General features: G+C 36.2%; 40 protein-coding genes. 35 read left to right on the top strand and 5 right to left on the bottom strand.

Translation table 11 applies throughout. The annotated features are described in order from the left end of the window. Nucleotides 1-953 (top strand): leucyl aminopeptidase (locus tag Q0E71_RS01590; RefSeq protein WP_294795301.1); only part of this gene is annotated, 953 nt, incomplete at its 5' end. A 67-nt stretch (nucleotides 954-1,020) separates the two neighbouring features. On the opposite strand, the gene Q0E71_RS01585 is transcribed toward Q0E71_RS01590, so the two are convergent. Both Q0E71_RS01585 and Q0E71_RS01580 read right to left on the bottom strand, forming a co-directional pair. Then, complete coding sequence (locus Q0E71_RS01585; RefSeq protein ID WP_294795299.1) at nucleotides 1,021-2,010, bottom strand: peptidoglycan bridge formation glycyltransferase FemA/FemB family protein; 990 nt, start codon at nucleotides 2,008-2,010, stop codon at nucleotides 1,021-1,023. Continuing rightward, nucleotides 2,011-3,225 (bottom strand): carboxylate--amine ligase, encoded by a 1,215-nt coding sequence (locus tag Q0E71_RS01580; protein WP_294795296.1) that lies wholly within the window; start codon nucleotides 3,223-3,225, stop codon nucleotides 2,011-2,013. A gap of 132 nt (nucleotides 3,226-3,357) precedes the next feature. Between Q0E71_RS01580 and lepB the strand changes: the two genes are divergently transcribed. The 19 genes from lepB (at nucleotide 3,358) to Q0E71_RS01485 (ending at nucleotide 21,205) form a co-directional block, all read left to right on the top strand. After that, nucleotides 3,358-3,981, top strand: a complete 624-nt coding sequence (gene lepB / locus Q0E71_RS01575) for a signal peptidase I (RefSeq protein ID WP_294795293.1) — start codon at nucleotides 3,358-3,360, stop codon at nucleotides 3,979-3,981. Between the two features lie 9 nt (nucleotides 3,982-3,990). After that, on the top strand, nucleotides 3,991-5,796 hold the full coding sequence (gene lepA / locus Q0E71_RS01570; RefSeq protein WP_294795290.1) for a translation elongation factor 4: 1,806 nt from the start codon (nucleotides 3,991-3,993) through the stop codon (nucleotides 5,794-5,796). Further along, nucleotides 5,796-6,920 (top strand): radical SAM family heme chaperone HemW, encoded by a 1,125-nt coding sequence (gene hemW, locus Q0E71_RS01565; protein WP_294795288.1) that lies wholly within the window; start codon nucleotides 5,796-5,798, stop codon nucleotides 6,918-6,920. Before lepA ends, hemW begins: the two co-directional genes overlap by 1 nt. A 9-nt stretch (nucleotides 6,921-6,929) precedes the next feature. Next, nucleotides 6,930-7,505, top strand: a complete 576-nt coding sequence (locus tag Q0E71_RS01560; protein WP_294795285.1) for an HD domain-containing protein — start codon at nucleotides 6,930-6,932, stop codon at nucleotides 7,503-7,505. A gap of 186 nt (nucleotides 7,506-7,691) precedes the next feature. Then, nucleotides 7,692-8,702, top strand: coding sequence for a heat-inducible transcriptional repressor HrcA (gene hrcA, locus Q0E71_RS01555; protein WP_294795282.1), 1,011 nt, complete (start codon nucleotides 7,692-7,694; stop codon nucleotides 8,700-8,702). 10 nt (nucleotides 8,703-8,712) lie between these two features. Further along, entirely contained in the window at nucleotides 8,713-9,243 is a 531-nt protein-coding gene (grpE, locus tag Q0E71_RS01550) for a nucleotide exchange factor GrpE (RefSeq protein WP_294795279.1), read from the top strand. A gap of 26 nt (nucleotides 9,244-9,269) precedes the next feature. Then, nucleotides 9,270-11,117: a molecular chaperone DnaK gene (gene dnaK / locus Q0E71_RS01545; RefSeq protein ID WP_294795276.1), complete on the top strand. Its 1,848-nt coding sequence runs from the start codon at nucleotides 9,270-9,272 to the stop codon at nucleotides 11,115-11,117. A 154-nt stretch (nucleotides 11,118-11,271) separates the two neighbouring features. After that, nucleotides 11,272-12,396, top strand: a complete 1,125-nt coding sequence (gene dnaJ, locus Q0E71_RS01540; protein ID WP_294795274.1) for a molecular chaperone DnaJ — start codon at nucleotides 11,272-11,274, stop codon at nucleotides 12,394-12,396. An 8-nt stretch (nucleotides 12,397-12,404) separates the two neighbouring features. Continuing rightward, nucleotides 12,405-13,316 carry a 50S ribosomal protein L11 methyltransferase gene (gene prmA / locus Q0E71_RS01535; RefSeq protein ID WP_294795271.1) on the top strand — a complete coding sequence of 304 codons (912 nt, stop codon included), beginning with the start codon at nucleotides 12,405-12,407 and terminating at the stop codon, nucleotides 13,314-13,316. After that, nucleotides 13,309-14,037, top strand: coding sequence for a 16S rRNA (uracil(1498)-N(3))-methyltransferase (locus Q0E71_RS01530; protein WP_294795268.1), 729 nt, complete (start codon nucleotides 13,309-13,311; stop codon nucleotides 14,035-14,037). The genes prmA and Q0E71_RS01530 overlap by 8 nt, the downstream gene beginning before the upstream one ends. Further along, entirely contained in the window at nucleotides 14,034-15,317 is a 1,284-nt protein-coding gene (gene mtaB, locus Q0E71_RS01525) for a tRNA (N(6)-L-threonylcarbamoyladenosine(37)-C(2))-methylthiotransferase MtaB (RefSeq protein WP_294795265.1), read from the top strand. Before Q0E71_RS01530 ends, mtaB begins: the two co-directional genes overlap by 4 nt. Before the next feature lie 4 nt (nucleotides 15,318-15,321). After that, the gene (locus tag Q0E71_RS01520; protein ID WP_294795262.1) at nucleotides 15,322-15,660 is read left to right on the top strand and encodes a histidine triad nucleotide-binding protein; all 339 of its coding nucleotides are present in this window, start codon (nucleotides 15,322-15,324) and stop codon (nucleotides 15,658-15,660) included. Between the two features lie 117 nt (nucleotides 15,661-15,777). After that, nucleotides 15,778-15,960 (top strand): 30S ribosomal protein S21, encoded by a 183-nt coding sequence (gene rpsU / locus Q0E71_RS01515; RefSeq protein ID WP_058260186.1) that lies wholly within the window; start codon nucleotides 15,778-15,780, stop codon nucleotides 15,958-15,960. A gap of 30 nt (nucleotides 15,961-15,990) precedes the next feature. After that, nucleotides 15,991-16,443, top strand: a complete 453-nt coding sequence (locus Q0E71_RS01510) for a GatB/YqeY domain-containing protein (protein WP_367116796.1) — start codon at nucleotides 15,991-15,993, stop codon at nucleotides 16,441-16,443. A 62-nt stretch (nucleotides 16,444-16,505) separates the two neighbouring features. Then, nucleotides 16,506-16,658, top strand: coding sequence for a six-cysteine ranthipeptide SCIFF (gene scfA / locus Q0E71_RS01505; RefSeq protein ID WP_019213752.1), 153 nt, complete (start codon nucleotides 16,506-16,508; stop codon nucleotides 16,656-16,658). A gap of 6 nt (nucleotides 16,659-16,664) precedes the next feature. Beyond that, a complete protein-coding gene (gene scfB / locus Q0E71_RS01500; protein WP_294795250.1) occupies nucleotides 16,665-18,020 on the top strand; it encodes a thioether cross-link-forming SCIFF peptide maturase in 1,356 nt (451 codons plus the stop codon). Between the two features lie 9 nt (nucleotides 18,021-18,029). Next, on the top strand, nucleotides 18,030-19,307 hold the full coding sequence (gene secD / locus Q0E71_RS01495; RefSeq protein ID WP_294795248.1) for a protein translocase subunit SecD: 1,278 nt from the start codon (nucleotides 18,030-18,032) through the stop codon (nucleotides 19,305-19,307). 9 nt (nucleotides 19,308-19,316) lie between these two features. Then, nucleotides 19,317-20,198, top strand: coding sequence for a protein translocase subunit SecF (gene secF, locus Q0E71_RS01490; RefSeq protein WP_294795245.1), 882 nt, complete (start codon nucleotides 19,317-19,319; stop codon nucleotides 20,196-20,198). A gap of 155 nt (nucleotides 20,199-20,353) precedes the next feature. Beyond that, a complete protein-coding gene (locus Q0E71_RS01485) occupies nucleotides 20,354-21,205 on the top strand; it encodes a bifunctional 5,10-methylenetetrahydrofolate dehydrogenase/5,10-methenyltetrahydrofolate cyclohydrolase (RefSeq protein ID WP_294795242.1) in 852 nt (283 codons plus the stop codon). A gap of 74 nt (nucleotides 21,206-21,279) precedes the next feature. Here Q0E71_RS01485 and Q0E71_RS01480 read toward each other — a convergent pair whose 3' ends face one another. Next, nucleotides 21,280-21,798 carry a hypothetical protein gene (locus Q0E71_RS01480; protein ID WP_294795239.1) on the bottom strand — a complete coding sequence of 173 codons (519 nt, stop codon included), beginning with the start codon at nucleotides 21,796-21,798 and terminating at the stop codon, nucleotides 21,280-21,282. A 147-nt stretch (nucleotides 21,799-21,945) separates the two neighbouring features. Next, complete coding sequence (locus Q0E71_RS01475; RefSeq protein ID WP_294795236.1) at nucleotides 21,946-24,909, bottom strand: penicillin-binding protein 1A; 2,964 nt, start codon at nucleotides 24,907-24,909, stop codon at nucleotides 21,946-21,948. A 129-nt stretch (nucleotides 24,910-25,038) separates the two neighbouring features. On the opposite strand from Q0E71_RS01475, the gene Q0E71_RS01470 reads away from it, so the two are divergent. From Q0E71_RS01470 to Q0E71_RS01395, 15 genes are all read left to right on the top strand, one after another. After that, nucleotides 25,039-25,692, top strand: coding sequence for a hypothetical protein (locus Q0E71_RS01470; RefSeq protein WP_294795234.1), 654 nt, complete (start codon nucleotides 25,039-25,041; stop codon nucleotides 25,690-25,692). Nucleotides 25,693-25,806: 114 nt separating this feature from the next. Continuing rightward, entirely contained in the window at nucleotides 25,807-27,051 is a 1,245-nt protein-coding gene (hflX, locus tag Q0E71_RS01465; protein WP_294795230.1) for a GTPase HflX, read from the top strand. Then, nucleotides 27,038-27,688 (top strand): YigZ family protein, encoded by a 651-nt coding sequence (locus Q0E71_RS01460; RefSeq protein WP_294795228.1) that lies wholly within the window; start codon nucleotides 27,038-27,040, stop codon nucleotides 27,686-27,688. Before hflX ends, Q0E71_RS01460 begins: the two co-directional genes overlap by 14 nt. Then, nucleotides 27,689-28,414 carry an NAD(+) synthase gene (gene nadE / locus Q0E71_RS01455; RefSeq protein WP_294795224.1) on the top strand — a complete coding sequence of 242 codons (726 nt, stop codon included), beginning with the start codon at nucleotides 27,689-27,691 and terminating at the stop codon, nucleotides 28,412-28,414. Nucleotides 28,415-28,424: 10 nt separating this feature from the next. After that, nucleotides 28,425-29,147: a YebC/PmpR family DNA-binding transcriptional regulator gene (locus Q0E71_RS01450; protein ID WP_294795221.1), complete on the top strand. Its 723-nt coding sequence runs from the start codon at nucleotides 28,425-28,427 to the stop codon at nucleotides 29,145-29,147. Between the two features lies 1 nt (nucleotide 29,148). After that, nucleotides 29,149-29,823 carry a TIGR01906 family membrane protein gene (locus Q0E71_RS01445; RefSeq protein ID WP_294795218.1) on the top strand — a complete coding sequence of 225 codons (675 nt, stop codon included), beginning with the start codon at nucleotides 29,149-29,151 and terminating at the stop codon, nucleotides 29,821-29,823. 119 nt (nucleotides 29,824-29,942) lie between these two features. Next, nucleotides 29,943-30,350, top strand: coding sequence for a deoxyribose-phosphate aldolase (gene deoC, locus Q0E71_RS01440; protein WP_294795216.1), 408 nt, complete (start codon nucleotides 29,943-29,945; stop codon nucleotides 30,348-30,350). A gap of 133 nt (nucleotides 30,351-30,483) precedes the next feature. Next, nucleotides 30,484-32,439 (top strand): ABC transporter substrate-binding protein, encoded by a 1,956-nt coding sequence (locus Q0E71_RS01435; protein ID WP_294795213.1) that lies wholly within the window; start codon nucleotides 30,484-30,486, stop codon nucleotides 32,437-32,439. An 83-nt stretch (nucleotides 32,440-32,522) separates the two neighbouring features. Then, nucleotides 32,523-33,509, top strand: a complete 987-nt coding sequence (locus Q0E71_RS01430) for an ABC transporter permease (protein WP_294795210.1) — start codon at nucleotides 32,523-32,525, stop codon at nucleotides 33,507-33,509. 9 nt (nucleotides 33,510-33,518) lie between these two features. Beyond that, complete coding sequence (locus tag Q0E71_RS01425; RefSeq protein WP_294795208.1) at nucleotides 33,519-35,357, top strand: ABC transporter permease subunit; 1,839 nt, start codon at nucleotides 33,519-33,521, stop codon at nucleotides 35,355-35,357. Between the two features lie 12 nt (nucleotides 35,358-35,369). After that, on the top strand, nucleotides 35,370-36,365 hold the full coding sequence (locus Q0E71_RS01420; protein WP_294795205.1) for an ABC transporter ATP-binding protein: 996 nt from the start codon (nucleotides 35,370-35,372) through the stop codon (nucleotides 36,363-36,365). Then, a complete protein-coding gene (locus Q0E71_RS06780; protein WP_367116795.1) occupies nucleotides 36,355-37,773 on the top strand; it encodes an ABC transporter ATP-binding protein in 1,419 nt (472 codons plus the stop codon). Before Q0E71_RS01420 ends, Q0E71_RS06780 begins: the two co-directional genes overlap by 11 nt. Then, complete coding sequence (locus tag Q0E71_RS01405; protein ID WP_058260204.1) at nucleotides 37,773-37,979, top strand: hypothetical protein; 207 nt, start codon at nucleotides 37,773-37,775, stop codon at nucleotides 37,977-37,979. The genes Q0E71_RS06780 and Q0E71_RS01405 overlap by 1 nt, the downstream gene beginning before the upstream one ends. 402 nt (nucleotides 37,980-38,381) lie before the next feature. After that, nucleotides 38,382-39,263: a hypothetical protein gene (locus tag Q0E71_RS01400; RefSeq protein WP_294795195.1), complete on the top strand. Its 882-nt coding sequence runs from the start codon at nucleotides 38,382-38,384 to the stop codon at nucleotides 39,261-39,263. Between the two features lie 33 nt (nucleotides 39,264-39,296). After that, nucleotides 39,297-39,680 (top strand): SdpI family protein, encoded by a 384-nt coding sequence (locus Q0E71_RS01395; RefSeq protein WP_294795191.1) that lies wholly within the window; start codon nucleotides 39,297-39,299, stop codon nucleotides 39,678-39,680. A gap of 47 nt (nucleotides 39,681-39,727) precedes the next feature. Here Q0E71_RS01395 and Q0E71_RS01390 read toward each other — a convergent pair. After that, nucleotides 39,728-41,261, bottom strand: a 1,534-nt coding sequence (locus Q0E71_RS01390) for an ATP-dependent helicase (RefSeq protein ID WP_294795189.1), incomplete at its 5' end; no start/stop codon positions are given.

Raw genomic sequence — 41,261 nt, 5'->3', positions numbered from 1 at the left:
TAACAAAGGATTTAGTAAACACTCCTGCCATTGACATGTATCCAGAAGTTTTAGCTAAGAGAGCGAAGGAAGATCTTGAGCCGCTTGGCGTAACTGTTGAAGTATACGGCAAGAAAGAGATAGAAGAGCTTGGTATGAAGGCCTTCCTAGCAGTTGCAGCTGGTTCTGACAAAGAGCCAAAGCTAATTGTTATGAAATATATGAATGGAGATAAAGATGATAAGCTTACTGCGCTTGTTGGCAAGGGCTTAACATACGACTCAGGCGGATACTGCATCAAGCACCCACAAGGCATGGCTACAATGCACATGGATATGGGTGGAGCAGGTGCTGTTATAGGCGCAATGCACGCTATTGCTAAGAACAAAGTTAAGAAAAATGTTGTAGCTGTCGTTGCATCATGCGAAAACTTAATCTCAGGCAAGGCATACAAGACTGGCGACTTAATCGGATCGATGTCTGGTAAGACTATAGAAGTAGCTAATACTGACGCTGAGGGTAGACTTACTCTAGCAGATGCTATTTATTACGCAGGCGATGTGCTTAAGGCTGATAGGATAGTTGACCTAGCTACACTTACAGGCGCTTGTGTAGTTGCACTTGGCTCATATAGAACTGGTGTTGTAACAAACAACGATGAGTTTATGAACGAAATGAACGAAGCATCAGTTAAGGCTGATGAAAAGCTATGGGTAATGCCTAATGACGACGAGTACAAGGACATGGTTAAAGGCACTATGACTGATCTACTTAACTCAGTACCTGGCGGAGCTGGCATGATCACAGCTGGTATGTTCCTTGAAAACTTCGTTAAGGAAGGAACTCCATGGATACACATGGATATAGCAGGAACTTCAGATACTTCAAAGGACTACGCGCAATACAAAAAAGGCTCAACTGGCGTTCCAGTTAAGACACTTTATTATTTAATAAATTCTGAACATTCTTGCTAATAGCATAATAAATACAAAGCGAAAGCTCTTCTCATTTTTATATGAGAAGAGCTTTTTTAATGCAAAACTATTTATTTAAATATTTTTTATATGCTTCTTCGTCCAGAATTAAATCGAATTCACCTATAAACTCAGTGAAGTCCTCTTCGTTTAAGAAGCCTCTTTTAAATCTATATAGACCATCTTCATCGTCTAGCTTAAATATGCCGCCGAAGTCGTAGCGAGTGGCGCCGTGCTCTTTCGTATACTTAATCATTTCCCACTGCATTTGATAATTTGGCATATAGTTTCTGTGAAGATTGTTTGACGCGCCGTACATATACCAAGCGTAGTCCTTATACATGATGAGTATCGCGCTCGATAGAGGAGTCCCTTCGAAGTCTGATAAAAATATTTTTGCGTCGTAATTATTTATAAGTCTCTTAAAATACTCCTTCGGCCTATAAGTGATGCCGTTACGCTCAGCCATGACCTTAGTCTCTTCGAAGAAGGTATCTAGATCCTTGTCACTTTGCGAAAATCTTGTCGTAACGCCTTTTCTGTAGCTTAGGCGAATGTTGTAGCGCGTCTTTGAGTGGAAGTTCGCTAAAATATCATCTTCGCTCTTGCTTATATCGATGATGGCGTTGCGTCTTGGCTGAATAAAGCTGTGTTCATCAGCGCCTCTTGTTCTTATTTTTAATTCTGTATCTTTGTATAAATCAAGAAGTTTTTCATCATAGGGAATGGCTGGGTCGAATCTTAATAAAAATGCATCCTTAAACTTATCTATTTTTTTCACTTCATCTACTAAGGCTAAAACAGTTTTTTTATCATATATATCACAGACAGGTCCGCGATTAGCATAAAGAAGCCACTTTCCATCTATTGCCTTGATAGATAGTATGCTCATTGCGGCGACCATCTCACCACCATCTTCTAAATAAACATAGTCTTCAGACCAATTGTTTTTTATCTTTGCCCATGCCATATCCTGAGTTAAAAAGCTATGTTCATTTGACTTCACGAAGTCATCGTAGCGTTTTAGCTCAGAAGCGTTATTTAAATCAAGTATCATCTAATTCACCAACTTCTTCTTAAAAAATTCTTCAAATCTCTTGTCGTATCTCGAGTAATATTCATCTAAACTTGCTTTTCTATTGTCGTTTAAGTCCTTTCTGTAGTATAGCGCCATATTTTCAATATCGTCATCGTAGCTACTCATCTTTTCCTTTGCGGCATCGCTTTCGATGTATTTTAATACAGTTTCGTATCTTGCTCCTAAGAATAAAAATTTATCCTTGCCAATTATTATCTCATCATCCTTATGATAAACAAAGTCATTTACAAGCGCTTCGGCTAGGTTTGCGCCCGCAAGCGTTGAGAAGAAAGACGAACGTCCTTGTCTAAGATTGATCTCAAAGACCTTATATTCTTTTGTTCTATCATCAAGTTTGATATCAAAATTTGCCAAGCCACGATAATTTATTTTCTCCAAGAAATTTTTTATCATAGGGAAGATCTTTTCGTATGCATCTTCACTCGCATCAGCTATGGCAAGGTAGTTACCAATAAGCAGAGGAGTAGGGTCCTCCATAAGAGCTCTGCCTAGAGAGAATAGTTTTAGTTTGCCATTACTATCGACGTAGGCATTGACCACATGCATGTTTGAGTCAGCTCCTTCGATAAATTCTTGAGCTATCATATAGTCCTCGTAGCCATTTGCATAAATATCATTAAGAGCCTTATTTAATTCAGCTTCATTTTTTAATATATATGCTTTTTTCTTGCCCTCGAAGTCCAAGAAGAAGTACTCAACACTGTTCGATGGCTTTAAGACCATAGGAAAGTCAAAGCTTGTCTTGTAGCTCTTGTAATTGTCCTTGTTAATGTACTCGCTCTTTGGATACTTAAGGCCATACTTTTCGCATAAGTCGTAGAAGTTCTTCTTAAGTATTAGCTCATTAAGCATGGACTTATCTGTAAATGGCAGATGGTATCCACTAATCTTATCTTTATTCATGATGACTCTCTCTGCATATGAGTCGGACGATGCTACTAGTATAAGCTCTTTGTCTTGATGCGCTTCTTTAATTTTATTTAGTTCATCAAGCATGACCTCATCGTCATCTAAGTCCTTATTGATTATTATATCGACAATATCAGAGTTTTCAGTCATAAGTAGCCTTGCCTTACCTAAGACCAAAGACTTGATGCCGTACTTCATATGAAAGCTTCTCGCAATGGAGTAGCTGTTAACATCTGTTCCTAATATAACTAGTAAAAAATTCATAATTATCTCCTTTATATATATCACTAAAACCATTATAACATAAACGAGGCTCACTTGCATAATAATAAAAATTTTAATCATTCTTTGTAATTCATGGTCAAAATATGTTATAATTATAAAGGAGGTCTTTTTATGGAAAATAATTTTGATGATAATAATAGAAATATTGATATAAATGAAGAAGCAAAGGCAGCGAGTGAGAATGAAATTTTAGAAGCTGCTGAGGCGATGGCGAAGGCAAAGGAAGATGATATCAAGTCGTGGATATACTCGATAGTCATAACTGTTGCCATCACTTTATTCCTCGTGAACTTCGTCTTTGCTCTAACGAGGGTTGAGGGTATATCGATGGAGCCGACCCTACATACTGGTGACAGAGTCTTCGAGTGGAAGCTGTTTAAGTACTTCAAAGAGCCAAATAGAGGCGACATAGTCGTTATCAAGGGCGAGAAGACTAATAACGAGCACTATATCAAGAGGCTCATCGGTCTTGCAGGCGACGTTATTGACATCATCGATGGCGAAGTCTATGTCAATGGTAATAAGCTCGACGAGCCATACCTAGATAGAAAGACTAGCGAGCAAAACGGCAACCATTGGGTTGTGCCTGAGGACTCATACTTTGTTATGGGGGACAATAGAGAGGGCGGTAACTCCTACGACTCAAGGAGTTTCGGACCTGTAGAGAAAAAATATTTACAAGGTAAGGCTGTATTTAGATTTTGGCCTTTGAATAAATTAAAAATATTTAGATAGGATGATAGGATGGATCAAAAATATATTCGTAACTTTTCAATAATTGCACACATCGACCATGGTAAATCTACTTTGGCGGATAGAATCATTGAAAAGACTGGATTACTTACTCAAAGAGAGATGCAATCACAAGTTTTGGATAGCATGGATCTTGAAAGAGAAAGAGGAATAACAATTAAATTAAAGGCTATACGCTTGATATATAAGGCAAATGACGGACAGGACTATATACTTAACCTTATAGACACGCCCGGCCACGTCGACTTTAACTACGAAGTGAGTAGATCGCTAAAGGCATGTGAGGGCGCGATACTTGTTGTTGACGCGACACAAGGCGTTGAAGCGCAAACGCTTTCTAACGTCTATCTAGCCTTAGATCAAGACCTAGAGATACTTCCTGTTATTAACAAGATGGACTTGCCAAGTGCAAGACCAGATGAAGTTAAGGAAGAGATTGAAGATATCATCGGCCTTGATACGACTGACGCGCCGCTAATCAGTGCAAAGAGCGGATTGAATATTGAAGATGTTTTAGAGGACATCGTTAAAAACGTTCCGCCGCCAAATGGTGATAAGGACAAGCCTTTAAAGGCGCTTATCTTTGACTCGGTATATGATGCTTACAGAGGCGTTATCTGCTACATCAGAGTTTTTGATGGCGTAATCAAAAAAGGCACTCAAATAAAGATGATGCAAACAGGTACTACATTTGAAGTTGATGAAGTTGGCGTAAATAACACATCTTTATTAAAGAAGGATACGCTTGAAGCAGGCGAAGTAGGCTACTTTACTGCACAGATTAAAAATGTGAAGGACGCCAGAGTTGGTGATACAATAACTTATCTTGACAATCCAACAGCTGAGCCACTAAGCGGTTACAAGAAGGTCGTACCAATGGTTTACTGCGGTATATATCCAGCAGAGGGCGAGGACTTTAACAGCGTTAGAGAGGCTCTTGAAAAGCTTCAAGTTAATGACGCATCTCTTGTTTTTGAAGCAGAAAGTTCTGTTGCCTTAGGCTTTGGTTTCAGATGCGGTTTTCTTGGCCTTCTTCATATGGAGATAATTACCGAAAGACTTGAAAGAGAATTTAATTTAAATATAATCACAACTGCACCATCAGTTATATATGAAGTTCATAAAAAGGATGGTACTATGATGATGATACAAAACCCATCGAACCTTCCTGACCCAAGTGAAATTGATTACATGGAAGAGCCTATGGTTAACGCAGAGATCATGACTCCAAAGGATTTTGTTGGAGCCATCATGGACATCTGTCAAAATAGACGTGGCGAATTTATTAACATGGAATACCTTGATCAAACAAGGGTTACGCTTCACTATAGGATGCCACTAAATGAGGTTATATATGACTTCTTCGATGCGCTTAAGTCAAATACAAAGGGCTACGCATCGCTTGATTATGAAATTTGTGGTTATCAAAGAAGTGAGCTTGTTAAGGTTGACATACTTATCAATGGCGAGCTTATCGACGCATTCAGCTTGATCTTACACGAGTCAAACGCTTATGAAAGAAGTAGATCAATTGTTGAGGGACTAAAGGACGTTATCCCAAGACATCAATTCCAAATACCTATACAAGCAGCTATCGGCTCAAAGATTATCGCGAGAGAAACTATCAAAGCACTTAGAAAAGACGTTCTTGCAAAGTGCTACGGCGGCGATATTTCAAGAAAGAAAAAATTACTTGAAAAGCAAAAAGAAGGTAAGAAGAGGATGCGCCAAATTGGCTCAGTAGAATTGCCTCAAGAGGCCTTCTTATCAGTATTGAAGTACAAGGAAAAGAAATAATGAATAAATTAGGAATATATATACATATTCCTTTCTGTGAAAGAAGATGTAAATATTGCGATTTTACATCTTCTATTTTTAATCAAAGCAGAATGATGGAATATCTAGATCATTTATTATTAGAAATAAAAAACAATGAAGAGCTCTTAAAGGATTACACTGTCGACACCATATTTATAGGTGGAGGCACGCCATCTTTGTTAAGCGTAGAGGACTTAAGACGCTTTGTTAATGGCTTAAATGAGGCCATAAACTTAGATGCAAATTATGAATTTACTATAGAAACAAATCCGAACTCAATAAGCGAAGAAAAATTAATGGTTTATAGAGAGCTTGGCATTAATAGAATTTCTATAGGAGTGCAAAGTTTTAACGATAGGCTCTTACGCATCATAGGCAGGCTTCATACGGCTGATGAGGCGCGCGCAAAGATTAAATTAGCGAAGAAATATTTTGACAATCTTAGTTTAGATTTTATATTCTCACTGCCGACAGAAACTTTATCGGATGTGATAGAGTCGATCGATACAGCAAAGGATTTAGGCGCCACTCACATATCGCTTTACTCACTAATACTTGAGGAGGGTACTAAACTTAACGCACTTGTCGAGAAGGGCGTCTATCGAGTTAACGATCAAGTGACAGATAGGCTCATATATAGAAAGGCCACTCGTCACTTAGAAAGCTTAGGCTATAAGCAATATGAAATCTCAAACTTTGCTAAGGAAGGCTGCTACTCAAGGCATAATTATAAGTACTGGTCCATGGATGAGTATCTAGGCCTTGGCATGGCGGCGCACTCACTTATTAAAAATAAAAGATTTTTTAATGCGAGCAGCTTTAACGAGTACTTTGACGATGTGAAGAAAAATATTTATCACGACGAAGAGAATTTAACTCGCGAGGATAAAATCACTGAGTATATAATTTTTAAGCTAAGGACAAATGAAGGCATAATTATAGATGAGATCAATAAAAAATACGATATTGATTTTGAAGATATATATAAGGAAGAATTATCTAAGGCGATAGATGAGTCGCTATTAAAAAAAGATGACAGAAGATATTTTTACACAGAGCTTGGCAGGGATCTTGCGAACCAAGTAGAGATACTTTTTGTATAAGGAGAGGTTATGGAAGAGATAATTAAAAGAGCGATTGACTATGTAGAAAATATTTTTGCTGGCAACTCAGACGGTCACGGCGCTGATCACAGCCTAAGAGTTTATAATAACGCCATTAAAATAAGAAAAGCTTATGAATGCAAGGCGCTATACGTAGACCTAGGAGCACTTCTTCATGACGTCGATGACCATAAGCTATTTAAGAATAAAAATAATGAAAACGCAAGAAAATTTTTATGCGAAAATGATTTTGATAGTGAAGCGATTGAAGACATTATTGAGATTATCAATTCTGTTTCATTTACGAAGAATAAGGGCGCTAAGCCCAAAACACTCGAGGCGTGCATAGTGCAAGACGCCGATAGGCTTGACGCAATAGGCGCAATAGGCGTAGCGAGGACCTTTATGTATAGCGGCAAAAACGGCCGCGGCATAGAAGATTCATTAAAGCACTTCGATGAGAAGCTCTTATTATTAAAGGATATGATGAACACGGACGAAGCGAAAAAGCTTGCTGAAGAAAGAGATAGTTTTATGAAAGAATTTTTAGCAGAGATAAATGACGAGCTTAATTATAAAAAATAAATATTATATGAAAAAGGCGATAATATCGTCTTTTTTTGTGCTTTTATATCGATTTTTAAGAAAAAAATTGAAAAAAAGTAAATATTTTCGAAAAAAGCTTTATTTTTTTATTATATTGGGTATAATAGAAATAGAGTTAGCACTCACCGAGTAAGAGTGCTAACAAAAATAATGGAAGGTGATCAATTGGATGAGAGAAAATTAAAGATTTTAAAAGCTATAATCAGCTCATACAATGAAACTGGCGAACCAGTTGGCTCGAGGCTTGTCGCCAAGAACGAGTCCATAGGTCTTAGCTCGGCAACTATTAGAAACGAGATGCAAGACCTTGAAGAAGCGGGCTACTTAATAAAAACTCATCTTTCTAGTGGAAGAGTGCCATCGCAAAAAGCATATCGCTTGTACGTTGACATGGTGCTTCAAAAAGACTTCGAAAAGCTATCGTCTACAGAAAAGAAAATTTTCTTAGATGATATAAATGACAAGTCGAAGAACTTAGATAGTATGATAGGAAAGATGTCAAAGCTATTGTCAAGCTTAACTGATTTTACATCGCTTGCTTATATTAGGCAGAGCAGCGAGACAAAGCTAAAGAGCTTAGAGCTTTTAAAAGTCGACGAAAATAAAATACTTGCTATCTTTGTCTACGAGAACTTTGCCATTGACAAGACATTAATTACGCTTAATGAAGAGATAAGTGAAGAGGAAGTAAATTACTTTAAGGAGATTTTAAATAAGAATCTTGTTGGCAAGTCCATTAACTCACTTGATTTCAATTCATTGAAGCATGAAAAGGACAGTCTAGTTAATTATAAGACCATACTAGAGAGCGTTTTGGAAAAGTTTTCGCAAAAAGACGAGACATTTAGCGCAGACAAGATATTCCTTGAAGGAATAAATAAGATCTTGAATTATCCAGAATATTCTGACTTTGACAAGGCTAGAGAGCTTATTGAACTCTTAGAAGACAAAAGAGGCCTACTTAATATGCTAGAGAATGAAAATTTGGATAAGGATCTTGTCATAAAGATAGGCGACGAGAATGAAATCGACATCTTCGACAACATTGCTCTAGTACTAAAGAACGTAAACATCTTGGATAATGAAGTTACTTTTGGTTTAATCGCTCCAATGAGAATTGATTACAAAAAAGTTCTTTCTATATTTGATGATTTTTATAATGATGATTTATTTTAGGAGGGATTAAATGGAAAAAGATAAAAAATTGAATGAAGAAATGGAAGAAGAAAAGCTTATAAATGAAGAAGTAGCAGAAGAAGTTCAAGAAAAAGCGGATTCTGATGAGCAAGATGGCTTAGCATCTGAAATAAATGATCTTCAAACAAAACTTGTGAGACTACAAGCGGACTTTCAAAATTACAAGAAGAGAGTAGAGAAAGAAAAGGACGACTTGGTATCGATAGGTGTTGTAAGCATTGCAAATGAAATACTTCCTGTCATTGATAACTTCGAGAGAGCCTTGGAACACGATGATGAGAGCGGTTCATTTAAAGAAGGCATGGAGCTCATCTACGAAGGATTAAAAAATGCTCTTAAGGCAAAGGGCATAGTTGAGTTAAAGGCACTGGGTGAGGACTTTAACCCAGACTATCATCAAGCGGTATCTATGGGCCACAGCGATGAATACAAAGAAAATCAAGTCATAGAAGTTTTATTAAAAGGTTATGAATACAATGGCAAGGTTATTCGCCATGCCATGGTTATAGTAAATAAATAAGAAAATATATTAAGGAGGAATAAATTATGGGAAAAATAATTGGTATTGACTTAGGTACAACAAACTCATGTGTATCAGTAATGGAAGGTGGAGAAGCGATAATCATTCCTAACGTTGAAGGTAACAGAACTACTCCATCAGTAGTAGCATTTACAAAAGACGGAGAAAGATTAGTTGGTGAAACAGCTAAGAGACAAGCAATCACAAATCCAGACAGAACTATATCATCAATCAAAAGAGAGATGGGTAGTAACTACAAAATTGACATAGACGGAAAAGATTATACACCACAAGATATATCAGCAATGATATTACAAAAATTAAAAGCAGACGCAGAAAGCTACTTGGGCGAAACAGTTTCAGAAGCAGTTATCACTGTTCCTGCATACTTCACAGACGCTCAAAGACAAGCTACTAAGGACGCTGGCAAGATCGCGGGTCTTGAAGTTAAGAGAATTATAAACGAGCCAACAGCAGCAGCACTTGCTTATGGCATGGACAAAGAACAAGGTCAACACAAGATCATGGTATATGACTTAGGCGGAGGTACATTCGACGTTTCAATCCTAGAAGTAGGCGACGGCGTTTTTGAAGTACTAGCAACTAGAGGTAATAACAAGCTTGGTGGAGACGACTTTGACCAAAGAATTATAAATTATATTGCAGATAACTTTAAAAAGGAAAATGGCGTAGACTTAACTCAAGACAAGATGAGCCTACAAAGATTAAAAGAAGCAGCAGAAAAGGCTAAGAAAGAGCTTTCTACTACAATGACAACAAATATCAACTTACCATTCATCTCTGCTACAGCAGCTGGTCCACTTCACTTGAACATGGACTTAACAAGAGCAAAGTTCAATGAACTTACTCATGACTTAGTTGAAAAAACTACTGAACCAGTAAGAAGCGCTATCAAAGACGCTGGTATACAAGCTAGTGAAATCGATAAGGTTCTATTAGTTGGTGGTTCAACAAGAATCCCAGCTGTTCAAGAAGCTGTTAAACAAATCATCGGTAAAGATCCTCAAAAGGACATAAACCCAGATGAATGCGTTGCCATCGGTGCATCAATTCAAGGCGGTGTATTAACAGGTGAAGTTAAAGACTTATTATTGCTAGACGTTACACCATTGTCACTTGGTCTAGAAACACTTGGCGGAGTAACTACAAGACTTATCGAAAGAAACACAACTATTCCAACAAAGAAATCACAAATATTTACAACAGCAGCTGACTCACAAACATCAGTTGATATACACGTACTTCAAGGTGAAAGAGAGATGGCAGCCGACAATACTACACTTGGCCGCTTCCAACTAGAAGGTATAGCACCAGCACCAAGAGGAATCCCTCAAATCGAAGTAACATTTGATATCGATGCCAATGGTATTGTTAATGTATCAGCAAAGGACTTAGGCACAGGCAAGGAACAAAAGATCACTATCACAGCTTCATCTAACTTATCAAAGGACGATATTGATAAGAAAGTTAAAGAAGCAGAAGAATTTGCTCAACAAGATAAGAAGAAAAAAGAAAATATTGAAGTAAAGAATAACGCTGATCAAATGGTTTACCAAACAGAAAAGCTTATGAAGGACCTTGAAGGCAAAATTTCTGACGATGAAAAGAAAGACATCGAAGCAAAACTTGCTGATCTTAAGAAAGCAAGCGAAGGCACAGACTATGACGATATGAAGAAGAAGACAGAAGATTTAACACAAGCCTTCTATAAAGTTTCTGAAAAATTATATAAACAAAATGCAGAAGCAGGCGCAGCTGGAGCTGAAGCAGGCGCACAAGGCTCTGAAGAACACAAAGGCGATGACGACGTAGTTGATGGTGACTACGAAGTAGTTGACGAAGACGATAAATAAGATTTATTAGATTTGATTAAGAAGAATGGAGAGTGCCTTCATTCTTCTTTTTTACATATAGAAAAGAGATGTATTATACTTTTATTTTTCACGCATATTTGGTATAATATAATGTATATGATAATTATTTTACATTTTAGAAAGGGTGTAAGTTTTGAAAGATTTATACGAAGTTTTAGAGATAGAATCGACTGCGACTGAAGCTGAGATCAAAACTCAATATAGGAAGCTTGCTAAGAAGTATCATCCGGACCTTAATCCAGGCGATGAAGAGGCTGAAGCAAGATTCAAAGAGATATCTGCTGCATATGAAGTCTTGGGTAATGCTGAGAAGAGAAAGCAATACGATACATATGGCGAGTCTATGTTTCAAAATGGAGGCACTGGATCTGGCGGCTTCGGCGGTTTCTCTGAGGATATATTTGGCGACATCTTTGACATATTTGGGGGCGGCTTTGGCGGCTTCTCATCATCTGCTTCGCAAAGCAAAAGACCGATGTACGGCGAGGATGTAAGATATAATCTTACTATAGACCTAGAAGACGTTTTAAATGGCACTCAAAGAGAGATTGAGATAGAGAGAGTCGAAGAGTGCTCACATTGCCACGGAAGCGGAGCCAAGGACGAGAAGAGCAAAAAGACTTGCTCTACTTGTTCAGGTAGAGGCACTGTTAGAAAAGAGAGAAGAACAGCTTTTGGCGTCTTTGTTCAAACAGATGTTTGTCCAGACTGTAACGGTACTGGCGAGATAATTACTGAAGAGTGTCCACACTGCCATGGCCATGGTAATGAAAAGAAAAAGAAAAAGATTCTTGTTAAGGTACCAAAGGGCGTTCGTGAAGACAGCGTCATAAGCATAAGAGGCGAAGGAAGCGTTGGCAAGAATGGCGGACCCAATGGCGATTTGAACGTTTATATCGACATTAGAGAAAATAAAAAATTCAAACGAAGCGGCGATGATTTATACACAAGCGTTAGTATAAACTATTTACAAGCAGTTTTAGGCGATCAGATTGAGGTCGATACGCTTGATGGAAAAGTTAAATTAACTATACCTGAGGGAACGCAAAGCCATACTAAATTTAAGATAGCAAACAAGGGTTTATACCCACTACACAAGAATTACAGATGCGATTTATACGTTGTAGTCAAGGTTGACGTGCCAAAGAATTTGAATGATGAGCAAAAAGAATCATTAATAAATCACTTTAAGGACATGAATTTTGATTACGAGCCAAAGAAGAAAAATATTTTTGAAAAAATAAAAGATAAGCTATAGGAGTTAAAATGAATTATAGAGAAATAAAATTAAAATTTAAAAAAGAATATGAAGAAAAGGTCGAAATATTTTTATCGGACCTAGGCATTGACAATATGGCGATTGAAGACCCAGACGATTTAAAGATTTTCCAAGAAAGACAAAACGCTTGGGACTTATATGACGATGACCTTATAAAATTAGAAAAAGGTTATATAAGATTTACCATATATCTAGACGATATAGCTGACAACGACGAGAGAGAAGCCAAGATTAAGGCTCACATTGAAGAGCTTGGTGGAGAATTTTCTAAGGAAATAATTGACGATAGCGATTGGAAGAACAATTGGAAGAAATTCTTCAAAATTTTAAAACCAAACAAAACTATAGTCATAGTGCCAACTTGGGAAGAGTACGAAAAGAAAGATGGGGAAGAAATCATCAAATTAGAGCCGGGCATGGCCTTTGGAACTGGCTCACACGAGACAACATCTTTATGTATAAAGAAGCTTGAAGAGTACATGAAGCCTGGTATGAAGGTTCTTGACATAGGTACAGGTAGCGGCATACTATCAATTGCGGCGTCAAAGCTAGGCGCGAGCGAGGTCCTAGGTGTTGACATAGACCCAATGAGCGTTTACATTGCTAATGAAAATAAAAAATTAAATGAAGTTAAAAATGCGAATTTCATAGTCGGCGACCTACTTTCAAAGGTTAATGACAAATACGATATAGTCGTTTCAAATATACTTGCAGAAGTCATAGTCACTATGACAGGCGATTTACACAAGTTTTTGAATAAGGACGGAATTTTCATTTCATCAGGCATATTAAAAGTTAAGTCCGCCATGGTTATCGATTCACTTGAAGCTAACGGCTTTGATATACTAAACGTCGAAGACCTAAAAGAATGGACTTCAATTGTAGCTAAACATGCATAGATTTTTCGCGGAAAGAAAGGCCGAAAATCTTTTATACTTAGCAAAAGAAGATATAAAGCACTTTAAAGACGTCTTAAGGATAAAGGATGACGAAGAAGTCGAAGTTTATATCGATGGTAGTGGCTATATCGCGGTTCTTAACTCGTATACAAAGGATGAACTATCTCTTAAAATAATTTCTGAGATAAAGGAAAAATATGAGTCGGATCTAAAAATCACCTTATTTCAAAGCCTAGTAAAGTCTGATAAGATGGACTTTATCATACAAAAGGCTATAGAAATGGGTGTTTATGCGATAGTTCCTATCGAGACTAAGAGATCCATTGTCAAGAAAAAAGATATAAAAGATAAAAAGCTGGAAAGATATAAGAATATCGCAAAGGCAGCTGCAATGCAGTCCAAGCGTGAGTTTATACCAAGTGTTTCTGATGCGATGAAGCTTAGTGAAGCAAAAGAACTTTTAGATAGCTTTGATCTAGTCTTAGTCGCTTATGAAGATGAGCTAGATAATAGCATAAAAGATTTTAATATCAAAGACAAAAAGAATATCGCCATCATCGTAGGACCTGAGGGCGGCTTCGACATAAGTGAAATAGATGAGCTTAAGAAATATGGCTACAAATCCATTAGCATGGGCAAAAGAATACTTAGAGCAGAGACAGCGCCAATAGCGCTCCTAACTATGCTTTACTACGAATTTAACGAAAGTGGTCTTTTATGATGAAGGTTTATGTGCAAAATTTAGGCTGCAAAGTAAATTTATATGAGGCGCAAGCGATAAAAAATTCTTTCGAGCAAAAAGGCTACGAGGTTAAGGAAGATTTTGATGATATCGATGTTTATGTAATCAACACTTGTACTGTCACAAACAAGTCGGACTCAAAGTCAAGGCAGATGATATCCAAAGTCAAGAAGAAAAATCCAGATGCTATAGTAATCATTTGCGGCTGCTATAGCCAGATCAATGCTAAAGAGATAGAAGAGATGGATATAGCTGACATCATAGTCGGCACACAAGGCAGAAACAAGATAGTAGAGTACTTAGAAGAATATTTGGAGCTCGGTGAGAAGAAAAATTACGTTGAGGACAACATCGACAAAAACTATGAGGAACTGCTTTTTGATAAAAATTTCGATAGCACCAGAGCTTTTATCAAGATAGAGGACGGCTGTAATAATTTTTGCTCGTATTGCATAATACCATACGCAAGAGGCAGAGTGCGTTCGAGAAAGGCAGATAGCATCATTAAAGAGGTAGCCTCACTTGCTAAAGACGGCTATAAAGAATTTGTCATCACAGGCATACAGATTACAGATTATGAAGATGCTGATATTGATTTAATAAAGCTATTAGAAATGATAGATGAAGTGCCTGGCGTAGAAAGAATAAGACTTGGTTCAATTCAGCCGAAGCTATTGAAGGATGAAACGGTAGTTAGACTTGCTGGGCTTAAGCATTTACAGCATCAATTTCATTTGTCCTTACAAAGCGGCTCGAACAAAGTGCTTAAGCTAATGAATAGGAAGTACACGAGAGAAGACTATATAGAAAATACAGATAAGATATATAAGGCGATGCCGGACGCTGCCATAACTACAGATATCATAGTTGGCTTCCCACAGGAAGACGATGAAGACTTTAAAGAGTCCATCGATATAGTTAAAAAGGTAAATTTCTTAAAGGTTCATGTATTTAGATACTCAAGGCGTAAGGGGACTAAGGCTTATGACATGGCTGGTCAAGTCGCTGAGAGCCTTAAGAAAGACAGAGCAGAAATTTTAGAAGAGTATCAAGAGGCATCGAGAAATATATTTATAAATAAATTTATTGGCGATGAATTTGAAGTCTTGTTCGAAGAGAAAAAAGACGAGTACTTTGAAGGCTACACATCAAATTACATCAGAGCTTATCTTAAGAGTGACGAAGGCCTCCATAACCATATAATAAAAGTAAAGGCAGTAGAAAGATTTAAAGACGGAGTATTAGTAGAAAGGATTTGATTTTATGGATTGTTTATTTTGTAAGATCATAGAAGGATCTATTCCTTCTGAAAAAGTTTATGAAGATGACATGATGCTTTGCTTCAAAGACATTAACCCAACATGCCCAGTGCACGTGCTTATGATACCTAAAAAGCATATCGCGTCACTTGATGAACTTAATGACGAAGATGCTGAAGTCATTGCTCACATGATGCTTAAAGTTAAGGAGATAGCTAAGACTATGGGTCTTGACAATGGCTATAGACTAGTCATCAATACAGGTGAAGACGGTCAACAAAGTGTCAAGCACTTACACATGCATTTGATAGGCGGCAGACAACTTACTTGGCCAGCAGGTTAAAATCAAGAAAAATAGCAAAAAATAGCAAAAAAAACTTGAAAAAGCTTTAGATATGTTGTATAATATTTGTAACTTAGTCATAAATGATAGTAATTGTTTTATGAGGGGAGGGATACTATGACAGAAATTAGAGTTAGAGAAGACGAATCACTTGATAACGCACTTAAGAGATTCAAAAGACAATGCGCAAGATCAGGCGTCTTAGGAGAAGTTAGAAAAAGAGAACACTATGAAAAACCAAGTGTAAGACGTAAATTAAAATCTGAAGCAGCTAGAAGGAAAAAACATCAAAAGTTTTAACTTAAATTTATTTGAAAGAAATGAAGGTGTATGATGTCCCTTAAAAACGAATTAAAAAGTAGATATATAGAATCTATGAAAAATAAAGATACGATCATTAAAAACACTATCATGATGGTTAACTCAGCTATAAAACAACTTGAAGTTGACCAAAGAAAAGAACTAAGTGACCAAGACATTATAGCAATAATACAAAAGCAAATAAAGGAAAAGAAAGGCGCTCTACCAGAATTTGAAAAAGGTAATAGAGCTGATCTAGTTGAACAAACAGAAAAAGAAATAGAAATTCTTATGGAGTACGTACCAAAGGAACTTTCTGAAGAAGAGATTAAGACTATAATCAATGAAACTTGCGAAGAGCTTGGAGACAAGAAAACAAACTTTGGCTTAGTCATGAAGACTGTTATGTCTAAAGTTAAAGGCAGGGCAGATGGATCATTAGTTACAAATCTTGTTAAAGAATATCTAGCCGGTGCACAATAGCATCGGTTTTTTCTTGTGATGGGCCTTGACCCACACTATATTTTATACAAAGGGAGGATATTATGAAATTTGTAAAAACTTTAAGCAAAAGAAACTTATTAAAAACAGCTAAGCACGGCGGATGCGGCGAATGCCAGACTTCATGTCAGTCAGCTTGTAAGACATCTTGCACAGTTGGTAACCAAAAGTGCGAAAATAAGAAAAATCATAAATAGGCTTTGATGTACGATATTAATTTAATACATAAGTTCTATCTAAATGATAAGTATGTAATCTTAGACATATATAGTGGTGCTGTACACGTAGTAGATGAGATTGTATACGACTTAGTAGATTATATGTCCAAGGGCTTAGATGAAGCTTTAAATGGACTATCTAATAAGTATGAAGCTTGTGATATTAAAACTGCTTTTAAGGAAGTAGAAGAATTACACAAAGAAGGCTTGTTATTTACTGAGCCTATAAAGGAGACTGAACTAGACTTAAGTAAATACAACATTGTAAAAGCCCTTTGCCTACACGTTTCACACGACTGTAACCTTAGATGCAAGTACTGTTTTGCGTCTCAAGGCGACTTCAAGGGCAAAAGAGAGCTTATGAGCGTCGAAGTAGGTAAGAAGGCTTTGGACTTTTTAGTTCAAAACTCTGGCAATAGAAGAAACTTAGAGGTTGACTTCTTCGGAGGAGAACCACTAATGAATTTTGATGTTGTCAAAGAGCTTGTTACTTACGGAAGAAGCTTAGAAAAAGAATACGATAAGAATTTTAGATTCACTTTAACTACAAACTGCGTCTTATTAGATGATGAAATTATTGATTATTTAAATGAAAATATGTCAAACGTAGTTCTAAGCATAGACGGAAGAAAATCCGTTAACGATGAGATGCGTCCAACTACTAATGCAAAGGGCTCTTATGACCTAATCGTTCCAAAAATTAAACGCTTTATTGAAAAAAGAGGCGATAAGGATTACTACATTAGAGGCACATTTACATCAGAAAACTTAGACTTTTCAGAAGACGTATTAGATTTCTACAATAATGGCTTTAAGAAGACATCTATGGAACCGGTTGTAACAGACCAAAATGAGCCATATGCCATAAGACCAGAACATGTAGAAAGAATAAAAGAAGAGTACGAAAAATTATCTAGAGAATACATCAAGATTAAGAAAAAAGATGATGATTTTTTATTCTTCCACTTTATGATAGACTTAGATCAAGGACCATGCTTGATTAAGAGATCCATAGGCTGCGGAGCGGGCTGCGAATACCTTGCTGTAACACCTAAGGGAGATCTTTATCCTTGTCATCAGTTTGTAGGTGAAGAGCAATTTAAGATTGGTACCGTTTTTGACGGCGTTACAAAAACTGATTTAAGAGAAGAATTTAAAAAGTCAAATGTATTTAATAAAAAAGACTGCCAAGAATGCTGGGCAAAGTTCTACTGCTCAGGCGGCTGTCACGCTAATTCATACTACAATACAGGCAATATCAACGGAAACTTTGAGATAGGCTGTGAATTAGAAAGAAAAAGAATAGAATGTGCAATCTCAGTTATTGCAAATTTAGATTAGGAGGCCAAAATGAAAAAGTTAAGCACACTTAAGATTGTGATAACAGTCATTTTAATTGCCTGCTTTGCATTAGTAGCTGTATTCGGCTTTAACTTTGCTGGATACGAAATAAAGAGCGCTAAAGACTCTATTAACTTAGGTCTGGACTTAGCTGGTGGGGTATACGTACTTCTTGAAGCTGATACAGACAAAACAGGTGAAGAGCTTAGCAAAGCTATGGAACAATCAAAGGCAATTATACAACAAAGAGTTGACGGTTTAGGAATTTCTGAACCTAACATATCTATAGAAGGTTCAAACAGAATCTCAATTGAACTAGCAGGTGCTAAGAATGCACAAGACGCAATCGAAACTATAGGTAAAACTGCACAATTACAATTTATCGATCCAGATAACAATGTAATTTTAACAGGTAAAAACATAAAAGAATCAAAAGTTGTTTACTCACAAGACAATCTTGGTAAATCAACACCAGTAGTTTCAATGGAGTTTGACGAAGAAGGAACTCAAAAGTTCGCTGAAGCAACTACTAAGCTATATAACGAAACAGAACCAGAAAAGAAAATCCTTAAGATAGTTCTAGACGGTGAAGTTATTTCTGCACCTATAGTACAAAATTCACCTATTACAGATGGTAAGCCAATCATCGAAGGCGGATCAAAGGGATTCACAGTTGAAGAAGCATCAAAACTAGCTACACTAATCAGAGCAGGTGCACTTCCTATTGAACTTAAAGAAGTAAGATCAGAAATCATCGGCGCTTCACTAGGTATAGACGCATTCGACAACTCAATGAAGGCAATAGTTATTTCTATAATATTAATAAGTTTACTACTAATTATAGTTTATAAGATTCCTGGTATAGTAGCAGCAATCTCATTAGTTGCATATACACTACTAGTTATGCTAGCATTTATCATATTCCATATCAAACTATCATTACCAGGTATATGCGGTTTATTACTATCAATAGGTATGGCAGTAGATGCTAACTGTATCATCTACGAAAGAATTAGAGAAGAATTACTTAATGGTAAGACAGTAAGATCAGCTGTTGATGCAGGCTTCAAGAAAGCCATCGCAACTATCATGGACTCAAATATCACAACTATCATCGCAGGCGTTGTACTTTATGTTTATGGTATCGGTTCAATCAGAGGATTTGGTATTACACTTATCATAGGTATAGTAGTTTCATTATTGACAGCAGTTGTATTGACAAAATTCTTATTAAAGAACTTTGCTCAAATCACAGCTAATGACAATAAAAAGGCATATGGAGCATAGGAGGTAAATATGATTAATTTTAACAAATTGAAAAAGATTTTTGCTCCAATACCATTCATAGTTATCATCGCAGGTATCATAGGATTCTGCATCAATGGTTTTAACTACGGTATCGACTTCTCAGGTGGTACTATCATGAGAGTTAATGCTGGACAATTTATTGAAGAAGCAAAAGTTTATGATATAGTTAATAAAGTTGACAATGGAGCAAGCGTTGTTTATGCAGGTGCTAATAAAGAAACTATCGTTATTAAATCTACACTTGCTTTAACAAACGAGCAAAAGAACCAAATCAGCCGTGCATTTGAAGAAGAATACAAGGTTGATAGAAACAATATTGAAGACACAACTACTGGTCCATCAATCAGTAGAGAAATTAGACAAAAAGCTGTTATATCCATCATCATTGCATCAATCTTAATGCTTATCTACGTAACATTTAGATTTGAATGGAAATATGGTGTTGCAGCAGTATTTGCACTAATCGTTGACGTTCTTGTTATAGTAGCAACATACGGTATCTTCAACCTACAAATCGATTCATCATTAATCGCAGCTACACTAACTATCGTAGGTTACTCAATCAACGCGACTATAGTTATCTTTGATAGGTTTAGAGAAAACAAAAGAATGTATCCAAGGATGGAAAATGCTGAACTTATTGAGACATCACTTAACTCAACATTCAGAAGAACAGTATTAACAACAGTTACAACACTTATCGCAGTTGTTGTTCTATACATCACAGGTGGCCACGTAATCGAAGCACTTTGTATCCCACTACTAGTTGGTATCGTTGAAGGTATGATTTCATCTACATTCATCGCACCATATACTTGGGGACTACTTGAAAAGAACTTTGGTCATGGTGCAAAGAGCAAAAGAGCTTAATTAAACTTATATAAGGGGAGACGAGGAGTCTCCTCTATTTTTATGAAAATATTAATTAAGTATTATAATTATTGTGGATTGGGTATTAATGTATTAAGTTAATGAATAGTAAATAGTTTTAATATAAGAACTATTAATATCATAAGGAGGTTATTATGACAGAGATTTTAAAGGGTAAACCCGTAGCAGATATGATTAAGGCTGATATGACTAAGAAGATTGAAGATTTTCGCGCAAATGGCATGGCACCAAAGATTGCAATAGTAAGGCTAGGCGAAGACCCGAGCGACATATCATATGAAAAGGCGATACTAAAGGTGAGTGCAAACTTAAATATCGATTCAGAAGTATTTAACATTGCAAGAGAATCAACAACTGAAGAACTTCTTGCACTTATGGATAAGCTAAACAAGGACGATAAAGTGCACGGCATACTTGTATTCAGACCACTTCCTAAGCAAATAGATGCAGAAAAGGTTGCTGCCTTCATCAATCCAGATAAGGATATAGACTGCATGAACCCAATTAACCTAGAAGCAATATTTGAAGGAAAGAAAGATAGCTTTGAACCAGCTACACCAAGAGCAGCTGTTGAAATTTTAGGAAGAACTGGCTATGATTACGCTGGCAAGAACGCTGTTATAATCAATCGTTCCATGGTAGTTGGTAAGCCACTTGCTATGATGCTACTTAATGAAAATGCCACAGTTACTATCTGCCACTCAAAGACAAAGGATCTAAAGGCAGCTTGCAAGAACGCAGATGTAGTATTCACAGCGCTTGGCAGAGCGAAGATGCTTGATAAGTCTTACTTCAATGAAGACTCTATAATTATAGATGTCGGCGTAAGTATGGACAAGGATGGCAAGATTAGTGGTGACGCTGATTATGATAATCTTCTTGATTATGTAGCAAAAATCACACCAGTACCAGGCGGAGTAGGCAGTATAACAACTACAATACTTCTAAATCAAGTGCTAAAGGCAGTAGAAAAACAAAACAAATAGTAAATAAATACTAGAATTAAAAATAAGTGCTAAGCAAAATTACATGCTTAGCACTTTTTCATATGCATATTAAATTATTTAAACGAGAAAAGATATATCTCTTCGCTAGTCACATCTGGATTTATTGCCATAGTGATCGCATATACCTTATTTAATCCATCTTCTTCTTTAGTTATTATTTCTTTTAAGACCACTGGATTTGCATCATAAATCGATATTCTAGCTTCATCATCTGTAGAAAATTCTTGCTTTGCTAGCTTATATTCGCCTCTGTTCTTCCAGTATATAGTGCCGTAGTAAGTATCGCTATCATCGACTCTTACAGTTTTTACATATAAACTTGGTCCTCCAAGACTATTTCTAAGATTGATACCTGCATCATGTTCAAGCGGCTCAGTAATATCTACGTAGCCCTTCTTCACAAACTTTTCTATGCTTGGCTCTTCAAGTGAGGCGAAGTCTTTCATCTCCTTCGAAACTTTAGTTGAATCCACTTTATTAGCTTTCGATATAAAATATATAGCTATCGCAGCTACAATCAGTACTATAGCAAGTACTAGCCAATACTTTTTTAAAGAATTTTCATTTTTCATAATACCATCTCCATAATAAAATTAATTCCTTCTTATTAATATAATACCCATAATCTTAATGCATTAGCATTGTAAATTTTTATATAGACAGTCGAAAGTATAGATTAAAAAACAAGGCCTAAATAAGCCTTGTCTTTCTATTTATAGCTATGGTAATATTTTTACATCGCCATCATTATTTGAATTCTTATCTGGATTTGTATCAGTATTCTTATTGTCACCATCACCATCACCATGGTCAATGATATCTGTGATAATCTCGTTCCAATCTGTTCTGCTGTCAGGATTGTCTGGGTCTATGCCATGCTCTTGGTTATACTTATCCAAATCCTCTTGTGTGTCTGAGGCTATAGGAGGGTAGTAGCTGTAGTCCTTAGGTATGATTCCGTTGTGCTCAGCAGGATTGTATGCTGGGTTCAGTGCAGTGAAGACCTTGGTAATCTTTAGTTCTTCCGGAGTAAACTCATTTGCAATCTTATTATTTGATGAGTTTACCTCTAATGAAACGTGAACGTCACATGTATCTTTTGGCTCGGTTCCTTTGGCAAATATCTCTTGTTTAACGACGCCTCTTGGGTCAGAGGAGCAAAGCGAGCTTGGCTTTTTACCTGATTTAGTACATACATAAGCCTTTACAATGCCTTCAGGCTCAGCGAATTGAGGTTTGCTTTCTTTATCTTGATGTATCTTCGTCATTATGTGGCCCCAAAGTTTTGCTGCTAGCCATGAGCTTTGAGGTATAGTAATTTTAGGCGAGTCATTACCCATCCATGTGCCAGTTGCGTAGTAATTAGAGAAACCTACAAACCAGAAGTCTGCCTTGTAGTCAGTTGTACCAGTTTTACCAGCTGTGGCTTGTCCTTTTACTACTGCGTTTCCGCCAGTATGTTCGTAAGCAGTTGATCTAAGTACATCCTTCATGATATAAGCAATTTGTGGGCTTACGACTCTTCTTTCTTTAGGCTCTTTATCAAGGACTATGTTGCCGTCCTTATCTAAAACCTTAGTGTATATAGTCGGTTCGATGTAAACACCGTCATTAGCGATTGCAGCATAAGCAGCAGTCATCTCAAGTGGGCTAACACCCTTTGTCATACCACCAAGAGCTAGAGCAGCAAGGTTTTCATCGTTGTGAGTTTTGTTTTCACTAGCCTCTACAAAATTATCTTTACTTGGATTTTCTTCGTCAATTAGGCCTAGTAGCTTTAGATATTTTATAGAAGTAGGTATACCAATCTTTTTCAAAGTTCTAGCAGAACTTACGTTTATGGAGTAGATTAGTGATTCTCTAAGAGTTGTGATACCTTTAAAACCAGTATAAACGTTCTTTGGCCATACCTTACCTTCACCTGTTACCAATGGCACATCGAGTATTGGCGATGCAGCTGTAAAGCCATTGTCAAGAGCAGGTAAGTACACTGCAAGAGGCTTTATAGATGAGCCTGGTTGTCTAGTCGTGTCAGTAGCTCTATTCAAAATTCTATTGCCTTTTACGTCACGTCCGCCTATCATGGCAACGATGTGACCAGTTCTGTAGTCAATAACTACAGTTGCTGACTGTGGTTGAACTAGACCAGTCTTATTATTATAGAAATAGTCTGGACTTATGAATAAGTTGCCAGCCTCATTAACTTTATAGAACCCAGCGTTATTTTTAAAGAATTCTGCTTTAATAATTAAGCTGTGTTTAGCTTGTCTTAAGTAGTAAGCATCAGGCACTGCAAGACCGCCAACTCTGTGAGTTAGAAGGTTCTTCGCATCGTCAATAGTGTAGTAGTCTTGTATATCAGTTGATTTATTATATGCAAAGACCCTTGGGCTCGTGATAGTTAAATCACCGTTATCAGCTATGCTAAACTCGCCCTTTGGTATGAATAAGTAGCCATCGTCAGTAAGTAGATTTGCCTTTTTTAAATAAACCATATTACCGTTCTTATCAACAATATTACCAGCCTTATCAAGGGTTCTGTCAACAAGCAGTGGAGCCTTGTATCTTGATACGTCGCCAAGAAGTATGCCGTTGAAGTTTCTGTTGACCTCGTCAAGATCCTTTTGCATCTTGGTGTCAATAGTTGAGTAAATTCTTAAACCGCCTGTGAATAGTCTTTCTTGAGCCTTTTGCTTAGTAATTTGATACTTATCCATCAAGTCTTCAACAACTTGATTCTTAACGTAGTCGCTCGCGTAGCTTGTGATCTCAGTTTGCTTCTTTTCACTTGGTTTTAAGCTTGCTACTATATCAAAATTAATTGCTTCATCGTATTCAGCTTGAGATATTTTTTCAAGATCAAGCATCTTTTTAAGAATTACCTTTTGTCTTTCAACAGATTTTGTGTTAAATACAAGGATGTATTTTTCGCCTAATATTTCAGTTTCGCCAACCTTTCTCATAGTCGCCTCATCAAACTTAAGTGGACTGACTCTGTAGAAAGGCTGATATATATTTGGTCCCTTAACAACGCCAGCAAGTAGAGCAGCTTGAGCGATGTTTATCTCGTCAACATTCTTAGAGAAATATGTTCTTGAAGCCTCTTGTACACCATAGGAGTTTTGGCCAAGAGAAATCATGTTTAAGTAAGACTCAAGTATTTGATCCTTGCTAAGTTTTGTCTCTAAGTTAAGGGCAAGATATATTTCCTTAAGCTTTCTTGTAAGCGTTTGCTCATTAGAAAGGTAAGTATTTTTGATTAGCTGCTGAGTGATAGTTGACGCGCCACGTACAACGCCACCAGCCTTAAAGTTTTCATATAGAGATGACATAATACCCTTAGGGTCAATGCCAGGGTGATCGTAGAATCTTTCGTCTTCGATGCTTATAAAGGCGTCTTTCAAATATTGAGGCACCTTCGATAGCTTAACAAAAGTTCTGTATTCAGCAGTCTCTACCTTTTCTAGTAAATTATTATCCTTATCAAATATAAGAGACGTCTCTTCAAAGCCACTGTTAATCTCATATGGATTAATCTCAGGGGCAGTGGTAAGTATATTAACAAAAGCGAGGCCAACAGAGCCAGCAAATAGAGTTAGTGATATAAGCACAGTCATCAGCGCAATGACTATGAGCTTCTTAAGCGTAAACCTCGGCTTTCTTCTTCGTTTATTATTAGACATATTATCACTCCTAATATAATATCTACATGTATTATACCACATATTAAAGCTTTTGGTATATAATTTAAGAAAAATTTAATATTTATCTGGCCATTGTGATATAATCATGGTGAATGGAGGAGTGAGTAGATGATAAGCATAAAAAAGAATCACTTTCATAAGAAAAACATATATATAGATTTTGATTTAGACGATATGAAAAATATAAATAGAGATAGCTTTAAAGCCATAAGCGAAGAAAATCATGCACCGCTACAGATGATGATAGATGGGGATGATACTAAGAAGAAAGACTTCATCGAGGAAAATGGTTTTAATAGAGTGAGGACCTGTTATGGCATGAGTGTTAGAAGAGATGATCTCATCAGAAAAGAGACAGCTAAGATAAATTTGTTTTTGGCAAAAGAGGGTGATGAAAAATATTTTGAGCTGGCAAAAATATATTTTGAATATTATAAGAAGACACATGAGAGCATTAATCCACTGTCAGTAGATTTTGATGAATTTAAAAATATTTTAACCAAGGACGTTTATTATAACGAAGAAGATTGCATGGCGCTAGCCTTTGTAGAAGACAATGAAATTGCCTATGTCTATGCAAGCGATATAGCTAAGGCGGACGAGTTCTTTTATAGCCTTTGTGAAAAGCTTTTTAATGATTATGAAGAAATATTTTTTGAAGCAGATGATGTAGATGAAAGTGCTATGAGATTAAAGAATATTTTTAGTGGTGGAGTAGATGAAATTACAGAGACTTGGATATATAGGCTCGATGATAAATAATTTTGCACAAGAAAAACGATTAGCGTAGATAAATTTGTCTACGCTATTTTATATACAATAAATATATTTTGACATTTAATCACGGCTTTGGTATAATTACAAAAGAGGTGCTATATGGAGAGAGCAATTATATATACAATTGAATTTGATTCAAAGACTGACGAGTATCTTGATGAACTTGAAGCGCTTCTTGAGGCGTGCGATGCCGAAGCCATAGTCAGAGTGAAGCAAAGTAAGGACGTTTTAAACCCGCGCTACTACATGGGCAAGGGTAAGCTTAACGAGATAAAAACGCTTATCGAAGCGAATGACATTGACCTTCTTGTGGTTAATGACGAGCTAAGCGGCGTACAAACAAGAAATTTAGAGGATGAACTTGACATAAAAGTGGTCGACAGGACTAATCTTATCTTGGATATCTTTGCTCTAAGAGCTGAAACTGTTGAAGCAAAACTACAAGTGGAGCTTGCTCAGCTATCATATAGACTGCCAAGGCTTGTTGGTATGAATAATTATCTATCAAGAGAGGGTGGCGGCATCGGTACAAGAGGGCCAGGTGAACAAAAGCTTGAAACAGATAGACGTCACATACAAGAACAAATCGATAGAATTAAGAATAAATTAAAGGAAGCTCAAAAGTCTAGGGACAATATCTCGAGAAAGAGAAATGAGAGCGATGTTCCTTATGTAAGCATCATCGGCTACACTAACTGCGGCAAATCTACTATATTAAACAGCATGATAAAGCTATCGGAAAGCGGAGCGAAGGAAGTTTTGGCTAAGGATATGCTATTTGCCACATTACAAACTTTTGTTAGGAAGATAAAATTCTCCACTGGATCAGAATTTATCGCCTCAGACACTGTAGGTTTTGTATCGAATTTACCGACTAAGCTTGTTGAGGCCTTCAAAGGCACTTTGGAAGAGCTAAAATATGCGGATTTGATACTACACGTGGTCGATATATCTGACGAGAACATGGATTTACAGATTGAGACAACACTTGAGCTGATGAAGTCCTTGGGGCTTATGGACAAAAAAGTCTTAAGGGTATATAATAAGGTAGATAAACTTGATGAGCATAGAAGGGCCACTTTAAAGGACACAGAGGGCATCATCTACATATCAGCAAAAAATGATGAAGATGTTAAAAAGCTTATAGACAAGATAGAGTCAGTACTTAAAGAGGACCACAAAGAAGTCACAATGAAGGTGCCTTTCAAGGACAGCGCCCTTGTAGATAGGCTTAAAAAGAGCTATGCTGTAGAAGTTACAAAGTACGACGAAGCTTCAATGTATATAAAAGTGAAGCTTTCACAAATAGATTACAATAAATATAAAGACTATGTCTGTGAATAATGAGTATAAATCAGTTCTGGAGCTAGTAAGCGCCGAGGACCTGATTAATAAATCAAAGTTCATAGCAAATACAAAGCACGTTACGAGCGAAGACGAGGCCATAGCCTTCATTAATGAGATGAAAGAAAAATATAAGGACGCAACTCATAATGTCAGCGCCTACATCATTAATGGTAGCATCCCTACAAAGCGCTACGATGAAGACGGCGAGCCACAAGGCTCATCAGCAAGACCCATACTTGGCGTTATGGATGTGGAAGGCCTATCAAACATAGTCTGCGTCGTAACTAGGTACTTTGGTGGCATTAAGCTAGGCGTTGGAGGCCTTGTAAGAGCTTACTCTGGCGCATTTAAGAAGAGCATCGAGGGCCATATTTATGACTACGGCAGCTTTCTTAAGTATAGACTGACATTCCCGTACGCAGAATTCGACAAGATTAAGAACCATTTATCACATACGGTTTATGATTTAGATAATTTAGAGTACATGGAAAATATTAGCGCCGATATATATATAAAGGAAGAGGACAGCGAAGAACTTTTGGAAACGCTCAAAAATCTTGCCAATCGCGAGCTTGATTATGAGTTTGGGGATGAATATATAAAAGCGCATATTGATAAAAGGATAGTGAAATAATTGAAAGATTATGAAAATATAGTTCAAGATATGGTATCTTGGCTAAGAGATAAAAGGGACAAGACTGGCTTAAAAGGAGCGGTTTTCGGGCTTTCGGGCGGCGTTGATTCAGCAGTCGTTGCGGGTCTATCAAAACTTGCTTTTGAGGGTGATCACTTAGGCATAGTGATGCCGATACATTCACTTGAAGAAGACGAAGTAGATGCTAAATTAGTAGCAGATAAGCTCGGCATTAAGACAACTAGAGTAGATTTAACGAGTACTTATGATGACTTTGTGAAAAATGCCAAGGCAGAAGAATTTTCAAAGATGAGCTTATCAAATGTAAAGCCAAGGCTTAGGATGACAAATCTTTATATGTATGGACAAAATTTATCATATATGGTAGTCGGCTCATCAAACAAGAGCGAGTACCTAGTAGGCTACTTCACTAAATGGGCGGACAGCGCTTGCGATATATATTTACTTAGAGATTTTTACAAGAGTGAAGTTTATGAAATTGCCAAAGTTTTAGGCGTGCCAGATGAAGTCATAAATAAAAAACCATCGGCAGGGTTATGGAAGGGCCAAAGCGATGAAGACGAGCTAGGCGTTTCATATGACGATATAGAAAAATATTTCGAGGGCAAGACCATTGCCAAAGAAAAAGAGGAAAGAATAAAAAAGCTATATAATTCAACTCAGCACAAGAGAGTGGATATAGATTATTTTAAAAACAATTATTAGGAGGAATAAAATGTCAGGACATTCAAAATGGAAAACAATAAAGGCCAAGAAAGGTAAAGAAGACCAAAGAAGAGCATCAGTATTTACAAAGCTTGCTAGATACATCACTGTAGCGGTTAAGGAAGGTGGATCCAATCCAGAATTTAACCCATCGCTTAAATCAGCTATTGAAAAGGCTAAGGCTGAGAATATGCCTAACGACAACATCGAGAGAGCTATCAAGAAAGGTGAAGGCGGCGAAGGCGATGCTAACTACGAAAACGTTACTTATGAAGGCTACGGTATAGGCGGCGTTGCTGTTATGGTTGATTGCCTAACAGACAACAGAAACAGAACAGCTTCAGACGTAAGACACGCTTTTGATAAGCACGGCGGAAACCTAGGAACAACAGGCTGCGTATCATATCTATTCGATAAAAAAGGCTTTATCGCTATAGAAAACGATGGATCAGTTGATGAAGACACATTAACTATGGACGCAATTGATCTAGGAGCAGAAGATTTTAAGTCATACGAAGAAGGCTACGAAATCTACACATCTGTTGAAGACTTTAACCAAGTTGTTGAAGGCTTAAAGGACAGAGGATACAAGCTAAGTGACTTCGATTTATCAAACATACCTCAAACTACTGTTAAACTTGATGAAGAACAAGCGATTAAGTTTGAAAAGATGGTTGATGACCTAGAAGAATCAGACGACGTTCAAAGCGTTTCACACAACTTAGAAGATTAAAATGAAGAATATGAAATTATCAGTTGCTATTATATTGACCTTAAATATAATAGCACTTATATTATGTCAAGCAATACAAACAGTTTCCTACGATGAAAACGCTGTATTTTTGTGCGCAAAGCACATGGATAGCTTTGATTATATCGACAGATCTGAAGATGAAGTCTTAGTCGCTTCAAAAGTCATAGCAGGCTACTTAAGAGGGCTTAATGGTGATGAGCACCTAAGCCTTATCGGCTTAAACGAAAAAGAGATTAGCCACATGAGAGACGTAAGAGGCATATACAAGACAATAAACACAATAAAGATAGTGGCTGCAATAATAACTTTAATCATCATAATGCTATATGCGTGGAAAAAGATTAATGTATTTAAGTTTAAAGAGCTAAGAAACACTTTGTTTATAGGGTATCTAGTGCCAATATTCTTTGGCATCTTGCATCTGACAGACTTTCAAGGAGCCTTTATAAAGTTTCATGAGATCTTTTTCAAAAACGATTTGTGGCAACTTGATCCAAAGACAGACCTACTTATAAGACTAATGCCAGAAGAATTCTTTGTAAGTGGCTTTATAAAAATTTTAGCCTACTACACAATATCGATATTTGTAATTCATATTTGCAGCTTTTATTACGTAGCAAGGTGTAGTAGTAAAATGAAGAAGAAGGAGGTATAAAATTCATAAATGTTAGGTATAGCTAAATTTATAGATCAAACAAATTTAAAACAGGACGCAAGTGAGGCTGATATTATAAAGCTTGTGGAAGAGCAAAGAAAATATGAATTTAGATCCATATGTATGGAGCAAACGATTTAGACATTGTTTCGAACATCGGAAGAATCAAGATGAGAGACTATGATTATCTAAGTAAAGAGGTAAATGCTCTAAGAGAGATTACTAAGTCACATATATTAAAATTTATAATAGAAACTTCTTTCCTTAATAAGGAAGATATATTATATATAACAAAGATATTGGCTGAGAATGGCGTAGATTACGTGAAGACATCAACAGGCTTTACGAAGTCTGGAGCAAAATTGGATGACGTTAAATTTATAAAAGAAAACTTCGGTGGAAAAATAAAAATAAAAGCCTCAGGAGGAATTTCTGATTACAAAACTGCATTAGACTTTATCGATGCAGGTGCTGATGTTATCGGTACTTCCCATGGTATAGAAATTATAAATCATAAAGAAATTTAATAGTTTTTAAGTATTAATTGCAAGCTCATTTTTGAATTTTTATAAAAAAAGCTTGCAATTTTTTAAAAAATGTTGTAATATATATGTAACATATAGCCGTTATTATATGAAAAAAATTTAAGGGGGAATATTAATGAAACTTAAAAAGACATTAGTGTTTTTACTAGTACTTTCTATGGTATTATCAGCTTTTGCATTTGCATGCGGTAAGAATACTGACGAACCAGAAGAACCAGGTACTGAAACAGACGCACCAGCTGATGACGAAAACGCTGAAGATGAAGAACCAGCAGATGACGAAACAGCTGAAAGACCAACTGAACCAAGTGGCCAATTAATCATTGGTACTACTACTGAAATGAGTGGAGACTTCTCAGGAGTATGGCAAAACAACGCATCAGACGCTGACGTTAGACGTTTAATCCAAGGTTATGGTACAGTTGATCAAACTGACGAAGGTGAATACGTAATTGATGATTCTATCGTTGAAAAGTATGAAACTAAAGACAATGAAGATGGATCAAAAACTTACACATTCACAATCAAACAAGGTCTTAAATTTGCTGACGGTAAAGAAATCACAGCAAAGAACTATGTAGGAAACATACTATTCTGGAGTTCAAAACTTATTGGACCAGACTTCTGTCAAGGTAAAAACACAGCAGGTATCGACCTAGTTGGTTACGATGCATTTAGTAAAGGCGAAAAGAAAGAATTTGAAGGTGTTCACCTAATTGATGATTACACTTTCTCATCAACTATTAATCCTGAAAATACACCATATTTCTATGAATTAAACTCTGTATCATCAGGTCCAGAAGATCTAGAATTTTGGTTAGGAAAAGAAGTAGACATTAAAGATGACGGCGATGGATGTTACTTTGTTGAAGATATTAATACTGAAGAGTTCAAGAACGCAGTTAAAGCTGCAAGAGACAGAAAGACTCTACCTTCAAGCGGTCCATATATGTTAGAAAAATACGACGAAGCACAACAATTAGCAACTATGGTTATCAACCCTAACTTCCAAGGCGATAGAGTGGGTAGAAAACCTCTAATTTCAAAAGTTATTCTTAAGAAGATAACTCAAGCAACTCAAATCGACGACTTAAAGACTGGCGGTGTTGATATAATCAAAAACATCGGTGATGGTAAGACTATCAACGCTGGTATGGACTTAACAGAAGACGAAGGATTTGCTTACACTGACTATCCAAGAGCTGGTTATGGTAAGATCGCATTCTCTTGCGACGTTGGACCAACTCAATTCCCAGAAGTAAGACAAGCACTCGCTTACTTACTAGATAGAAACGATTTCGCTAAACAATTTACAGGTGGATACGGTTCTGTTGTAAACGGACCTTATGGTACAGCTCAATGGTTCTATCAAGAAACTAGTAAAGAACTTGATGAAAAGCTTAACTCTTATCCATATGACCCAGCTAAGGCTGTTGAATTACTAGAAAAAGTTGGCTTTACTCTAAACGAATCAGGCGCTGAATACAAAGAAGGCGACGGAATCAGATACAAAAAGATGGATGACGGTAAGTTAATGCCACTTGAAATCAAATGGGCATCTACTGAAAACAACGAAGTATCTGACCTACTAGTTGTTAAACTAGCTGAAAACCCTGACCTTGTAAAAGCAGGTATCAAGATTCAAAGAGACGCAATGAGCTTTGACGAATTACTAAACTGGTTATACAGAGACGCATCACAAGATGCTAAATATGGAGTTCCAACATATAATATGTTTAACTTAGCTTCAGGCTTTACTCCATGGTATGATAGAAAATATGATTACTCAACAAAAGAAGAAATGATCAAGATGGGTTACAATACTAACTTTATCTTCGATAAAGAACTAGAACAAGCTGCTATCGATATGGTTAAATGTACACCAGATCAAAGAGACGTATTTAAGGAAAACTTTGTTAAGTTCATAGTTAGATGGAATGAAATGCTACCTGACCTACCTCTATACTCTAACCAATACCATGACTTCTACAACTCAAAACTTAAACATTGGGTTACTTCAGAAATGAAGGGCTTAACAGCAACTGTACTAGATGCTTGGGTAACAGAATAGTAAAGATTAAAATTTAAAAAAACATTTTGTGGAAGGCAATAGAAATATTGCCTTCTATAAAAATACAGATAAGGTGGATGATGATGGGAAAATACGTTATAAAAAGAATACTTTACATGGTATTCGTATTTTTTGTTATGTCTATTTTGCTTTTCTTCTTATATAACATGATACCTTCAGACCCAGCAAGAGCTGAGCTTGAACCAATGAAGGCACAATTAAAAGTAGAAGAGTACAATAAGAGATATCAAGATTTAAGAAAGCAATACGGTCTTGACGATCCTATGATAGTTAGATATGGAAAGTGGCTTGGTAGATTATTACAAGGCGACTTAGGTGACTCAAGAGTTTATAAAGATAAGGTTGTAAACGTTGTACAAGAACCTTTAAAACTTACTATATTTATTAACATTTTTGCAATAATTATAGGTCTTGGCATTACTATACCACTTGGTATAGCGTGCGCTGTTAAAAAGAATTCGGTTTTCGACCAAGTAACACAAGTATTAACTGTTATAGGTTATTCTATACCAGTATTTATCACAGCACTATTGTTTATATACATCTTTAGTGTTAAGTTACAATGGTTCCCTGTAAGTGGTATGAGAACTGCAGGAAAGAATTATACAGGTATTAAAGATACACTTGACATCTTTAAGCACATTGCACTTCCTCTAATAATCATGACAGTAGGCTCATTAGGCGGTATGACAAGATATGTCAGAGCTGCTATGGATGACGCTTTAAGTATGGATTATATCAAGACTGCAAGAGCAAAGGGCTTGAAGGAAAAGACTGTAATCTACTCACATGCGTGGAGAAATGCATTGCTACCAGTAGTTACACTTATAGTTGGATGGTTTATGAGTATATTCTCAGGATCACTAATTATTGAATCAATGTTCAATTTAAATGGTATGGGTAAGTTCTACATAGACGCTTTAAATAAAAAGGACTATGACTTAGCACTTGCTATTCAGTTGTTCTATATTATAATAACACTACTAGGCAACTTAATTACTGACTTGACATACGGTTTAGTTGACCCTAGAGTTAGAGTAGAAAATTAGGAGGTTAATATGGAAAAAGATAATAAAGACTTAAAAGACACAAAACAAATACCTCCTAAAAAAGAAAAAGGATTATTTAAAAAGAAAGATAAAAAGAAAGATGTAATGATTGAGGATGATATTCAAACTCCTTTTAGAACCATACTTAATGCATTCATTTCAAATAAGGTAGCAATGACTGCATTTTTCATCTTCTTAGGTATATTCTTATTAGTTTTAATAGGACCACTTTTCAATCCTTTAGATTTATCATATGTTGAAACAACACAAGCAAACATTGCTCCAGGTTTTGACATACTTCCATTGCCAGATGGTCTTAAAAATGTTAAGACATTAAGCGTTGGATCTACATTTAGCGCTGCTGTTGATGACAATGGTAAGATTTTTGTTTGGGGTAAAACTAATATCTCTAAAAAGGTAGATATTAGAAAAATACCTAAGGAAGTTAAAAAAGCAGGAAAAGACATCGTTAAATTAGCTTGCGGTACTGACCACGTAATAGCTCTTACAGAGGACGGTAAAGTTCTTGGTTGGGGTAATAACAGACTTCAACAAGCTAAAGCTCCAGCAGAATTAATGGGCACTAAGATTGTTGACATAGCAGCATCAGACCAAGTATCTTATGCTATAGACGAAGATGGATACACATATGCTTGGGGTAATATGGGCGTTAATGACTACAAAGAAGGTCATGAATATCAAGGAAATATCGTTAAGATAGCTCCTAACCCTAATACAGCTTGCGCTATCACTAAAGATGGTAAAGTTGTTCACTTAGGTGCTCAAGAATCAGGTTTATCAAAGATTCCTGAAATAAATGAAAAAGTAGTTGACCTTGCTTCTTCATACAACACATTCGTTGCTGTTGGAGAATCAGGTAAGATTTATATGTGGGGTAACCCAACTACTACTGGTGAGTGGGAAGTTCCTGAAAATATTGATGGTAATGTAAAGAATATTTATGGACAAAGATATTCATACTTAGCTAAGCTAAAAGATGATACTATTCAAGAATGGGGTTCAAACTCATTAGGACAATTAGATGTTCCAGCTGATTTAAGAGGCAAAAAAGTTGATGAAGTATATACAGGCTTCTATCAAACTCACGTTAAAGATCAATCAGGCAAGATGCACAGCTACGGTCACAAAGGTTACCTACTAGGTACTGATGACCTTGGTAGAGACATCTGGAACAGAATTCTTAACGGTGGTAGAAAATCTATGACTATAGGTGCTATCGCAGTTATAATCTCAACTATCATCGGCGTAATCGTTGGTGGTATTTCAGGCTTCGTTGGCGGCTGGGTTGATAACGTTCTACAAAGGGTTGCAGAAATGATAGGCTCACTACCATTCCTACCATTTGCTATGATATTATCAGCACTTGTTGGCCAAACAATGACTGCCGACCAAAAGATCTTTATGATCATGATTATACTTGGTTTACTATCTTGGACAGGACTTCAAAGACTTGTTCGTGCTCAAGTACTTTCAATTAGAGAGCAAGAATACGTTGTCGCTGCAAGATCACTAGGTATTAAAGAAAAGAACATTATATTTAAACATATATTGCCAAACACTATATCTATAATTATAGTTAACGCTACACTATCATTTGCATCAAGTATGCTTACTGAAGCATCACTTTCATTCCTAGGCTTTGGTGTTCCAGCACCATATCCAACTTGGGGTAACATGCTTAACGGTGCTAACAACTCTATAATTATTCAAAGATACTGGTGGAGATGGGTATTCCCTTCTATCATACTAGGTGTTTGCGTAATTTGTATTAACTTAATAGGTGATGGCTTAAGAGACGCTATCGACCCTAAATCAGCTGAAAGATAGGAGGTAAGATTAATGGCATTATTAGAAATAAAAGACTTGCATACCTTTTTTACAACAAAAAAGGGAATAATCAAAGCTGTTAATGGCGTTTCCTATTCAGTAGAACAAGGTAAAACATTAGGAGTAGTAGGAGAAAGTGGTAGTGGTAAGAGTGTTTCTGCCATGAGTATCATTAAACTTCTTGATGGTAATGGATATATTGACAGCGGTGAAATTTGGTTTAACGGAGAAAATATTACTGATATACCTAAGAACAAGATGGGTCATATCAGAGGTAATGATGTTTCTGTTATATTCCAAGAGCCAATGACTTCACTTAACCCAGTATTTACTGTTGAAAAACAAGTAAGTGAACCGTTCATTATTCACCAAGGTATGGATAAAAAACAAGCAGCTGAAAAAGTTGTTGAAATGCTTAGCATGGTTAAGATACCAAATCCAGAAACTGTTGCTAAACAATATCCTCACCAATTATCAGGTGGTATGAGACAAAGGGTTATGATCGCCATGGCACTTGCTTGTGTTCCTAAGCTTCTTATAGCGGACGAACCAACAACAGCTCTTGACGTTACTATTCAAGCTCAAATACTAAGACTAATGAATGACTTAAAGAAGAGAATTGGTACTTCTATACTATTTATCACTCATGACCTTGGCGTTATTAACCAAATGGCTGACGACGTTGCTGTTATGTATTGTGGTCAAGTAGTAGAAAAAGCACCAAGAGATATTATCTTCGAAGGTAAGAGCATTTATATGCATCCATATACTGAAGGACTTATGGTATCAATACCAAGATTGGATACTCCTCAAGGCACTAAGCTTGATGCTATACCTGGTTCAGTACCGCATCCACTTAACTTACCAAAGGGCTGTAAATTTGCTCCTAGATGTAAGTATAGAACTGAAAAGTGCGATAACTATCAACCAGATTTAGTTAAGGTAGATGAAAATCATGAAGTAAGATGTTTCTATCCTGAAAAGGGGGTAAGATCCAATGGAAAATAAAGAGTTATTATTTAAAATACAAAACCTTAAACAATACTTCCCAGTACAAAAAGTAGGTAAGGAAGTTCAATATGTTAAAGCTAATGATGATATCTCATTGGATATTTACAAAGGCGAAACTATAGGTCTAGTAGGTGAATCTGGTTGTGGTAAATCTACTTTTGGTAGAACTTTACTACAATTATACAAACAAACTGACGGTAGAACTATTTATTACGGAAGAACAAGATGGGAAGTAAACCCTAAATACGTTTATAAGCTTATAAATGGTTTTGCTAGTCACAAGAGCAAGATTAAAGAGCTTGAAGCTGAACTTGAAAAGGAAAAAGCTGCTTATGATGCACTTCCTGATGGTAAGGAAAAGGGAGAAGCTCTTAACAAGCTTAGAGATACTGAAAAGAAACACAGACTTTTATATCAAGACCTTGCACAAATAGCAGGTGCATTGATATATCATAATAATGAAAGTGAAGTTAAATCTTTACTATTAAAGGAACAAGAACTTAACGCTAAGATCTATGCTGCTAAGAAAGATGGCAAAGAAGATTCATCTGCAGAAAACGCTTTAAAAGATGTTGAAGCAAAGCTTGATGCGCTTAGAGAAGACGTTAAGGGCAATCCTGATTATGAAAAAGCAGAAAGCTATAGAGATGCTGGTATAAACCTAGCTGAACTTGAATATGAAGAAATGAGACACTTGAGAAAAGATATGCAACTTATCTTCCAAGACCCATACTCATCACTTAACCCTCGTATGACAGTAGGTCAAATTATATCTGAAGGTTTAGTAGCTCATGATATTTACAAACAAAAAGATAAAGAACTACAAGATTACGTTGTAAAAGTTATGCAAGACTGCGGTCTAGCTCATTACTTTATACACAGATACCCTCACCAATTCTCTGGCGGTCAAAGACAAAGAATTGGTATCGCAAGAAGTGTTGCTTTAAAGCCTGACTTCATCGTTTGCGACGAAGCGGTATCAGCTCTAGACGTTTCAATTCAATCACAAATTATAAATCTATTGATTGACTTAAAAGAAAAAGAACACTTAACTTATCTATTCATTTCACATGACTTATCAGTTATTAAATATATATCTGATAAGGTAGGTGTTATGTACTTAGGAAATATAGTTGAGTTTGCTGACTCTAAGGAGTTATATGCTAGACCGGTGCATCCATATACAGAAGCACTTCTAGGCGCAATACCAACTACAGATTCTAAGAAAGAAATTCAAATTCTAGAAGGGGATATTCCAAGTCCTATCAATCCACCTAAGGGCTGTAAATTCCACACTAGATGTAAATATGCTACTGAAGAATGTAGAACAATAGTTCCAGTATTTGAAGAAGTAAGACCTGGACACTTTGTTGCATGTCATCACAAGCTAAATTTGGATAAGTAATGTTTTTTCAAAAGAAAATAGATCGCGCGTTTGAACATCTTAAGAAGACCTCGGGTAAGTATGATGAAAAAGGTAATTTAATTAATAAAGACCAAGAAGATACTGAAAAAGGTGACTTCGCTGCTATGTTTTTAGCAGCAGCAAAGGTATTCGGACCGATATTTATAGTTTTGATTATAATTTTAATATTAACTAGACCAAGATAATGAATAAAGCTACGAGCAATCGTAGCTTTATTTTTGTCTATAATAGATGTGTAAGATATGATGAAAACGAAAGGAATGCTTATTAGCTGAACAATGAATAATGAAAAAGAATAATGAAAAATAAGTGATGAAAATTGCAATGAGAATGAGTATTGAAAATAAAAAACGAGAAATGAAAAAATAATAATGTGCAAGATATGACAAAAAACGAATGAAGAGTGATAAGAAATATATAATGAGCAATGAAGAATGACAAGAAATATATAATAAGCAATAAACCATAATCAATAAGCAAATATAAACTAAATCAAAAAGCAATTTTAATTTAAATACTTTATTAATTCTTGTTTAGTTTAACGCGCTTAAGGGTAAATAGAGAGTAAGGATAAAGGAGGTTTTCTTATGAAAAGAAAAGTATGTTTATTATTAATATTTTTACTTATGCTTACAAATGCCGCATATGCAGCGGACTTAAAGGTTAGTACACCAAATGGCTACGTATTAAGTGACTCAGAAGTAGAAAGACTTAGCTTAGTCATTAATAACAAGATGAAAGAAGAGAATAATGAAAGAGAAAATTTGGTTGGCTATGTAATACCAGTTTACAATCTTTCAACAGAGTACTTATTCAACAACGCTAACAAGACATTAGAAGATTCCTTTGTCAACAAGGGAAATGCAATTATGATTATAAAAGATAAAGTCGGTCCATTCATGCAAGCTGGACTTATAAAGTCAAACAAGGGCCTTATAGTAGAGACATATTCAGACATAAGCGATGGTCTACTTGAAGCCATTACATTACTTAAAACAAAGAGCATGACTAATGCTAGATACTTAAGTATAGATCAAACAAGTAAGCCAAGCATAATACTTGCCAACGAAGGCAAAGTAGCTAAAGCGATAGCAATAGATTTATTAAATGATAGAGAGAAAAATGATTCAAAGCTTGAAGATGCTATACTTGATACAAATGATGTATATGAACAAATCAAGCAAAACAAGATAGCTGACATGGAATTAACAGTTGAAAATCTTAAGAAGGGCGAGCCATACAAAACTGATCAAATATCCTTATTTAAGCCAGTTGAAGTTCAAAAGACTGAAAAGAAGAGCCCAATCAAAATCATAATCATCATACTTATAGTAATACTACTAATACTAGGAACTTACTTCATCTTGATGCAAAAATCTTCAAAGAAGGCACCATTTAAGAAGAAAAAATCAAAGAAGGCTAAAGATGATTATGACGATATTGATGAGAATGAAGATTATTTAGTATAGAGAATCTTTTATCAATAAAGAAAGGTGATATCATTGTTTAAAATAATTATGCTTATATCAGTGGCATATATCCCACTTTTTCTGATAGTAATAGGAAAGATATTTGAAAAATATCCGAGCAAAGAGCCAAACATAGCTATAGGCTTTAGAACAAAGCTTTCAATGATGAATAAAGAGACTTGGGACTACGCACAAAGACTATTCCCAAAGGCTTGGATAAGCTTAGGAAGAATAATGCTTCCTATTAGTCTCATCATACTTTTCTTACTATATAGCGAGGATAAGGACTACACAGGAAACTTAGCCCTAATACTTATGATGGTACAAGTAGTTCTAATGCTAGGCTCGATTCTATATGTAAATCTAAAACTAAAAGCAGCTTTCAATAGCGATGGAAGCCGCAAAGAAATTCAATAAAAAACACAAAGGTCAAAGTTTTAACTTTGACCTTTTCTTATGAGCAATCAAGCCTTTATTTCGTTTATAAATGGACTTATATCGTAGTCCGTGTTGTTTCTCTCCTTAAATGCGAAGATATATAGATTCTCTCTAGCTCTTGTCATGCCAACGTAGAAGATTCTTCTTTCTTCTTCAAGTTCTGCATCGCTCGCGTTATTTGAGCCTGGTATCTCCTCATCAACTATGTCTATCAAAAATACCGTGTCAAACTCAAGTCCCTTAGCGCCGTGTATAGTTGAGAGCACCACATTCGATTCGTTTTGGCTATAGATCTTGTTTCTTAAAACATTGAGCCTTAGCTTAAGCTCATCCATGCTCTTAGTGTAGAGAGCGATTTGCTTCAAAAAGTAGAGCATAGTAAGCAGCTTGTTGAAGGACTCACTGTTGTCACGGCCCTTTGTCCTTAAGTAGCCTCTGTAATTCATATCATTTTCAATATAATCAATGACATTCGATGGCTTCATCTTTCTTATGGCCTTGAAATCTTTCATCAGCTCAAGAATATAATCCTTTTTATAGCTTTGAATCGTCTCGGACTTATACAAAGTTTTTAAAACATCAACATCTGTCAAAGTGCTTAGCTCACTTATATCTTGCTTCGATAAATAGCCCTTAATCTTGTAGTAAATCTTTCTAAATAGGGCAGCGTCATTCATATTTTGCGAAAAATTATAAATATCAAAGATGTCCTCTATAATCCAGTGAGTGAAGAAGCGATCCTTTTTATCATAGGAAGTGAAGTTAATCATGTAGCGCTCTAAGTACTCAGCTAGCGGTATCTGAGAGATATTGTTCCTATACAAGACGGCGACAGTGCCTTCTGCGTCCTTTAGATACTTTGCTATGTAGCGGTACTCGTCAAGGTCCTTGTTAAAGAGCTTTACATTGACTGGCACACTTCCACTTTTATGTGCACTTAAGTCTTTAGCGTATCTTAGCTTATTGTTCTTAATTAGTCTATTAGATGCAGTGATTATGCTGGGCGTAGACCTATAGTTTTCGCTAAGTCTATAGATATGGGCGTCTTTATAATGCTTCTCAAAATTTAGTATCCTCTCAGGGCAAGCGCCTCTAAACCTATATATAGATTGGTCGTCATCAGCCACGACGAAGAAATTATTATCCTTATTAATAAGCTTATCAAGAATCATAAACTGAATGGACGAAGTGTCTTGACCCTCGTCAAGAAGGATGTACTCGTACTTATACTTGAACTTCGAAATTATATGCTTATCCTTTTCAAGCAAATCGTTTGCAATCACAAGCATATCGTCAAAGTCGATGAGCTTCTTTTTCTTCTTATACGCTTCGAAGTCATCGACCACGACTTTGTATTCAAAAGGCCCGTCCGCATCGATATAATCCTCGTTAGTGTTCTTTATGTAGCCAAGTATAGACTGTATCTGATCTAGCTCTTCTTCGCTCGGATAAGTTTTTAGCTTATCCATATATATCTTCCTAAGTATATTTCTCGATTTTGGTGCATTTTCAACGTCAAGCAAGGTGTATTTAATTTTCTTGTATCGCTCGTACTCTCTG

It is taken from the genome of uncultured Fenollaria sp. (genome assembly GCF_934202865.1).
Lineage (GTDB): Bacteria > Bacillota > Clostridia > Tissierellales > Peptoniphilaceae > Fenollaria.
This window is presented reverse-complemented; position numbering and strand designations above follow the sequence as displayed.

Coding starts and splice junctions, on each gene's coding strand:
- Q0E71_RS01585 (WP_294795299.1), bottom strand. CDS start 2,010: ATGATACTTGATTTAAATAACGCTTCTGAGCTAAAACGCTACGATGAC.
- Q0E71_RS01580 (WP_294795296.1), bottom strand. CDS start 3,225: ATGAATTTTTTACTAGTTATATTAGGAACAGATGTTAACAGCTACTCC.
- lepB (WP_294795293.1), top strand. CDS start 3,358: ATGGAAAATAATTTTGATGATAATAATAGAAATATTGATATAAATGAA.
- lepA (WP_294795290.1), top strand. CDS start 3,991: ATGGATCAAAAATATATTCGTAACTTTTCAATAATTGCACACATCGAC.
- hemW (WP_294795288.1), top strand. CDS start 5,796: ATGAATAAATTAGGAATATATATACATATTCCTTTCTGTGAAAGAAGA.
- Q0E71_RS01560 (WP_294795285.1), top strand. CDS start 6,930: ATGGAAGAGATAATTAAAAGAGCGATTGACTATGTAGAAAATATTTTT.
- grpE (WP_294795279.1), top strand. CDS start 8,713: ATGGAAAAAGATAAAAAATTGAATGAAGAAATGGAAGAAGAAAAGCTT.
- dnaK (WP_294795276.1), top strand. CDS start 9,270: ATGGGAAAAATAATTGGTATTGACTTAGGTACAACAAACTCATGTGTA.
- prmA (WP_294795271.1), top strand. CDS start 12,405: ATGAATTATAGAGAAATAAAATTAAAATTTAAAAAAGAATATGAAGAA.
- Q0E71_RS01530 (WP_294795268.1), top strand. CDS start 13,309: ATGCATAGATTTTTCGCGGAAAGAAAGGCCGAAAATCTTTTATACTTA.
- mtaB (WP_294795265.1), top strand. CDS start 14,034: ATGATGAAGGTTTATGTGCAAAATTTAGGCTGCAAAGTAAATTTATAT.
- Q0E71_RS01520 (WP_294795262.1), top strand. CDS start 15,322: ATGGATTGTTTATTTTGTAAGATCATAGAAGGATCTATTCCTTCTGAA.
- rpsU (WP_058260186.1), top strand. CDS start 15,778: ATGACAGAAATTAGAGTTAGAGAAGACGAATCACTTGATAACGCACTT.
- Q0E71_RS01510 (WP_367116796.1), top strand. CDS start 15,991: ATGATGTCCCTTAAAAACGAATTAAAAAGTAGATATATAGAATCTATG.
- scfA (WP_019213752.1), top strand. CDS start 16,506: ATGAAATTTGTAAAAACTTTAAGCAAAAGAAACTTATTAAAAACAGCT.
- scfB (WP_294795250.1), top strand. CDS start 16,665: ATGTACGATATTAATTTAATACATAAGTTCTATCTAAATGATAAGTAT.
- secD (WP_294795248.1), top strand. CDS start 18,030: ATGAAAAAGTTAAGCACACTTAAGATTGTGATAACAGTCATTTTAATT.
- secF (WP_294795245.1), top strand. CDS start 19,317: ATGATTAATTTTAACAAATTGAAAAAGATTTTTGCTCCAATACCATTC.
- Q0E71_RS01485 (WP_294795242.1), top strand. CDS start 20,354: ATGACAGAGATTTTAAAGGGTAAACCCGTAGCAGATATGATTAAGGCT.
- Q0E71_RS01480 (WP_294795239.1), bottom strand. CDS start 21,798: ATGAAAAATGAAAATTCTTTAAAAAAGTATTGGCTAGTACTTGCTATA.
- Q0E71_RS01475 (WP_294795236.1), bottom strand. CDS start 24,909: ATGTCTAATAATAAACGAAGAAGAAAGCCGAGGTTTACGCTTAAGAAG.
- Q0E71_RS01470 (WP_294795234.1), top strand. CDS start 25,039: ATGATAAGCATAAAAAAGAATCACTTTCATAAGAAAAACATATATATA.
- hflX (WP_294795230.1), top strand. CDS start 25,807: ATGGAGAGAGCAATTATATATACAATTGAATTTGATTCAAAGACTGAC.
- Q0E71_RS01460 (WP_294795228.1), top strand. CDS start 27,038: ATGTCTGTGAATAATGAGTATAAATCAGTTCTGGAGCTAGTAAGCGCC.
- Q0E71_RS01450 (WP_294795221.1), top strand. CDS start 28,425: ATGTCAGGACATTCAAAATGGAAAACAATAAAGGCCAAGAAAGGTAAA.
- Q0E71_RS01445 (WP_294795218.1), top strand. CDS start 29,149: ATGAAGAATATGAAATTATCAGTTGCTATTATATTGACCTTAAATATA.
- deoC (WP_294795216.1), top strand. CDS start 29,943: ATGTATGGAGCAAACGATTTAGACATTGTTTCGAACATCGGAAGAATC.
- Q0E71_RS01435 (WP_294795213.1), top strand. CDS start 30,484: ATGAAACTTAAAAAGACATTAGTGTTTTTACTAGTACTTTCTATGGTA.
- Q0E71_RS01430 (WP_294795210.1), top strand. CDS start 32,523: ATGGGAAAATACGTTATAAAAAGAATACTTTACATGGTATTCGTATTT.
- Q0E71_RS01425 (WP_294795208.1), top strand. CDS start 33,519: ATGGAAAAAGATAATAAAGACTTAAAAGACACAAAACAAATACCTCCT.
- Q0E71_RS01420 (WP_294795205.1), top strand. CDS start 35,370: ATGGCATTATTAGAAATAAAAGACTTGCATACCTTTTTTACAACAAAA.
- Q0E71_RS06780 (WP_367116795.1), top strand. CDS start 36,355: ATGGAAAATAAAGAGTTATTATTTAAAATACAAAACCTTAAACAATAC.
- Q0E71_RS01405 (WP_058260204.1), top strand. CDS start 37,773: ATGTTTTTTCAAAAGAAAATAGATCGCGCGTTTGAACATCTTAAGAAG.
- Q0E71_RS01400 (WP_294795195.1), top strand. CDS start 38,382: ATGAAAAGAAAAGTATGTTTATTATTAATATTTTTACTTATGCTTACA.